The 44,085-nt window shown below is 39.8% G+C and carries 40 protein-coding genes and 1 pseudogene; 10 read left to right on the top strand and 31 right to left on the bottom strand.

The features are described 5' to 3' along the window. Positions 1 to 388 precede the first annotated feature (388 nt). From icd to HF078_RS02095, 3 genes are all read right to left on the bottom strand, one after another. Positions 389 to 1,657: an NADP-dependent isocitrate dehydrogenase gene (gene icd / locus HF078_RS02105; protein WP_060664806.1), complete on the bottom strand. Its 1,269-nt coding sequence runs from the start codon at positions 1,655 to 1,657 to the stop codon at positions 389 to 391. A gap of 115 nt (positions 1,658 to 1,772) precedes the next feature. Continuing rightward, the gene (citZ, locus tag HF078_RS02100) at positions 1,773 to 2,891 is read right to left on the bottom strand and encodes a citrate synthase (protein ID WP_169289654.1); all 1,119 of its coding nucleotides are present in this window, start codon (positions 2,889 to 2,891) and stop codon (positions 1,773 to 1,775) included. A gap of 354 nt (positions 2,892 to 3,245) precedes the next feature. Beyond that, the gene (locus HF078_RS02095; protein WP_060664804.1) at positions 3,246 to 3,707 is read right to left on the bottom strand and encodes a DUF441 domain-containing protein; all 462 of its coding nucleotides are present in this window, start codon (positions 3,705 to 3,707) and stop codon (positions 3,246 to 3,248) included. Positions 3,708 to 3,886: 179 nt separating this feature from the next. Here HF078_RS02095 and ytvI point away from each other — a divergent pair, with 179 nt between their 5' ends. After that, complete coding sequence (gene ytvI / locus HF078_RS02090; protein ID WP_169289653.1) at positions 3,887 to 5,008, top strand: sporulation integral membrane protein YtvI; 1,122 nt, start codon at positions 3,887 to 3,889, stop codon at positions 5,006 to 5,008. Between the two features lie 630 nt (positions 5,009 to 5,638). Here ytvI and HF078_RS02085 read toward each other — a convergent pair. From HF078_RS02085 to HF078_RS02055, 8 genes and pseudogenes are all read right to left on the bottom strand, one after another. Then, positions 5,639 to 6,151 (bottom strand): hypothetical protein, encoded by a 513-nt coding sequence (locus HF078_RS02085; RefSeq protein ID WP_169289652.1) that lies wholly within the window; start codon positions 6,149 to 6,151, stop codon positions 5,639 to 5,641. A gap of 265 nt (positions 6,152 to 6,416) precedes the next feature. Beyond that, complete coding sequence (locus HF078_RS02080) at positions 6,417 to 6,986, bottom strand: YIP1 family protein (RefSeq protein ID WP_169289651.1); 570 nt, start codon at positions 6,984 to 6,986, stop codon at positions 6,417 to 6,419. A gap of 56 nt (positions 6,987 to 7,042) precedes the next feature. Further along, entirely contained in the window at positions 7,043 to 8,689 is a 1,647-nt protein-coding gene (locus HF078_RS02075) for a sodium:solute symporter family transporter (protein WP_169289650.1), read from the bottom strand. Further along, positions 8,690 to 8,968 carry a hypothetical protein gene (locus HF078_RS02070; RefSeq protein WP_169289649.1) on the bottom strand — a complete coding sequence of 93 codons (279 nt, stop codon included), beginning with the start codon at positions 8,966 to 8,968 and terminating at the stop codon, positions 8,690 to 8,692. It abuts the gene before it with no gap. A gap of 527 nt (positions 8,969 to 9,495) precedes the next feature. After that, entirely contained in the window at positions 9,496 to 9,735 is a 240-nt protein-coding gene (locus HF078_RS02065) for an NUDIX hydrolase (protein WP_169289648.1), read from the bottom strand. A gap of 195 nt (positions 9,736 to 9,930) precedes the next feature. Then, complete coding sequence (locus HF078_RS02060) at positions 9,931 to 10,374, bottom strand: GNAT family N-acetyltransferase (protein WP_169289647.1); 444 nt, start codon at positions 10,372 to 10,374, stop codon at positions 9,931 to 9,933. 236 nt (positions 10,375 to 10,610) lie between these two features. Beyond that, positions 10,611 to 10,793, bottom strand: a pseudogene (locus tag HF078_RS20830) (protein kinase); the annotation flags it as partial. A 98-nt stretch (positions 10,794 to 10,891) separates the two neighbouring features. Next, entirely contained in the window at positions 10,892 to 12,427 is a 1,536-nt protein-coding gene (locus tag HF078_RS02055) for a multicopper oxidase family protein (protein ID WP_169289646.1), read from the bottom strand. A gap of 214 nt (positions 12,428 to 12,641) precedes the next feature. Between HF078_RS02055 and HF078_RS02050 the strand changes: the two genes are divergently transcribed. From HF078_RS02050 to HF078_RS02040, 3 genes are read left to right on the top strand one after another with little or no spacing between them, the layout of a single operon-like run. Beyond that, positions 12,642 to 13,958 (top strand): spore germination protein, encoded by a 1,317-nt coding sequence (locus HF078_RS02050; RefSeq protein ID WP_169289645.1) that lies wholly within the window; start codon positions 12,642 to 12,644, stop codon positions 13,956 to 13,958. Then, the gene (locus HF078_RS02045) at positions 13,951 to 15,030 is read left to right on the top strand and encodes a GerAB/ArcD/ProY family transporter (protein ID WP_346775301.1); all 1,080 of its coding nucleotides are present in this window, start codon (positions 13,951 to 13,953) and stop codon (positions 15,028 to 15,030) included. The genes HF078_RS02050 and HF078_RS02045 overlap by 8 nt, the downstream gene beginning before the upstream one ends. Then, positions 15,023 to 16,090, top strand: a complete 1,068-nt coding sequence (locus tag HF078_RS02040) for a Ger(x)C family spore germination protein (protein ID WP_169289644.1) — start codon at positions 15,023 to 15,025, stop codon at positions 16,088 to 16,090. The genes HF078_RS02045 and HF078_RS02040 overlap by 8 nt, the downstream gene beginning before the upstream one ends. Before the next feature lie 373 nt (positions 16,091 to 16,463). Here HF078_RS02040 and HF078_RS02035 read toward each other — a convergent pair whose 3' ends face one another. From HF078_RS02035 to dnaE, 9 genes are all read right to left on the bottom strand, one after another. Then, positions 16,464 to 17,378, bottom strand: a complete 915-nt coding sequence (locus tag HF078_RS02035; protein WP_169289643.1) for a DUF1002 domain-containing protein — start codon at positions 17,376 to 17,378, stop codon at positions 16,464 to 16,466. A gap of 35 nt (positions 17,379 to 17,413) precedes the next feature. Next, positions 17,414 to 17,809 (bottom strand): FxsA family protein, encoded by a 396-nt coding sequence (locus HF078_RS02030; protein WP_169289642.1) that lies wholly within the window; start codon positions 17,807 to 17,809, stop codon positions 17,414 to 17,416. A 126-nt stretch (positions 17,810 to 17,935) separates the two neighbouring features. Then, positions 17,936 to 19,690 (bottom strand): pyruvate kinase, encoded by a 1,755-nt coding sequence (pyk, locus tag HF078_RS02025; RefSeq protein WP_169289641.1) that lies wholly within the window; start codon positions 19,688 to 19,690, stop codon positions 17,936 to 17,938. A gap of 133 nt (positions 19,691 to 19,823) precedes the next feature. Beyond that, positions 19,824 to 20,783: a 6-phosphofructokinase gene (pfkA, locus tag HF078_RS02020; RefSeq protein WP_169289640.1), complete on the bottom strand. Its 960-nt coding sequence runs from the start codon at positions 20,781 to 20,783 to the stop codon at positions 19,824 to 19,826. 351 nt (positions 20,784 to 21,134) lie between these two features. Beyond that, complete coding sequence (gene accA, locus HF078_RS02015; RefSeq protein ID WP_169289639.1) at positions 21,135 to 22,121, bottom strand: acetyl-CoA carboxylase carboxyl transferase subunit alpha; 987 nt, start codon at positions 22,119 to 22,121, stop codon at positions 21,135 to 21,137. Next, on the bottom strand, positions 22,115 to 22,978 hold the full coding sequence (accD, locus tag HF078_RS02010; RefSeq protein WP_169289638.1) for an acetyl-CoA carboxylase, carboxyltransferase subunit beta: 864 nt from the start codon (positions 22,976 to 22,978) through the stop codon (positions 22,115 to 22,117). Before accD ends, accA begins: the two co-directional genes overlap by 7 nt. 186 nt (positions 22,979 to 23,164) lie before the next feature. Next, entirely contained in the window at positions 23,165 to 23,779 is a 615-nt protein-coding gene (locus HF078_RS02005) for a FadR/GntR family transcriptional regulator (RefSeq protein WP_169289637.1), read from the bottom strand. A gap of 3 nt (positions 23,780 to 23,782) precedes the next feature. After that, entirely contained in the window at positions 23,783 to 25,021 is a 1,239-nt protein-coding gene (gene ystJ / locus HF078_RS02000; protein WP_169289636.1) for an NADP-dependent malic enzyme, read from the bottom strand. A gap of 160 nt (positions 25,022 to 25,181) precedes the next feature. Further along, on the bottom strand, positions 25,182 to 28,508 hold the full coding sequence (gene dnaE / locus HF078_RS01995; RefSeq protein WP_169289635.1) for a DNA polymerase III subunit alpha: 3,327 nt from the start codon (positions 28,506 to 28,508) through the stop codon (positions 25,182 to 25,184). Between the two features lie 151 nt (positions 28,509 to 28,659). Between dnaE and ytrH the strand changes: the two genes are divergently transcribed. Together ytrH and ytrI are read left to right on the top strand one after the other, a co-directional pair. After that, positions 28,660 to 28,995: a sporulation membrane protein YtrH gene (ytrH, locus tag HF078_RS01990; RefSeq protein ID WP_010195627.1), complete on the top strand. Its 336-nt coding sequence runs from the start codon at positions 28,660 to 28,662 to the stop codon at positions 28,993 to 28,995. 1 nt (position 28,996) lies between these two features. After that, the gene (gene ytrI / locus HF078_RS01985) at positions 28,997 to 29,497 is read left to right on the top strand and encodes a sporulation membrane protein YtrI (RefSeq protein ID WP_169289634.1); all 501 of its coding nucleotides are present in this window, start codon (positions 28,997 to 28,999) and stop codon (positions 29,495 to 29,497) included. A gap of 52 nt (positions 29,498 to 29,549) precedes the next feature. Here the strand turns inward: ytrI and HF078_RS01980 are convergent, their stop codons facing one another. After that, positions 29,550 to 30,500 carry a DHH family phosphoesterase gene (locus HF078_RS01980; RefSeq protein ID WP_169289633.1) on the bottom strand — a complete coding sequence of 317 codons (951 nt, stop codon included), beginning with the start codon at positions 30,498 to 30,500 and terminating at the stop codon, positions 29,550 to 29,552. Positions 30,501 to 30,681: 181 nt separating this feature from the next. Between HF078_RS01980 and HF078_RS01975 the strand changes: the two genes are divergently transcribed. Next, positions 30,682 to 31,014, top strand: coding sequence for a YtpI family protein (locus HF078_RS01975; protein WP_169289632.1), 333 nt, complete (start codon positions 30,682 to 30,684; stop codon positions 31,012 to 31,014). 50 nt (positions 31,015 to 31,064) lie between these two features. Here HF078_RS01975 and HF078_RS01970 read toward each other — a convergent pair whose 3' ends face one another. From HF078_RS01970 to HF078_RS01955, 4 genes are all read right to left on the bottom strand, one after another. Continuing rightward, positions 31,065 to 32,033, bottom strand: a complete 969-nt coding sequence (locus HF078_RS01970) for a nuclease-related domain-containing protein (RefSeq protein WP_169289631.1) — start codon at positions 32,031 to 32,033, stop codon at positions 31,065 to 31,067. A gap of 369 nt (positions 32,034 to 32,402) precedes the next feature. After that, positions 32,403 to 33,710 (bottom strand): DRTGG domain-containing protein, encoded by a 1,308-nt coding sequence (locus HF078_RS01965; protein ID WP_169289630.1) that lies wholly within the window; start codon positions 33,708 to 33,710, stop codon positions 32,403 to 32,405. Between the two features lie 69 nt (positions 33,711 to 33,779). Next, the gene (locus tag HF078_RS01960) at positions 33,780 to 34,022 is read right to left on the bottom strand and encodes a hypothetical protein (protein ID WP_169289629.1); all 243 of its coding nucleotides are present in this window, start codon (positions 34,020 to 34,022) and stop codon (positions 33,780 to 33,782) included. 92 nt (positions 34,023 to 34,114) lie between these two features. Beyond that, complete coding sequence (locus HF078_RS01955; protein ID WP_169289628.1) at positions 34,115 to 34,798, bottom strand: metal-dependent hydrolase; 684 nt, start codon at positions 34,796 to 34,798, stop codon at positions 34,115 to 34,117. Between the two features lie 172 nt (positions 34,799 to 34,970). On the opposite strand from HF078_RS01955, the gene HF078_RS01950 reads away from it, so the two are divergent. After that, positions 34,971 to 36,074, top strand: a complete 1,104-nt coding sequence (locus HF078_RS01950) for a M24 family metallopeptidase (protein ID WP_169289627.1) — start codon at positions 34,971 to 34,973, stop codon at positions 36,072 to 36,074. 54 nt (positions 36,075 to 36,128) lie between these two features. On the opposite strand, the gene ald is transcribed toward HF078_RS01950, so the two are convergent. Together ald and HF078_RS01940 are read right to left on the bottom strand one after the other, a co-directional pair. Then, on the bottom strand, positions 36,129 to 37,250 hold the full coding sequence (gene ald, locus HF078_RS01945; RefSeq protein WP_169289626.1) for an alanine dehydrogenase: 1,122 nt from the start codon (positions 37,248 to 37,250) through the stop codon (positions 36,129 to 36,131). Positions 37,251 to 37,412: 162 nt separating this feature from the next. After that, positions 37,413 to 38,231 (bottom strand): SDR family oxidoreductase, encoded by an 819-nt coding sequence (locus HF078_RS01940; RefSeq protein WP_205831500.1) that lies wholly within the window; start codon positions 38,229 to 38,231, stop codon positions 37,413 to 37,415. Between the two features lie 78 nt (positions 38,232 to 38,309). Here HF078_RS01940 and HF078_RS01935 point away from each other — a divergent pair, with 78 nt between their 5' ends. Next, the gene (locus tag HF078_RS01935) at positions 38,310 to 39,614 is read left to right on the top strand and encodes a cytosine permease (RefSeq protein WP_169289624.1); all 1,305 of its coding nucleotides are present in this window, start codon (positions 38,310 to 38,312) and stop codon (positions 39,612 to 39,614) included. A 26-nt stretch (positions 39,615 to 39,640) separates the two neighbouring features. Here the strand turns inward: HF078_RS01935 and HF078_RS01930 are convergent, their stop codons facing one another. Further along, positions 39,641 to 39,808 carry a hypothetical protein gene (locus HF078_RS01930; RefSeq protein ID WP_169289623.1) on the bottom strand — a complete coding sequence of 56 codons (168 nt, stop codon included), beginning with the start codon at positions 39,806 to 39,808 and terminating at the stop codon, positions 39,641 to 39,643. Between the two features lie 116 nt (positions 39,809 to 39,924). Between HF078_RS01930 and HF078_RS01925 the strand changes: the two genes are divergently transcribed. Beyond that, positions 39,925 to 40,275, top strand: coding sequence for a hypothetical protein (locus HF078_RS01925; protein ID WP_240951657.1), 351 nt, complete (start codon positions 39,925 to 39,927; stop codon positions 40,273 to 40,275). 248 nt (positions 40,276 to 40,523) lie between these two features. On the opposite strand, the gene HF078_RS01920 is transcribed toward HF078_RS01925, so the two are convergent. The 3 genes from HF078_RS01920 to HF078_RS01910 all read right to left on the bottom strand — a co-directional run bounded on the left by HF078_RS01920 (position 40,524) and on the right by HF078_RS01910 (position 43,877). After that, the gene (locus tag HF078_RS01920; protein ID WP_169289622.1) at positions 40,524 to 41,384 is read right to left on the bottom strand and encodes an EcsC family protein; all 861 of its coding nucleotides are present in this window, start codon (positions 41,382 to 41,384) and stop codon (positions 40,524 to 40,526) included. A 110-nt stretch (positions 41,385 to 41,494) separates the two neighbouring features. Continuing rightward, entirely contained in the window at positions 41,495 to 42,682 is a 1,188-nt protein-coding gene (locus tag HF078_RS01915; protein ID WP_169289621.1) for an acetate kinase, read from the bottom strand. A 199-nt stretch (positions 42,683 to 42,881) separates the two neighbouring features. Beyond that, the gene (locus tag HF078_RS01910) at positions 42,882 to 43,877 is read right to left on the bottom strand and encodes a class I SAM-dependent methyltransferase (RefSeq protein ID WP_169289620.1); all 996 of its coding nucleotides are present in this window, start codon (positions 43,875 to 43,877) and stop codon (positions 42,882 to 42,884) included. Positions 43,878 to 44,085: the final 208 nt, after the last annotated feature.

Raw genomic sequence — 44,085 nt, 5'->3', positions numbered from 1 at the left:
TGGACAGCTCTTACACCGCTGTTGATTTACGCACTGGGCTTCGCTTTCCTAGGGGCACTGCTGGAGCCTCCTCGGCTTTCGCCTGCGGGGTCTCCACCTAGCGCTATCTCCCTCAGGAGTCTTCGCCTTTTGCTCCAATCACCAGCTAGGAATCATAAAAAACTTTACGTTATCAGTTTTTCAGTAGCCTCGCTTTGCCTGGGAGTCTCCACCTAACGCTATCTCCCTCAGGACAAGGAAGGCTTCGGCAGCAATTCATCGCACGAAGAAAATGCGTAGCATTTTCGAGGAGTCTTCGCCCTGTGCTCCAATCAACAGCTAGTGAATTTTTCAAATGTACTTATTTTTAAAAAGCAAAAACCCATCGAGAGTTTTTGCTTTTTTGAAATTACATGTTTTTGATTAGTTCGTCACCAAACTCGGAGCATTTTACTTCTGTTGCGCCGTCCATTAGACGTGCAAAGTCGTAAGTTACTACTTTAGAAGCGATGGATTTTTCCATTGCATCTACTACAAGTTTAGCAGCTTCTGTCCAGCCAAGGTGCTCAAGCATTAATACACCGGAAAGGATAACAGAGGATGGGTTTACTTTATCAAGACCAGCATATTTCGGAGCAGTACCGTGTGTAGCTTCGAAAATTGCGTGACCAGTTTCATAGTTAATGTTTGCTCCAGGAGCGATTCCGATTCCACCTACTTGTGCAGCAAGTGCATCAGAGATGTAGTCACCGTTTAGGTTCATTGTTGCAACAACATCGAACTCTTTTGGACGAGTAAGAATTTGTTGTAAGAAGATATCAGCAATGGAATCCTTTACTAGGATTTTGCCTTCTGCTTCTGCAGCTTCTTGAGCTTTATTCGCAGCATCTTTACCTTCCGCTTCCGCGATACGGTCATATTGTGCCCATGTGAATACTTTATCGCCGAATTCTTTTTCAGCTAGCTCGTAACCCCAGTTTTTGAAAGCTCCTTCTGTGAACTTCATGATGTTTCCTTTGTGTACTAGTGTTACAGACTTGCGGCCATGCTCAATTGCATAATTGATTGCACCACGAACAAGACGGGAAGTACCTTCTTCAGAAACCGGCTTGATTCCGATACCGGAAGTTTCAGGGAAACGGATTTTGTTAACTCCCATTTCAGTTTGAAGGAAGTTGATTAGCTTTTCTACTTCCTCTGAGCCTTTCGCATACTCAATTCCAGCATAGATATCTTCTGTATTTTCACGGAAAATAACCATGTCAGTATCTTCTGGACGTTTAATAGGAGAAGGAACTCCTTGGAAATAACGAACAGGACGTAAGCATGTGAAAAGGTCCAACTCTTGACGTAATGCAACGTTTAGAGAACGAATTCCACCACCAACTGGAGTAGTTAGAGGACCTTTGATTGCAATTATGTACTCACGGATATCATCAAGTGTTTGACTTGGTAACCATTCACCAGTTTGGTTAAATGCTTTTTCTCCAGCCAATACTTCTTTCCAAACAATTTCCTTTTCACCATTATATGCTTTTTCAACAGCTGCTTCTAAAACACGGGATGCAGATGCCCAAATATCAGGACCAATTCCGTCTCCTTCGATGAATGGAATAATCGGGTTGTTAGGTACGTTTAGTACGCCATCTGTAACAGTAATTTTTGTTCCTTGTGTCAAAGTAAAAACCTCCTAAGAAATATGATGACATTAGATGTTTGGGAAAGGGATTGCCCTTCCCCTTGTATTATAGCAAAAATTCAATCAATGTATCTTGTTGTAACATCAAGTTATATTAGCTGCGTTTTTCAATTGGTACATAGTCCTGCTTGCCAGGGCCAGTATAATCTGCACGCGGACGGATTAGACGGTTGTTGGAATACTGCTCAAGGATATGCGCCAACCAACCTGATACACGGCTTACAGCAAAGATTGGTGTGAATAAGTCATGATCGATTCCTAAAGAATGGTACACAGAAGCACTGTAGAAATCAACGTTAGGCGGAAGCGGTTTCTCGGAAGTTACGATTTCTTCCACTTTTACAGACATATCATACCATTTCGGTTGTCCTGTCAGATGAGTAAGTTTCTCGGACATTTCACGCAAGTGCTTCGCACGAGGATCTCCCTGACGATATACACGGTGACCGAAGCCCATAATTTTTTCTTTATTAGCAAGCTTTTCACGGATATAGCTTTCCGCGTTTTCTACTTCTCCAATTTCAGAAAGCATCTTCATTACCGCTTCGTTTGCTCCACCGTGCAATGGACCTTTTAACGCTCCGATTGCAGCAGTAACACCAGAGTAAACATCAGATAATGTCGCTACACATACACGTGCAGTGAAAGTAGATGCATTTAACTCGTGATCAGCATGAAGAACTAATGCTTTATTAAATGCTTCAATCGCAACCTCAGATGGCTCATCTCCAGTTAACATGTATAAGAAGTTAGCTGCCATGCCTAGGTCAGTTCTTGGAGCAATCGGGTCTAACCCTTTACGGATTCTTGAGAACGCTGTCACAATTGTCGGCATTTTAGCTTGCAGGCGAACTGCCTTGTGGTAATTTACTTCAGTATCCATGTTATCTGCTTCTGCATCGTAAAGACCAAGTAGTGATACTGCCGTACGTAAAGCAGCCATAGGGTGAACTTTATCAATTGGATAAGTTTTAAAGTGATTGATGACTTCATCAGGAAGCGCAGCATTTTCAGCTAATTCTTTCTTCAGTGAAGCCAATTCTTCCTTGTTAGGCAATTTTTGATGCCATAAAAGATAGATTACCTCTTCGAAGCTAGCATGGTCTGCTAAGTCATCAATGTTGTAGCCAACATACGTTAGTGTGTCGTCAATAATGGAACTAATAGCGGAAGTTGTTGCTACAATTCCTTCAAGACCTTTAGTTGTTGTCATTTCAAACCTCTCCTTTATGTGAAAATTTCTTCAAATCCTTATCTACCATTGTCCATCCGAACGCTTGCTCACCATAATGATAAAAATTAATGATTTGTATAAATATTAAGAGTAATTCATTAATTCAGAATCTAGCAAACTAAGAAAATGCTTACATTTCCATTCATAAAAATATGCGCCATATCCACTATGTTCATGGGTGTGCGCGCATTTTCGGCGAACAATGTTTCTCTTGCTAAGTAGGAAGGAAGTGTCCTTGTCCCTATTATAAACAATTATCTGACTTTTGTGAATGAAAAGAACGAAAGTCCTGCAAAAAATATTATCACGAAAAAATAATTTGTGAAAAATCCCCTATGTGAAATACTCCACTACCTTCATTGCAAGATAAGCTATTCCTGCACCAATCAACGGGCCTACAGCCACTCCATTAAACAAGGAAACCGCAAGAATAGTACCAAAAACCAAGGCCGTTGTAATATGGGGATCATTGGCAAGCAATGTTAACCCGCTTTTTGCAATCAGCGCCACAGCTATACCAGCTCCTAACGCCACCCAGGCATAGGAAGACTTCAACGCTTCTTGTAATTGCTTGAATCCTATATCTCCTGTAGCAATTGGAACTAAGACTGCAATGGTAATAATCGTTACTCCCCAATTTATCCCTTTGGACTGCAGATATGGGAATACTTTATTATCCAGACCAATAACTTTAATAACAAGCAATACTGCTACAGCAAACATCAATGATGGATTCTTAGCAATAAAGCCGATTAATAGAAGTATTAGTAAAAACACGGTAGCTTGACTTATCATTCTGTTTCATCCTTCCAAAACCAGACCCTTTTTCCATACTACCATAATAAAATACGAAAGAAAAAGAATTGAGATCGTACAGAATTTTCCTAATTTTTAAATATAAAACTATGAAAACAATAAGTCAGGTTGTAAAATATGGAGTAAGGAAATTCCGGTACTCATAAGGGGTGTTATGATTGAATTGGAATTATGTACATATCGTTTTTCGTCTCCTCCTAGTGCTTCTCATCATCACGATTGGTCTTGTTTCATTTTACTATCTTTTCTCCATTGCCTATCCTTTCATCATCGCATTAGTTCTAGCTTTCTTAATTAACCCGCTCGTTAACTTACTAGAAAAGAACGGAAAACTTCCAAGAAGTTTAGCCGTTTTCCTCTCCATCATGGCTTTGTTCGCAACGGTAGTTGGTGTCGTCACATTATTAATTGTTGAGATTGTTTCTGGAACTGAGTATTTGGCTAAAGTAGTGCCGGGACATTTTGAAACGTTGGTTGTCTATATGGAGCAGTTTGTTGTAACTAAAATACTTCCTTTGTTCCAGCAGGTCAGTACTATGTTTCATAGTTTGGAGGAGGATCAACAACAATCTCTCTTGACAAATATTGAAAATATTGGCGGAACGGTTGCCAGCACAGTCGGTGAGTTCATCCAATCCTTTTTAACCAACCTTCCAAAACTCATCACATGGATTCCAAGTGTTGCAACAGTCTTAATTTTTTCTTTATTGGCAACTTTTTTCATCAGCAAGGACTGGTACAAACTTAAAGGAAGACTAAAGAGAATCACTCCAATTAAGGCACAAGGAAGTCTTACAAAAGTGTTTGTAAGCTTAAAGAAAGCCTTCTTCGGTTTCATGCGGGCACAAGCCACGCTGATATCCATCACTACCATCATTGTATTAATTGGATTATTAATATTACGGGTTGAATACGCCATTACCGTTGCCTTAATCATCGGATTGGTAGACTTGATTCCGTATCTTGGAACTGGGCTCATTTTTGTTCCGTGGATTATCTTTTTAGCCATTAGCGGGAATTTACCATTAGCTATTGGACTTGGAGTCCTTTATTTAATAGTCATCGTGCAGCGTCAGTTGATGGAACCAAAGATATTATCATCTAGTATCGGCCTTGATCCTCTGGCGACATTAGTAAGTTTATTTGTCGGTTTCCAGCTGATAGGCTTCCTCGGCCTCATTGTTGGGCCTGTGACGGTAGTCATTTTTAACACCCTTTGGAATGCAGGTGTGATAAAAGATATCTATCTATTCATAGTCGGGAAGAATAGGGTGGTATAATAATAGAAGAAATTTTCTTGTTGGGTTAATCATCGCTGTTCCTTTTCGCAAATGGCGTCCTTTTCGCGGGACGGTGCTTGAGCCTTCCCGCTAGGCTGCATGAGCTCAAGCTAACGTTACTCCCCCGCTGGAGTCTTTGCCATTTGCTCCAATACACAGCTAGAAAATACGTTAAGATATGTTAATACTTTTTCAGATAACTCTATTAAATGAACAGGTTCTGATACCTGCCATAAAATAAGCATGCATATGAAGATGACCATCAAATTGTAGTTGAATTGGGTGGTCATTTTTTTGAATTGAGAGCATTGTGAAGACATTATTGGTTGTATTTGTGGTTTCTGTAAGTCTGCAAAAAGGACCGTAACTCGAAACACCAATTGATAAGAAAATATTGCTGTAAATAGAAAATTGATTTATTGGTTACGGTAATGCAAAAAAAAACGCAGGATCATCTCCTACGTGTGCTGTGGCTTTTTAATATGAATTATCTGGAGCATTAGAGCTCTTTTTTAAAAACATCCCTACGCTTATCATAATGGCACCAATAATGCTCGTGAAAAAAATCAGCATAGTAAAAGTCTCAAGCTACTTATTTCCCCTGATACTTTAGTATTCTTTGTGAAAAATTTATCTATTTACTAAAGTTAAAGAATTTGCAATCTTAATCAATTCTTCTTGTGAATACAGTTCATTTCCTTCTTGATGGGTAAAAACAATAATGTTATAGTTTAATCCTTCATCGTTTAGGGATAAAGTTTGTCTGTTGTTAACATATGAATAATACCCTTCTCTTCCACCACTTAATGCTATTTGTTCTAAATTTGAATGATTTGAATTTCTATTGTTCAAAATTGGTGTCATTTCTATAAAGATCAGTTCCTCGAAATAACCACCAATTCCAATTGATAAAGCAAAATCATTGGTTTTGGCATCTGCTAATCTTTCGGGCAACTCTTCTATAATTTGAATGTAGTCATATATCCTAACTTCCTTTACATCATAAGGTAAATAAGTTGGTAGTTTAAAATCATATGGAAATTCTTCAATACCCTTTAAACTATGGACTATTGGGTGTTGGGAAGTTTCCTGATTACAACCTGATAATATAAATACCAAGGCTATTAATATTTTTAATCGCATAAATACCCCCTAAAAAACCTTTTTCTTCATTACAGTAATCCTGCGTTTGATTAATTCCAATTATTTCATAATCAAAAGATTCCTACAATAAGTTATTTTCTCTGTCCAATATAGAAAACAGGAGCTGATCCTTGTTCCTGGAAAGCGCAAGACTTGAAAAACGATCTTTCGCTATTGCATTCGTAAACACATTTAGAAAAAGCAGGTTATTTTCATACTAAAAACCCCCACATTTTGTGAGGGCCATGTAAACATTATTTCCATATCAGGCAGCAGGCGGCAAGATTAAATAATAAACACTTGAAAAGAATAAAAAGGCAATCAATACAGCCCCATAAGCCCTCCATGAATTTAGTTTCTGGGATATTTGTATAAAACGCACAGAAACGAAGTACATCCATAATAAAGAGACTACCAGAAGGATTGTCAATATTATTGATAACTCCTCACCTGTGCTTAATGCAACAATTGATGGTAAGCCAACAATTGAAGGAACAAGGGCAAACGCGGTAAGCCGGTTTATGATGCCCATAAACCCCTGACCGCCAAATGCTTTCCCTCCTGCCCACAATAAAAGAGTAAGGCCTAGTCTGGTGAGATACACCATCCCCGTTCCTGAAAGGAGGAGGAATAGGTAGACAGCTGATTGCAAAATGGAAGAGTCGAATGTAAGATATTCTTCCGGCACTCTCAAGTAGATTACCGATCCATAACAGATGCCAACGACAAATGTAAAAATAAATGCCCATTTGTTATATGCTTCACTGGAAGCAAGCTTTTCTGCCGCTTCCTTATCTAAAAAAATCGCTTGAAAAATAGATGATAGCTTATTCATTTATCTCCCTCCTTTGACAGAAAAGGAGAAGGAATGAAAAATCCTTCTCCTTTATGTTAGAATTGCCAAGGTGTCAAGGCCCAAATTAAGGTCAATGCACTAGCGATTACAACAATAATAGCACCAGTCAGGCTATTATATCTGGCTGGATTCACATCGCTCCATCCGTGAATACGTTCAATCAATTTGTGGTCTTCTCGTGTGGTTAATTTATTTTGCAGAGAAGGCATTTTGTTTGTAATCATGGAAACTACCACTAAAATAATGAAAGCGATTGGCACGCATAGCATAGCTCCCGATACACCTAAACTGTCTGTCAGCCCATGGCCGCTCACCACAATACTCGGAAATACAAAAGGAGAAACAATCACATAAATAGTTCCTGAAATGACTACAGATGCAATGGCCCCATATTTATTGGCTCCCTTCCACCAGACTCCCATCAGGATAACCGGTGCATTCGTAACCGCTGCAAGGCCAAAAGCCCATAGAATACTCACTACAAGAAAGGCAGGCGGTTTTACAGCAAGCAAAACGCTTGTTATCCCCCCCAAAGCAATCGCTGCGTATCCCAAACGCACCTTCGTTTTAGAAGTAATATCCGGTAATAATGTTGCAAAAATATCTTGTGATAAAAGAGCGCCGATTGCTAGCAGGTTTCCGCTTAAGGTGGAAACACCGGCAGAAATTGCACCAGCAATAACCAAAGCTGTCACCCATTCAGGATTATAAACAAGATTAAGAATGATGGTAAGTTTGTCAGCGTCAGCAGCCGAAATCAAATTGCCGTTGGAGCTGTTAAAGAACACACCAGCAAACCCCATTGTATAAGTTGCCGAGAAAACAAATCCAAGAACTAAAGCAAACCAAACCATTGCCTGGCGTGCACTTTTAAGACTTGAAGCTGTGTAGATGCGCATGGCTAGATGAGGTAAACCTAAAGAACCAAGAGTCATTGCTGGAATGAGGGCAAAATACCATTTCGCATCAAATTGATAATCAAAAAAGTCTGGAACCGCTTTCAACATTGCCGGCACCATATCTGCATACAATAGCGGAGGGAAAAACCAGCCAGAAGAGCCCATTGCCTTCATAATTGCACCCAGCGGTATGACAAACATGAGAGCAATAATGACCATTTGAACTGCGGCATTGTTCGTAGCCCCTCTCATTCCGCCGATAGTTACATAGCCTGTAATCAAAAGCCCGCCGACAAATAATCCTGTCATATAAGGAATGCCAAATAGCATTTCAAATGTCTTTGCTATTCCAATCATTTGCCCCAATGCATACATGATGGAAATTAAAATCATCCATAGAGCAACTATGACAGCTGCGGATTTCCCATATCTTTCTTTAACAAAGTGTGCAGGTGAAAAAGCGCCCATTCTTCTCAGGCTTGTACCATAGATAATTGTTATTAATGGGATTGCCAATATCAATTGAATCCATAAAAATATGAATGGTATTTTTAAATTTAGAATTAGCCCGGTAACTCCTAGAAAAGTTGCCAAACTCATATATGTAGCAGCCATTGCAAGGCCGTTCGTGATTGCTCCCACTCCACCTCCAGCCACATATAAATCTTCAACAGATTTACTTCTCCTGTTTGAAATCCAGCTAATTACATAAAATAATATAAAGGTAAGTGCTACAACTATAAGCCCAATAATTGGATTTTCCATTTGCCACGTTTGGTCCATTTACACAACCTCCTTGTCCACATGAGCTTTAAGCTGCTGGTTCTGCTTATTCTCTGTTTCAATAGCCGCATCAATTTTATTGCCGATTTTACCTGCAACAATTGTTAAAAGCACAACTCCAAACCATCCTACAACAACAGGAACAATATACATTATTGGGAAACCAAACCAATTACCTTCAACAGGGAAAATAGTAAAGATTAGTCCCATGTTACCAGCTAGTAAAAATAGCGCAGTCATTCCGATCGTAAACCATACTTCTTTTTGATAAGCCCCCATATAATTCCTCCTAGTTATTTTATTGTGAGCGAGCGCTCAATCGTTGTTCGTTGCAAAGCGACCTCCTCTCCAAAAAATTCCTGATGTATAACAAAGTTGTCTTGTAGTAAATATTATACAACAAATTTATTAGAAAGTTTTAAATTTTTTTAATATTCCTTTTAATAATCTAGAACACTAAATGTCCATTTCCATGAAATATTCTTTCACTCAGAGTATATAATCTTATAAACACATCATGAAAGTCCGCTTGTTCATCCTGTGGAATACCGTTAATTTTGTTCTAAATTCATATGCTCGATATTCCCAAGCCTTTTTATTTTTTATACTTTTTTCCATCATCTAGCAGTACTCCCCCTCATTAGAACTTTGATAAGCTGCACCAAAAATGAAAAAGACGCTTATCCTTGTACCGGGATAGCGTCCTTTCGAAATTACTGTAATATATTCTCATTCTTAGAATCACTTAATCCTTCTTCACCTAATGATCCATTAAACGGAAGATCATAATTAAGGGAAAGCAACAATTATATTTCACTAATGAATTTCTTATAATCTTCAATAAATGGTTTGTTAGTGGGAGAAATATTTACAGGTAATTCATCTATGTTATAAAACCTAATTTCGGCACTTTCTATTCCATCAGCTTTTAAATGCCCACTAAAAGTTGATGAAAAAAATACTACATTAACAAAGTAAACCTCGTCACCATTCGGATAAATGTGATGTTGCTGCCCGCCAGAGTAAACATTAATTGGTCCCCCCATTTGTTCTCTTATGTATTCCTTATCGAAGCAACCTGCCCCATTAGCACAATAAGAGAACTGCCTTCTTCTACAATAGCTCCAGATTGCGGAATAGTGTTATTAAACTAACGCACCCTGCTATTATATCGATAATTGGTTTGTTTAATTTTACACCTGTCTTTTCTTAACCAATTAAAAATGCATCTACCTCTATAACTATAGTTTGATGTTCCTATGCAAGAAAATGATTCTTTCTATTTCTTCAAAACCATTTTTCTTATAAAATTCTTCCGCAGGTATACCTCTATCTGTGAGAAGTGTAATGCTCCTTATATTACTGCTATGAAGCTCTTTTATTAAATGATTTAACATCGCTCTTCCAATACCCTTATTTTGACATTTTGTTTTTACACACATTTCATTAATAAAAAACTCATCTCCGCTCCACCATACTCTATTTACACCAAAAATAAAGCCGAGAATTTCGCCGTTTTCTACCGCTAAAACACCTAAGAATCCAGGTGTCTGGTGAAAACTCAGTAAATATTTTTTAGCCTTTGTGAATGTCCATTCATCATTCCAAGGCTCATCATTAAATACTTCAATAAATGTTTCCGTACATTTAATTAAATCATTTTTGGCTAATAGTTTAAATTCCAAGGTAAATTCTCCTTATTGTTAAATGTATTATTAAAACCACATTAACCATTTATTTATGGATTATTCTACACAAAAAACAAAACTCCTTATTCTGCTAAACTGCCCGATTGCTTAATACCAATTATTTCAAAAACAACTGTTATACTCAATCTTTTATTTTCATTCAATATAAAAAATCACGCTCAAATTCGAACGTGATTTTTTAAAAGTATTTGCTGTAGAGGGCTATTCTCCAAATATAGAAAGTTTGTATACGCAACTTCTTCTAACTGTTCATCATATGTTTTATAGTTCGTTATTCTAGCGAAGAAGTTACCCTGTACTGTAGTACACTGATACATTTCATATGTTACTAATTTAATCTCACTAAAATCTATTCCATATATTTTGTTGAGCAATTCTAGTATCTTTGCTTTCATAAAAAATAACTCCCGTCCCCTGGTTATTCCAAAAAAACACTTCATATAATACGATACGGAACGGGATCTGTTCTTACGTAATTTATTTATACCTTCTACTATCTAGGCAGAACATAATAAGGACGCATCATTTCATAGTCTTCATGCTCCAGAATATGACAGTGCCATACGTACAACCCGCTGAATGGAGCAAACTGGACAATGATGCGGGTTATTTCTTTAGGATTTGCTCGCACTGTATCTTTCCATCCTTGTTCATTCATATCTGGGGGTTGTCGGGGACCAGTAGGAACAATTTTCTTTTCTTTTTCATACAATTCTCCATCAAACGGCTGCCGATCGAGAATTTGAAAACGTACCAAGTGTAAGTGAATAGGGTGCGTAGCTTTAGTTACATTAATGAAACTCCAAATCTCAGTACTCCATAAAGTAGGGGTTTCCGTAACAGGATCCATCCAAAGGCGATCGTCTAACAAATGAATGGAGCGCCCGTACTGATCCGGTCTCGTAGAAAGTAATAAATTTCTAATTTTCTTATTAGGACTTTCTTTTAATTTTGGAATATATTTCAAACAAAAAGGCAGGCTACCAACATCTTGGTCTTTCAACTTTTTAATTACACGGATTTGCATGATAGATCCGGTCGTTTCTGGATTTGGTTTTTCACCTTGAGGAAAAGGCGACTCGGCATCGTTCCTTATAGTAATTAACTCTCCACTGGAAGACGAAAAATCCACTAGGACATCCGCTCTCTCCGCTGGGGCCAAAAGTAATGAAGGAACTTCTACAGGATGCGCCAATAGTCCCTGATCGGAACCAATTTGAATGAATGGCATCCCGTTTGAAAATGACAGTCGATAAAAACGGGAATTAGAGCCGTTCAGAATACGAAACCGATAGAGACGAGGCTCCACGTCGAGATAAGGCCATATCTTTCCGTTTACCAAAATGGTGTCACCAAAGAAATCCGGTAAGATGGAAGGGTTCACTTCAGAGTTAGGTGGATCTGGTTGTGCAGGATAATAGAGAGCGCCATCTGCTTGAAAAGATCGATCTAGGATAAGCAAAGGAATCTCGTAAGGCTGTTTTGGCAGATTCAGCAGTTGTTCTTCTTCATCATAAATTAAATATAAACCAACAAGACCAGCATAAATATTTAAGCGGGTAATGCCCATTGCATGGTCATGGTACCATAAGGCTGTTGCATCCTGGATATTAGGATAGGTATATAGCTGATTGGTAAAGTACGATCCAACTTGTTTGAATCCTCTAGTAAACCAGGCCTCGGGATAACCATCACTTGTATCAGGAGTCACACCACCGTGAAGATGGACCACCGTCCGGACTTCCGGTTTATTTTTTTCTGCTCCATGAATGGTAGTATCTATCGGGAGAAAGTGTTTAAGCGGCAGTTCATTTTTCCACAATACATGGATCGGTCGATTTTTCCAAACCCTGAAGGTTGGTCCAGGAAACTCTCCATTGTACCCCCATATTTTTGTAGGAGGTAAATCTCTGTGGAGCTTTTTCAGCGATTGAACCATACTCACCTCATAGTAAGGTACATGGTTTAGGATACATATGGGTTGAATGGTTTTCATAATCGGAAGTGGATCTACAAATTTTTCAAGCATGAAAATCCCCCCTTCTCGATTTTATCGCTTTTTACAAAGAAATAGACCTAAATATGTGAAAGCAAATTGAACCTCACCTGGGTCTCTAATAAAAAGCACCCTTTACAAAGAGAGCCAACTCCCCCTTGTTCATACATGGAACCCTCACATATAAATAAATAGATAAGGAATAATAAAAACATAATAGACCAGATGTTGAAAGGACTTTACATCCATGAATTCTTTAATAAGAGAGGTTAAGGATACGTTAGGGAAAAATGATGATTTTTTTATGGAAACATACATGTTCAACCATTTCCCTGTTTTTCTTATAGGACTTAAAAGCCTTATAGATTTACCTAAAACATTGGATGGCATTAGAGCATATGCTGATCACCTCGAGGACTTTCCTGAAAAATTGATTAGTTTAGGAGAAAAGAAAAGCGAGCGAAAAGATGTTATTCAATTAATCCTTGAAGGTAAATTAATCCTAGCCTTTGAAAATAAACATTTCGTCATAAGCGTTGAGCCATATTCCTTCACACTCAATCGCTCTATTGATCAGCCTATCAACGAAAGTATTATCCAAGGGTCTCTCAGTTCTTTTATCGAAGATCTCAATACAAATATTGGCTTAATAAGAAAGCATGTAGCATCAGAGAGTCTACATGTAAAAAATTACTCATTCGGATCAATTCGAAAAGGATTATCATTGGTGTATGTCGATCAGCATGTGGATCCCAACCTCATTACCACCTTGATGAAAAAACTAGATATAAATAAGGATAGGGACATTCAATCTATACAAGATATCATCAAATTACTAAACCTTAAAACATGGAGTGTAGTAGCTCAAATAAATACGACTGAGCTACCTCAGGAGGCATCTCATTCATTAAAGAGAGGGAAGGTTTTGCTCCTGGTTGACAGGCTACCATTTGCCATTGTTCTTCCAAGTAGCATTTGGGACATGTTTATTCTTGAAAGTGATCGTAATTTTTCCGTTCCCATCATGTTGACTATAAGATTTATACGTATAGTCGGGATACTTATGACTCTTATCGTTCCAGGATTATACGTAGCTTTAGTCGCAGTTAATCCTGAAGTGTTGCGAATCGAATTAGTATTATCCATTGCACAAAGCCGTGAAGGAGTACCCTATCCCTCCATAGTAGAAATGATTATCATGCTGATTATCTTAGAATTGATAGTGGAAGCAAGTGTGAGACTACCCAAAAGCATCGGACCTACGATAACGATGGTTGGAGGAATCATACTTGGACAAGCGGCTGTAGAAGCTAAGTTAGTCAGCAATTTAATCATTATTATACTTGCTGCGACCACCATTGCGAACTCAACCATCATTGGATTTCAAAATATACTTTCTATCCGTCTTCTTAAATACCTGGTTTTGATACTGGCGGCATTCTACGGTGTTCTCGGAATCCTTGTGGGTTTGTTTTTAATTTGTTCTTACCTGGCAAGTATTAAAACATTTGGAATTCCGTATATAAATTTTCAACTTTCAAAAGGGGATAGTAGAAGTGGATAAAAACAGGCAAGTCATCGTTATGTACTTTCTCGTTCATATGGGTTTGATATTTTTTATGTATCCAGCTGATATTATCGCAAGTACAGATCAAGCACATTGGATTCCTATTTTGGTGGGGATTATCACACATTTTACACTTGTGTTTATTTACTTAAAGGGACTTAGTTACTTTCCAAATAGAAGTATTATTTCTATTTACTCCCAAAAAGGAAAAATAATATCTTTTCTTTTTTTAATTCCTATTCTGTTATATTTTTTGATGTCTAAAATAATTATAGTGAGGGCATTTGCTGAAATCATTAATATTGTCTTTCTATCTAAAACCCCTCTTTGGGCTGTAATGGCGTTAATGATATCTATATCATGTTATTTGGCGATGCTTGGTATTGATACAATTTTTAGAACAGGTTTTGTGTTTTCGATATTGCTATTCCCTCTCATTCTCTTCATTTTGATGGTTTCTTTGCAGAACATTGATTTGCATTATGTTTTTCCTTTATGGAATAGCGACCTTTCCTTTTTAACAGACTCATCTTTCTATAAAACGTTCTTAACCATTGGCGGGGGCTTTTTGTTTCTTGGTTTTATTCAACCAACACTAACCTTTCAACGGAAGAAAATTCTTATTTCATTGATTGTGATTATACCTTGCTTTATACTTTCCGTTTATGTACCCATACTTACATATGGACAAGCTACTACTGAAACTTTCATATTTCCTTTTGTCATGACATTGGATTCTATAAAAGTTGACTGGTTAATGTTCGACAGGGTAACGATGTTTTTTATACTTAGCTTAATAACTTTCATTATGTTATTCATTTCATTAATTCTTTGGAAGACGATGAGCATAGTTCATCACTATCTTCCTTTTATAAAACCTAATTATGTAGTTCTCTTTCTTTCTCTTCTTGTATATAGTATCTGCTTATATATTCCAAGTTGGGACGTGATAGAGTCTCTCTTTATATGGAGTACTCCTCTCAGGCTCTATGTCATCTTTACAGTTCCCCTGTCCATTATCACACTAGGCTTTTTATCGAAAATCGGAGGCTATCGACAGAATGTATAAACGACAACTAATCATCATAATTTTTTTTATGCTGAGTACACTAAGTGGTTGTTGGGATAACAAGGATATTGATCACCGTGTTATGCCAATTGTATTAGGGATATCTAAGGAAAGTGAGAAGTATAAGGTCTTTCTCCAAATCCCCACGCCCGAGAATGGAACCATTCAGACTAAAGTGGTTTCTGGTACAGGACGAACCCTCAATGAAATTATTGACTCCATAAGTTCCGATATGGAAAGTGATTTAGATTTACTTCATGTGAAGGTTATTGTCGTAGATAGAGAATTAGCTGAAGAAGGGTTAAAGGATCTTATTTCTGGTTTTTTGAGATCAAGAGAAGTTGCTTCAAAAGCATCTTTAGTTATTTGTGATGAGGACATTGATAATTTTTTTTCAAAATTAGATCAGCAAGAAGGATCAATGGCTATAGCCTTATTAGATTATTTTGAAAAGAATGCGGGTTGGGATCCTCATATTGCGTTAACCAGAGTATGGGAGGTATACAGAAGTATCCACTCCTATACTTTAGATGTAGCTGTACCTATCATGACACTTGGTGAAACTACTTTATTTAAACAATTAGGTTCTGCGGTTATTAAAAATGGGAAAATGGTGGGTGAGATAAATTCAGATGAAACTCTGCTTTACAATGCCTTCAACGGTGAAAAAACTCAAGGGCAAATTGAAGTATTAGATGACGCAAGTGTTCTAATTCTAAGTCAAAAGTTACATCATAATAGTGATTTCACTAATCGTAAGCCATTATTATCTACCACGCTTACCTTTAATGTGATGATCTTAGAGACGCGTGGCAACCCTAGCACTGAATTAATAAAAAATGAATTGATTCAGTTGCTTGAGGGTAGATTTGAGCGAATGTTTGCAAGCGCACAGAAAAACCAGTCAGATATTTTAGGAATTGGTCAGTACTTTCGAAACGATCTTTCTCGAGAAGAACTTAAAAATTGGCGTAAAGAATTTTATCCTGATTTAACGGTGGACTTAACGGTTCAGGTTGATATCCAGAACAGTGGTAATTTAAAATCACCTACAAAATAGACAATTCAATTTGTAAAGAGAAAATAGCAGGCAGGAAAAACATATTTTCCATTGCCTGCTTCCATCTTCTTTCCCCCCTACTAGTTAGTTCATCACCCATTTATCTTCAAAAACATCACTCTTGCAATAATAAACGCGGCAACTACGATACAAGCCAGTGCTCCCTAACATGATGCCAAAGCTTAGTTCCATTGTAGGGAAAGGCGCGTATACGTCCGTAGAAGGAAGGGACAGTTGAGACCCCACAGGCGCAAGCCGAGGAGACTCCCGGACCGCTCGCAGGTAAGCGAAGCGCCTGGAACGCAAATCAACACGTTTTAGCGAATCCACTAAAAAAAGGCCACCCACAAAGGGCAGCCTTTTTCAGATAGTACTATTTAAACAAATCAGCAATAGACTGGAACAGGTTACGGAAAAAGTCTTGAACTCCCTGCCAGAAACCTTCATTTCCTACTACTTCGTCAATTTTATTTTTAATGTCTGTAGAAATTTGCTCTAGCTGAGTTTTCACACTATCAAAGTTGATATTCAACTCACGCATTTTTTCAAAAAGATCAATCAACAGTTGTCGATCTTCTTCACTTAACTGGATATTCAACTTAGCTAATTGTTCTTCTACGATTTTTTCAACATCTTCTCTTGTTGCAGGATTTTGCTCTGCAATCTGCTTTTTAATTTCCGTAAGCAACTCACTGACTTTTTCACTGTCCATGCCTTCTTCTTCTGCAAGCTTGGTTGCAATGGACAATTCTTCGTTTGCTACTTCCATGCGATCTTTATTTAGTGCTTCTCCGCTTACTTCATAAGCTTTGTATATACCTACAAGTGCCGAATGACCACTAACTTTCACTGGAGACGCGACGATAACCTCTGCATCCTCAATTCCAGCTGTCAGTAGGGCATTAGCGTACATATCATCTGTTACTTGTGTGATATTTTCAGGAGTGGCTCTAGTAATGACAAGCCCTTCCCCTTTTTCTTTTCTGGTAATTTTAGCAGAAGAAAACATACGGGCATTTCTGTCTTCTCCTTCAATATAGGTAACAAGGTCTTCTCCTGTTACCGTAATTTCTTCAACCATTTCAGGGTTTTTCACATTTAGATGTTCGCGCACTTCCTGTTTTTGATCATCATTCAAGGTTCCACCGTATACGACAATTGGAAGGCCAAACTTTTCATTGATGCTTTCTTCCTCATCTTCTCCACCGGCAGCTTGTACAACATTCGATAATGTAAGGCCAGACAAAACCAAGGTCAACACTAGCAAAACTTTCAACCAATGCTTCATTTCATTTCCCCCAAACTAATAGGATCATTTACTCTTTATTTTCTGTTAATGACAATAAATTGTCCGCGGTCCATTCTGTTTCTGATTGCACGCATAATGGACGGTTTAATCAAATTCCTTGTTGGTGGTAAAAGTAAGGCAAAACCAATCGCATCTGTGATGAATCCTGGAGTTAAAAGAACAACACCACCAACTAAAATACATAAACCATCAATAATAACATCACCAGGCATCTGACCGCTGTTCATTTTCTCCTGGGCACTTCTAAGAGCAGAAACTCCCTGGTATTTTGCTAACCATGCTCCTAAGACACCAGTAAGGATAATTAACATAATCGTTGGTATTGGACCAATCAGTTTTCCTGCTGTAATAAGAAGCCATATTTCAAGTGCTGGTACAACTATAATCAACGCTAATAAAATTCTGAACATAATAGGACAACCCCATTTCTATTAAAAACAAGCTACCAATTAATTATAGCAAATGTGAAAGAATTACTCTAATATAAACAAACCCCTCTCCCAGCATATGCCAGAAAGAGGGGGTTATGTCCTATATTATAATACGTTTGCGTGACCTGTATAAATGGTACCGCGGGAAGAATCAACCGTGATTTCTTGACCGTCTTGTAGAATAGAAGTAGCTTCTTCTACTCCAACAATGACAGGGATTCCAAGGCTTAATCCAACAACAGCAGCGTGACTTGTTAGACCACCTTCTTCTGTGATAAGAGCAGATGCTTTTTCTAATGAAGGCATCATGTCTTTATCAGTGCCTGTTGTTACGAAGATAGCTCCGTGTGTCATTTTTTCAGCAGCTTCTTCTGCAGTCTTTGCAACAACTACTTTTCCGTACGCAGATTTTCTACCGATGCCTTGTCCGCTTGCAAGAACGTCACCAACAACATGAATCTTCATCAAGTTTGTTGTACCTTTTTCGCCAACCGGAACACCTGCTGTAATAACAATTAGGTCTCCGTGAGAAACGATTCCTGTGTTCAATGATTCTTCTACTGCTACTTCTAACATTTCATCTGTTGAAGTTGCTTGACGACCGATGCGTGGGTAAACACCCCATACTAGAGCAAGTTTACGGGATACCGCTTCACAAGAAGTAACAGCAACAATCGGTGCTTTTGGACGATACTTGGAAATCATGCGTGCAGTATGTCCGCTTTCTGTTGGTGTTACGATTGCTGAAACATCCAAGCTGATTGCCGTGTAAGCAACAGATTGACCAATGGAATCCGTAACAGTCAGAGCAGCTTGTTTGCTGTGCTTTGTAAGGATTTCTCCGTATGCTAACGCCTGTTCTGCACGGGAAGCAATGTTGTGCATTGTTTGAACAGCTTCAATTGGGTATGAACCAGCTGCTGTTTCACCAGAAAGCATGATAGCGTCTGTTCCATCAAAAATTGCGTTTGCTACGTCACTTGCTTCTGCGCGAGTTGGACGTGGGTTGCGTTGCATCGAATCAAGCATTTGAGTTGCTGTGATGACAGGCTTTCCAGCAAGGTTACATTTTTTGATAAGATCCTTCTGTACAAGAGGTACTTCTTCTGCAGGGATCTCTACACCAAGGTCTCCACGAGCCACCATCAACCCGTCAGATACTTCCAAGATTTCGTTGATGTTATCAACACCCTCTTGGTTTTCAATTTTAGGGATAATTTGAATATCAGTAGCGTCATGTGCTTCCAATAATTCACGGATTTCAAGGACGTCAGATGCACGGCGAACGAAAGATGCCGCAATGAAATCTACTCCTTGTTCAATACCAAAACGAATGTCGTTCGCATCTTTTTCAGTAATACCAGGAAGGTTTACTTTTACACCAGGAACGTTTACACCTTTTTTATTTTTCAATGTACCAGAATTTAGGATTTTCGTTCTGATTTCGTTGTTTCCTACTTCAAGTACTTCCAATCCGATTAGACCATCATCCAAAAGTATACGGGAACCTGGATGTACGTCTTCCATAAGTCCAGGGTAAGTAATGGAGAACTTTTCAGTAGTACCAATTACTTCTTCCATAGAGATAATAATTTCATTTCCTTGTACTAATTCAATCGCACCATCCTGCATAGTGTGCGTTCTGATTTCCGGACCTTTTGTATCTAAAAGAATTGCAACATTTTTCCCTGTGCGCTCCACCGCTTCTCGAATATTGCGGATACGAGCTCCATGCTCTTCATAGTCACCGTGTGAAAAGTTCAGACGGGTAACGTTCATTCCTGCTTCCATCAGCTGGATTAACGTTTCCACGCTTTCACTAGCTGGTCCAATCGTACAAACAATCTTGGTTTTTTTCATGTAAAATTTCCTCCTAGTTATATACCGTACTTTTCATTTCGTCCTCTTATATTATAAAGCAATAGAGTGGCATTACACCAACGATAGCCTCAGATAACCTGGTAATGAAAACGATTCCAATGCGCTTATCATACTAAATGGAAAGCTCTTTAGAAAGGTCGTACATCTTGTCATCGATTGTGTGTGTTTTAGAAAGTGCTTCAATGATATCATGGTCAACTAGCACATTACTTTGAATCCCCACACATCTGCCGCCTTTACCATCCATAAGTAGTTCCACTGCACGTGCACCTAATCGACTTGCCAAAACTCTATCAAATGCAGTTGGTGATCCACCGCGTTGGATGTGACCAAGTACACTTACTCGGGTTTCGAAATTTGTCTCGTCTTCGATTTTCTTACCGAACTCCACTCCGCTGCCTACTCCTTCAGCTACGACGATGATACTATGCTTTTTCCCTCGCTCTGTTCCGCGCTTCAGTCTTGCAATCACTTCTTGCATATCATCCTTCGCTTCAGGGATAAGAATGGTTTCCGCCCCACCTGCAAGACCTGCCCAAAGTGCAATATCTCCTGCATGACGTCCCATCACTTCAATCACGTATGTACGCTCATGGGAAGTGGCGGTATCACGAATTTTATCTATGGAATCGATAACTGTATTTAGCGCCGTATCAAATCCAATTGTAAAATCAGTACCTGGGATGTCGTTATCGATCGTGCCTGGCACACCAATACATGGATAGCCGTGTTCGGTCAACTTTTTAGCACCTTGATAAGAACCGTCCCCACCAATTACAACTAAAGCTTCAATGCCATGCTTTTTGAGGTTTTCAATACCCTTAAGCTGACCTTCTATTGTTTTAAATTCTTCACATCTCGCAGAATATAACATGGTACCGCCTCGATGAATGATATCACCAACAGAACCTATTTCAAGCTTTTTGATATCTCCATCAATTAATCCAGCATATCCACGATAGATTCCGAATACCTCGATGTCATGAAAAATAGCCTTTCTTACTACTGCACGGACCGCAGCATTCATACCTGGTGCATCTCCACCACTTGTCAGAACGCCTATTCGTTTCATTCTATTTTCACCTCTTGAGCTAATTTACCTATAAACGTATACCCAAACATATATTTTATTAGAAGAATGAGTACCATGTAAAGCCTCTTTATTCAAAATTAACATGAAGGTATGTCGAAAACAACTGAAAATTGTCGATGAAAAGTTTTGGATGCGCTGTCATTTTCCATTGTTGACATTTTGGTCAATTTTATTATGTATACCTGTATATTTTATAGGTATTCAAACTTTTAGCTCTTCCATTAAGATACCCAGCTTATTCCTTCCTATCCAAAAGAAAACAGGAGGAAAATAACCTATTCCCTCCTGCTGAAAAGCCTTTTGTGTTGTATATGGAATAACTACGATCATCTACTGGTTGATTTTTTCGGGCTTAAGCTGCTCTTTAAACGAGAATGCACCAATTCGTTTATATTTTGCATAGCGGTGTTCGATTAATTCTTCTGCAGTCAATGGCATGAGATCTTGAAGGGACTCTTTCAATATCTCTTTAATTCCTTTTGCTTGTACATCTACATTTTTGTGGGCACCGCCCTTAGCTTCTGGAACAATTTTATCAATGATTCCTAAATCATGCAGATCAGGTGCAGTAATCCTCATAGATTCTGCTGCTTTCTTGGCGAGACTGGCATCTTTCCAAAGAATAGCCGCCGCTCCTTCTGGCGAAATAACAGAATAAGTAGAGTTCTCAAGCATGTGTACATGATTGCCGACACCAAGTGCAAGGGCTCCGCCGCTTCCGCCTTCACCAATGACAATACAAATTACCGGCACTTTCAAACCTGCCATTTCAAACAGGTTCTTGGCGATGGCTTCACTTTGTCCACGCTCTTCCGCAGCTTTCCCAGGGTAAGCACCCTTCGTATCAATGAAGCACACGATAGGACGGTTGAATTTCTCTGCCTGATACATCAATCTTAATGCTTTGCGATAGCCTTCCGGGTGCGGCATGCCGAAATTCCTGCGAATATTTTCTTTCGTATCCTTCCCACGCTGATGCCCGATAATGGTGATAGGTACGCCTTCAAATTTTCCAATCCCACCTACGATTGCTTCATCATCGCCATAGTATCGGTCTCCATGTAATTCTAAAAAGTTCGTGAAAACACGTTCAATATAATCCAATGTGGTGGGGCGTTCGGGATGTCTGGCTATTTGGACGCGATCCCACGGACTTAAATTTCCATAGATATCTGATTCTAGTTTTTCTAGTCTTACTTCAAGTTTCTCAATTTCACTAGTAAGATCCATATCGCTATTTTTCGTGAACTCTTTTAATTCACCTATTTTCTTGCGAAGTTCTACAACCGGTTTTTCGAATTCCATTTCTCCTACCATCTCGTCTCCCCTCCTCCCTGGTGAATATCTAATACATTTGTTAAGGTTTCTTTTAATTCAAGACGAGGAATAACAGCATCGAGTTGACCACATTTCAATAAAAATTCCGCCGTTTGAAAGTCTTCCGGAAGATCCTCCCGAATGGTTTGCTCAATGATACGTCTACCGGCAAACCCTATTAAAGCTTTCGGTTCTGCAAAATTATAATCTCCTAATGATGCAAAACTTGCAGATACACCACCAGTAGTTGGATGAGTCATCACCGAAATGATCAACCCGCCACTTTCACTATGAAGTTTTAAGGCACTACTAGTTTTCGCCATTTGCATCAGACTTAAAACACCTTCCTGCATTCTTGCACCACCAGAAGCAGTGAAAATAAGGAAAGGCACTCTCTTCTCTTTTGCCTTTTCGATGGCACGGGTGATTTTTTCACCCACTACCGATCCCATGCTTCCCATACGGAAAGTAGAATCCATTACAGCAACAACAAGCGGGAAACTATTAATCGTTCCCTCACCAGTTACAACCGCCTCATTGATTCCGGTTTTCTTCCTGTCTCCTTCTAGTTTCTCCAAATAGTTTGGGAAATTTAGAGGATTTTCAGAAACCATATCCACATCATATGCGGTAAAGCTGCCTTTATCCAATATGCTTTGAATTCTTTCTTTTGCATTCATAGGATGGTGATGGCCACAGTGTAGACAGACCTTCAGATTTTTCATTAACTCTTTTGTATACATTATTTTTTTACAGCTTGGACATTTGGTCATAATTCCTTCTGGTACATCTTGATTTGCTTGTTCCGATGGAATGGATGCGTATTTTTTCTTCTTTGTGAACAAATCCTTCAACAAAACAACAGAACCTCCCTTAATTACAGAAACTTGTTACTTAGTTTTGGTATTTGGTACTAATAACAGGTCAAAATATAGGTAAGTAAGGCTGTTAACATTATTTCAATAAACAAATTCCTTTACTTACCTTTATACTCATACTGTTAATGTAACGGAAACTCCACGAAGGATGTTGTAGATTCTTGTCTACTTTTTATCGACAATTTCCGTAAAATGTTTTTCATATAGTTTTATTACTTGTTCCGCCTGCTTTTCTCTCATCGCCTCTAGTAACTCTTCTAAAACACCACTTTCTATCATATTATCCTTAGAGATAATCTGTGCATAACTATTGACAAGCGTCCAAATTCTTAGCATCAAACTGTTGTCTACTATCGTCACAATCCCTTTGAAAAACTCTGTTCTAGATATGGGAGCTGAAAGCATTTCTCTCAGTTTCTCATAATCTTTTACAGAAGCTTTTTGCATTAATAGCTGGATGCATGATTTTTCTATCTCCAGTTTGGTTTCTAACAAATCATTTTTGGTCTTGTCCTGCTCCAAAATAAACGTTCCCAATAGTTCCACTAGGTGGTGCTCTTTAAAATCTTTGATGAATGTTCCTTCACCACGTCTTGTTTCAATAAGCCCTAAAAGCTCCAATGCACGAAGTGCTTCTCGAACAGAGGACCGTCCGACATTTAATCTGTCGGACAGTTCACGCTCGGAAGGAATCTTGTCGCCTGCTTTCAAGCCGTCTGCTACAATAATGGCCCGAATTTTTTTGACGATTTCTAGATACATTTTCGTAGGTGTAGTCATAGACTATTCACTTTTTCCAATAATGGCGGTCCGTCTGGTTTTTTCTGCTACCTCTTCTGGATCCACCTTAATACGAGCAACTCCTGTTTCCATTGCAGCTTTTGCGACAGCTGCTGCCACAGCAGGAGCTACGCGTGGATCAAAAGGAGCTGGAATAACATAATCATCACTTAGCTCATCATCAGAAACCAAACTTGCAATTGCTTCAACTGCAGCTATTTTCATTTGTTCGTTAATATGAGTCGCCCTTACATCAAGCGCACCGCGGAATATTCCCGGAAAAGCCAAGACATTATTTACTTGGTTAGGGAAATCAGAACGTCCAGTCCCTACCACACTAGCACCTGCAAGCTTTGCTTCTGCCGGCATGATTTCCGGATTAGGATTGGCCATAGCAAAGATGATGGCATCCTTGTTCATACTTTCAATCATCGCTTGTGTCAAAGCGCCTTCAACAGACACCCCGATGAACACATCAGCGTTTTTCATCACATCAGCTAATGTCCCTTCCACTCTGTTTCGGTTAGTATAGGTAGCTACTTCCGCTTTTACACTATTCATTCCATAAGGACGCCCTTCATAGATGGCACCTTTTGAATCACACATCGTAATATCCCTTACACCATATCGATATAATAATTTGATGATGGCAATTCCCGCAGCACCTGCACCATTGGCCACTACTTTTATTTCTCCGATATTCTTTTTCACTAGCTTGAGGGCATTAACAAGGCCCGCAACCGTAACAATTGCTGTTCCGTGTTGATCGTCATGGAAAATAGGGATATTCGTTTCTTTCTTCAGGCGCTCTTCCACGACAAAACAGTTTGGAGCAGCGATATCCTCAAGATTGACTCCTCCAAAAGTAGGCTCAAGAAGCTTCACAGTTTCCACAATTTTATCTACATCCGTCGTGTTCAAGCAAATTGGGAATGCATCCACTCCAGCAAAACTTTTGAACAATACCGCTTTTCCTTCCATAACCGGTAAAGCTGCTTCAGGTCCGATGTTGCCAAGTCCCAATACTGCTGTCCCATCTGAAACGACAGCTACCATATTGCCCTTCATCGTATAATCATAGACTTTGTTTTTATCATCATAAATCGCTTTACACGGCTCAGCCACTCCAGGAGAATATGCCAGACTTAAATCCTTAGCATTTCTTACGGGAACTTTTGATTTCGACTCCAATTTCCCCTGGTGAATCTTGTGCATATGTAATGCTTCTTCTTTTAAAGACATGATACATGTCCCCCCCTGCTATTTTTGTCATCCTCTTTGCCTTTATTACATTAGGTTCTTGTGATGACTTCCATTTAATATATTTTCCATTTCATTATACTAAAAAAAACAAGGAAAAGGTGGTCTGACCACCTCCTTGTTAACTATATCATAATATTAATCATTGTAAAGATTTTTTAAACACTACATTCTCATCCCCAAGGATGGTTTTCAGCTTGAGCAAACATTCTTCGGTAGGTGTTACATATAAGGCTGGCTGAAGCTTTATCGTCTTTTTCGCTTGCGTATAATGGACATAAACTGTTGATGGGCCATGATACATTTTTAGCACGTTTTGCAGATGTTGAAACACTTCTTGCTCATGTTTTTCTTCGTCAATTTGTAAAAAAAGATCACCAATTAGATGTGCATATTGTTCTATCAGTGTATCAATTTCGATGATATTTTTTATGATCAGCTGTACTTTCCCTTCTCGTTCTTCCAGATTTCCTTCTACCATTAACGTTTCCCCAGTTTTCAAAAGATGAGAATATCGTTTATAAAGTTCTGGAAATGCTACAGCTTCTAAGTCACCTGATTGATCAGAGAGAGTAAGGAATGCCATGAGATCTCCCTTTTTCGTTCGAATTACCCGTTCGTTTGATATGAAACTTCCGACTCTCACTTTTTTCAATGTTGTGGAAGGAAGGTCAAGTACAAGGGACGCACCACCGAGCTGAAAGTAAGATGCAAAAGGTTCTGTGGGATGTTTGGAAAGATAAAATCCCAAAGCCTCTTTCTCCAATTGCAATTGTTCTGTCAATTGTAACGGTTCCACCTTTACATACTTCGGTTTAATGTTGAATTCTTCCTCTAAGAAAAAGTCAATTTGATCGTCATCTGAAGGCATGACAAGTTCTGCATGCTGCATGGCTACATCCAAAGTTGCTAGCAGCGTAGCCCTGTCCTCACCAAATTCGTCCATGCTCCCTCCGAAGATGAGCATTTCGATTGTCTTCCGATTGATTTTGGAAGAAGCCCTGTTGCAAAAGTCAAATAAATCACTAAAAGGCTTTTTTCTCCGCTCCTCTATTAAAGCTTTGATGGCTTGCACTCCCACACCTTTAATCGTTAACAGACTGAAGCGGATGCCTGCCTCTTCGACCTGAAATACAATGCCGCTTTTATTGATAGAAGGTCCAAGGACTTGTATGCCTTTCCTTTTTGTCTCGGTGATATATTGGGAGAGTTTTTGTTCACTTCCCATCACACTGGAAAGTAGTGTCGCCATGAAAATTTTTGGATAGTTTGCCTTTAGATAGGCAAGCTCATAAGATATCATACTATAGGCAACCGCGTGGCTTCGGTTAAAACCATAATCAGCAAATCGGACAATCAGATCATAAACAGAGTTGGCAACCTTCTCGTCATATCCTTTCTTCAGGCACCCCTCCACAAAATGCGCTCTTTCTTTTGCAAGAACTTCCTTCTTTTTCTTTCCGACCGCTCTTCTTAATAAATCTGCTTCGCCTAAAGAGAATCCTGCCATTACAGCCGCGATTTGCATGATTTGCTCTTGATACACAATTACCCCAAACGTCTTCTCCAAAATAGGAATTAGATCTGGGTGCGGATATTCCACTTTTTTCAGTCCGTGCTTGCGTTCAATAAACAAAGGAATCTGTTCCATTGGACCCGGCCGGTAAAGGGCGTTAACCGCCACGATATCTTCTAGATTTGAGGGCTTAAGCTTTGTAAGAACTTTTTTCATACCAGGTGACTCTAGTTGAAAGATCCCGGACGTATCCCCTTCACTTAAAAGGCGGAAGGTTGCTGCATCATCGAGCGGGATTTCTTTTATAGGGTGATTTGTTTCTTTTTTTACTTGATAGCGGATGCTTTGAATCATTGTTAAGTTTCTCAGTCCAAGAAAGTCCATCTTAAGCAACCCAAGCTCCTCAAGGGTTTCCATCGTGTATTGAGTAAGGTAAATGTCTTGTTGACCAGCTTGTATCGGGATTAATTCCGTTAGAGGCTTGTGGGTAATGACCACCCCTGCTGCATGTGTAGAAGAATGACGGGGCAGCCCCTCAATTTTCTGCGCTATTTGAAAGGCACGCGTTCTTTCTTTTGTCTCGTTTATCGCTCTTTGTAATTTTTCGTTCTCTTGATGCGCCACATCAAGCGTAATGCCTGGCCTCGATGGAATCATCTTAGAAATCATCTCAAGTTCTTTTCCTGAAAGATTTAAAACCTTGGCAACATCACGCCATGCTGCCTTTGCAGCCAGGGTACCAAATGTGATAATTTGGGCAACATGGAGCTCTCCGTACTTTTCCGCCACATAACGGATAACCTCATCTCGCTTATTATCTTGAAAGTCGATATCAATATCTGGCATGGTGATACGCTCAGGGTTAAGAAACCTTTCAAAAAGAAGATCATGCACGATCGGATCCACATCAGTGATATAAAGAGAATAAGCGACCAATGAACCAGCAGCAGAACCACGGCCCGGACCAGTCAAGATCCCTGCATTTCTGGCAAAATACATAAAGTCCCAAACAATTAAAAAGTAGTCACTGAACTTCATCCCTTTAATTACTTGAAGCTCATAGGTCAGGCGATTCTTATACTCTTCAGACGGTTCCCCGATCCTACTTCGAAGTCCTTCCCAGCAGGTCTTCTCTAAATAATGGTCTGCAGTTTCCCCCTCAGGAACCGGATAACTTGGGAGAGCGGCTTGCCCAAACTCCAGTTCCACATGACATTGGTTACTAATCTTCCAAGTATTCTCCAATGCATCGGGGATATCTGCAAATAACTGTGTCATTTCATCAGTTGCCCGTAGATAATCTGGAGCCTCTTTAGACAGGGATTCAAGCTTAGTGCCTTGTTTGATGCTGCGTAAACACTCATAAACAAAGACATCCTCTTTAAGAAGATAATGCACCTTGCTTAAGGCCACGATTGGTAACTCGTTATGTCTTTTACGCGTAGCTTCTGAACGTTCATGTGCTGATATGGAATTACGATCAATCCCAAGATACACACAATCTTGCTCGAACATCTCCATGTAGGCATCCGCTGTTTGCGCTTCTTTGTGTGCAAGCTCGGATTCGGAGCCAGACAAAATCGCAATCAGCCCCTTTGTATAATGCTTCAGCCATCGTTTTGGAACACCTTGTGGCGACTTGGTCTGAACTACGCTTGATAACTTCATAAGGTTTGTGAACCCCAGTTTATTTCTCGCCAATAGAATGACAGGGTACTTAGAATCATCGCCCCCCTCATCCGACAAGACAGAAAGCGTCAGACCGATAATCGGCTTAATGTTTGCGGCTTTACAAGCTTTATAAAAATCTACAGCCCCATACATCACATCTTCGTCTGTAAGAGCAAGGGTCTTTAAACCAAGTTCAGTGGCACGTGCAACAAGCTTAGAAAATCGGACAGAACTGTTCAACAGACTGTAACTGCTTTTTATATGTAAATGAACGACACTCATTAATCATCACACCTTATTTAACGCTTCCATTTTATATATTCATTATAGGGTCTATTCAGTTCCAAACACAATGAAGAAACTTCTCCATTAACATCACATACTTACAACTTCCTGTCCATATATATGAATAAGGACAGAAAGGATGATGAAAATGGACGTAAAAGATCCCTTCGTCGCTACCCTTATTTTCAGTTTTTTCATTGCAGTCGGGGTAATACTTGGAGGAGCAATCATCGGTGGAATTGCTGCTTTTCTAGTAGGGGATCCACCTTTGACGAGAATGTGGAGCTTGGCCAAAAGTTTGAAGATATGGGCAATCGTTGCCGCTATCGGGGGTACCTTTGACACTTTTTATAATCTGGAAAAAGGACTTTTCAACGGCGAAACGAAATTCTTAGTAAAACAATTGCTATTAATTATCTCAGCAACCGGAGGCGCCCAAACCGGCGCACTCATTATCAGCTGGCTCACACAGGAGACTTTATAACATGAGGGTTCCTCCGTACAACCGCGATCCCGGATGGCAACGTTTTTTTTCCGGTGTGGTGTTGGGTGCAATCATAGGCTGGCTGATATTCATGCTTATGTACGGCGTCACTTTGGAAAAGAATATCGGCGATCTCATTAAATATAAGGAAGAAGTGAGAAGCTACAAAAACAGAATTCATATTTTGACAGAGGATAATGATAAATTAAAAGAGGAAAAAGACCAATTAAAAATAGAAGACTTTAAAATATCCATCATCAATCATGAAAAGTACATGCTCAACTCGTTCAGCCGTTCCTCCATCATTGCAAGGATTACAGAGGATCTCAACGACCAGGTTTCAAAGGATGTCGCAAGCATTAAAGACAATCGTCAATTACTTATAAAAGTCATTGAAAATAAAAGCTACACACTTGATGACAAACAATACTACTTCGAGGTCGATTTTCTTTATATAGATACTACGATTGAAATGGACTTGTTGATTGTGAAAATGGAATGAGGAGAGGAAGCGACTGCCTGCTGAAGCTGTAGCCACTTCCTCTTTTACTCTCCTACTCCCCTTGCATTTGTGCCCGGGAAGCTTCAATCAGGTCAGCGAGAACATGGTCCGCCTCTTCCCACTTATAGATAGATGCCCCTGACGCCAATGGATGGCCTCCACCATTATACTTCTTAGCAATTTCATTGACGATGGTCCCTTTCGAACGAAGCCTCACCCTAATTTGATCTGCTTCTTCAATAAAGAAAGCCCACGCCTTAATTCCTTCAATGTTACCAAGCATCCCAACCAATTGCGACGCCTCAGAAGGAAGAGCATTATATCGCTGCAAAATATCAGGAGTAATTTTCATAGAAGCAATCCCATTCTCGTGCATGGAGAAATTCTCAAGCACAAATCCGCTAAGTTTAGCTATGTGCAACTTCGTTCGGTACAGCTCATCATAAAGCTGTGTCATAGAGAATCCGTAGCTCAACAGTTCACTCGCATATTGGAATGTCTTCGTATTGGTGCTTTGGAAAAGGAATCTCCCCGTATCTCCAATAATACCAGCGAATATAAGTCTTGCAGCTTCCTTTGTCATAACCCAACCTTGGTTTTTTCCAGCAAGATACAATTCGTATATCATTTCACTCGTCGAACTCGAATCCGTATCCACCCACATCAAATCCCCGTATCTGTCCTCATTCGGATGATGGTCAATCTTTATCCACTTAGCTGCCAGCTTGTAACGTCGATCACAAATTCGATCCGTATTGGCTGTATCACAGACAATCACAAGAGCCCCGTCGTAACTGGAGTCCGGAATTTCATCAAGCTTGCTCAAAAAATTTAACGACTCCTCCGCTTCCCCAACGCGATACACCTTTTTTTCCGGATAACTTTCCTTAATCAACTCTGCCAATCCACATTGCGACCCATACGCATCTGGGTCCGGCCTAACATGACGGTGAATAATGACCGTATCATGCGCCTTAATTTCATCGATAATCTGCTGCCTCATCGTATGTAACCTTCTTTCACCTGTTTCTTTTCTTTTATTTAATCACAGTTTCCCTTGTTCTCAAAGAAATATCATTTTCGTTGAAAAGTAGAATTTTGTTCACGAACACGTTACAATATAGCTTGTATGCGTATGGTAGAATGATAACTATCATGTTTGAAATTTAAAGGAGTGTGTCCTTTTGGCTATTTTTGTTTTTCTCATTATCTTTTCATTAATGTTCTACTTGATGTATAAAGTAAAATACTTTCGCACCCAATTGCCAGCCGAAAAAAAATGGCTAAGCGCAAAATCCAGCATCGCTCTCGGAAGTTTTGTTTTCTTTTTTGGCGTTAATTCTCTTATTAATCCACTATCCACGGTTGCCATCGTTGTCGGAATTATCTTGTTGGTTGTAGGATTAGGAAGCATCTGGGCGGGCTACAAAGCCTACCGTTTCTACCTGCCATTTGCAATTGAAGAAGCAGAAGCTGTTAAGGAAGCAGAAATGAAAGAGAAGCCGGTTACGGATTGAGGTTGAGTGGAGAGTCGTTCCTTTTTTGGGGGCGGCTTTTTTGTTTGTTTTTATAATTTTAACTGAGTCAGGAGGTATTTGCGGCCTTTGTTGGTCCCCTGTGCGGGCAGTTCCATGGAATTTAAAAGATAGTTTGCTACACTTGGTGAAGGAAGCAGAAGGAAGTCTCTTATAATTCTGTTAGTAATGAAATTACCAACTAATAACTTATAATCCAAGAGATTCTCTATGTGAGCTGTTTTAGAATACAATCCGCAATTTCTACAAATCCAATTCCCTTGTTTTTGTAGCATAGGCAGGTATGAACAATCTGGACAAACAACTCCCTTTTTAAGTTCATGATATTGAATTCCATAGTATCTTAACACGGAAAATTCATCTGGTGTATGCTTTTTAATAAGAACCTGTGCTATTTTTCTAAAGTCTGATTTTTCTAGTAAAGGAGGGTGTTTGAAATTATCAATAGTTTGTAGCTTATTGGGAAGGTTTGTATGAAAGGTGACTTTTTTCATTAACGATGGGGTCGCTTTGGTTAAGGTGGCATTAGAGTGAGTCAGAACTATTTGGCTAGCGATCGGTAAAGGTGGAAAGTTATTTTTATCCAACCATAGCGAAAATTGATATCTTTGCCGTTCAATCTGAGACAACGGATCACCAAACTTTTCCTTCTCTTCCCCTCTATGCCTAATCAATTGATTTGTCGTCTCATCAAACTCCAACGTACCAGAAATATATTTCGAGTCTAAAATAAGGCAGTATTCTGGAGTTATCAATAATGTATCCATTTGAAAGAATCGATTTAGGGGGTCCTCTATACGTAGTCCGTGTAATAATTGGGAGTTTTTATTGGGAAGGAAAGTGAGGTAATAATCAAGTGCTTTTTCTCCGATAAATCCGTAATGTGATCTAGCGTGTTCCTTCTCTATTTGTTTAAATTGCGGGTGCTCGAGGGGAACTCTTCTCATTGCAGCTTCCAATGTTAATAATCTTACTGATTTTTCTCGTGGTTTCTTTATCATTTCATCTCTCCTTTATATGGCATGTAGAATATAATTCGATAATGAGACATAAAATCCTTCAAGAGTGTGGATTTTGCGGAGGGATATTTGGAATATCGAGAAAAATCGGATTATATCAAGAATTCAGGGGATATATCAATAATTTTAGAGATATATCAATAATTCTGGGGATATATCAATAAATTTCAACTTTTATCAATAAATCGGGGAGTTTCGACAAAATCAACCAGCCCCCCACCAAAAGCCCTTCCACACTTCAGCCTTTGCTTTTGACCTTAGTCCCCATCTCCACCAAACCACACAAAAAACGCCCCCACCCCAAAAGGTGAGAGCGTTCCACGCCTTGACCGCGCGCCCCTTCACAAACCACTACTGTATCAACTGCACCATCATCATCGCCTTGCCCACAACATTGCCTTCATGGTACACTTCCACATCCACTTTACCGAACTTACGGCCGACCTCGAGTACTTTCGGCCGAATATCAATCGTACTGTCAATTTGGACTGGTTTAATAAAATAAATGGTGATGTTCTCCACGACCATATCACTCTTTTTCACATTACGGATCACACGCTTCGCAGCTTCTGTCACGATTGTTGTAAACACCCCGTAAGATATCGTCCCGACCGAGTTGGTCATCTGAGGTGTCACTTCACTCTGGTAAGATTCTTCCCCTTTTGATTCTGTGACATCCATAAATTGATTGGTCACGATGTCATCAAGAGTTTCGCCGACCTGCGGCTGCCTTTGAATCATCTGCAATGCTTTCAATACGTCCTGACGGCTGATGATTCCAAGAAGACGGTGGTTTGGGTCAACAACAGGCAGCATCTCGATTCCTTCCCATACCATGATATGGGCAGCGGATGCTACTGACGTTTTCCCGTTAACGGTGATCGGATTTTTGGTCATCACTTTTTCAATTGGCGTCGAAGAATCCTTCCCAAGCACGTCCTTTGAGGTAACCACTCCCTGCACCTTTAAATTTTTATCGATGATTGGAAAGCGGCTATGCTTGATTTCTTCGTTCACCTTATACCATTCCGCAATGGTATCTTCTGTGGTTAAGTAAGTCGTCGCCTCGATTGGTGTCAAGATATCCTCGACCAACACAATTTCCTTTTTAATCAACTGGTCATAGATGGCACGGTTAATTAATGTCGCAACAGTAAACGTATCATAGCTACTCGAGATGATCGGAAGCTTCATTTCATCGGCTAATCGCTTTACCTCATCATCTGTATCAAATCCACCGGTAATCAACACGGCTGCACCAGCTTCGATGGCAAGCTTATGTGCGTTGTAGCGGTTTCCGACAATCAACAAATTGCCCGCTTCCGTATATCGCATCATCGCCTCTAGCTTCATCGCACCAATGACAAATTTGTTCAACGTTTTATGAAGTCCTTCTCTGCCACCAAGAACTTGTCCATCTACAATGTTGACCACTTCGGCAAATGTCAGCTTTTCGATGTTCTCTTTCTTTTTCCGCTCAATACGAATAGTACCAACGCGTTCGATGGTACTAACATATCCTTTATTTTCGGCATCCTTAATCGCTCTGTATGCCGTACCTTCACTCACCGTCAACGCCTTTGCTATTTGTCGTACTGATATTTTTTCTCCAATAGGAAGTTCTTCAATATATTGGAGAATCTGTTCATGCTTTGTCACACTCTTCACCCGTCCACATAGTTATTTGTACTTTTATTATACGGGTGTTAGAGCTTGTATTCAATGTGTTTACTGATATTGACGCAATCGAACCTTTTTGACCTCTGCCAATTTCGCTTTTCGGACCACACGGTTTCGCTTTGGTAAGTACATGATTGCTGCAATATTACCTCCAACTGCCATTAAAGCAAGCACCAGCCATGCAACACCAAACCATCCTGCAAGACCATCTTCCGTCACCGGCAAACGCGGTACTGCAACGTACAGCAATGCACCGATACACAATAACGATAATAAAAGTCTATTCTTCAACACTTGACACTCCTTCCAAACTCGATAGCTTGTATCATGTATATTCGGCACAACAAAAAAAAGAAGCAAATCTGCTTCTTTTTTAAAAGCCACTATAATTCTATAACTTCCCCTACTTCTAGCACCCTGCCTACACCTTCAGGAAGTTTGGAAACAAAATCATGTGGATTTTGTTCAATAACGGGGAACGTATTAAAATGAATTGGTACCACCGTAGAAGCATCCAACCACTTTGCAGCCAGAACCGCATCATCCGGACCCATTGTGAAATTATCACCAATTGGAAGGAAGGCCACATCAATATCATTTAACTGGCCGATTAGTTTCATATCAGAAAATAATGCCGTATCTCCGGCATGGAAAATCGTCTTTCCATCAATGGTCAGCAGGATCCCACTAGGCATGCCTGTATAAACAATTGTTTTCGTTTCATAATCTGTATAACTGCTTCCATGAAAAGCCTGCGTTAATTTCACCTTACCAAAATCAAATTCATGCGCTCCGCCAATATGCATTTCATGTACCTTTACGCCTTGCCACCCTAAATATTCGGCAAGTTCAAATGGCGCTACCACCAGGGCATCATTCTTCAAGGCCAGGTCAATCGTATCTCCCACATGGTCATTGTGTCCGTGTGTTAAAAGTATTACATCCACTTTTACATCTGCTGCCGTTAAATCTGTCAAGCCATTTCCCGTAATAAACGGATCAAAAAGAATGGTCTTTCCCTTAGCCTCTACTTTTACTACAGAATGTCCATGATAGGAAACCTTCATTCTAACAACCTCTCCTTCTCGAACTTAAATTCTTCACACCAGTTAATCTTCTCTTTTTTAACCAAAAATCCTTCTAATAAAATTTACACAAGTATGATTCCCTGATACTCTTAATGTAAACGTATTAAACTTCGTAACTAGAAGTAATTTACCCAATGAAGGAGTGGCTGATTTGAAAGAACATCGTCTGCAACAACTGGTGGAATGGCTGAAACAGGAGGACTTGTCCGGTTGTTTCTTAACGTCTACCCCGAACGTATTTTACATAAGCGGATTTTACACAGATCCACACGAAAGGCTATTGGGACTACTTGCTTTCCCAAACAGCGAGCCTGCGATTGTCTGCCCGAATATGGAAGTCGAGCAGGTGAAGAAAACCGGTTGGACCTATGGGATTGTAGGTTATAATGACACGGACGATCCATGGCAAAAGGTTCAGGAGTATGTGAAACAACAAGGAATTCAAGTTGAAAAACTGGCAGTTGAGCAAGAACATATGACTGTAGCACGTCTACATAAGCTAGAGGAGATCTTCCCGGGTGTCAAACTTGCCTCTGCAGAAGAGAAAATGTATCAGCTTCGTCTAGTTAAAGATGAAGAAGAGGTTTCCATCTTGAGAGAAGCAGCTAAACTCGCTGATTTCGGAGTGGAAGTTGGGGTTCATCATCTTAAAAAAGGTGTTACCGAGCAGGAGCTTGTTGCCACGATTGAATATGAGCTAAAGAAAAAGGGTATCAGCCAAATGTCCTTTTCCACCATGGCGCTGACAGGATTAAAAACCGCCGCTCCTCATGGGAAGCCAGCCTTGGATCAAGTGAAAGTAGGCGACCTTGTTTTATTCGATCTTGGGGTAGTTTTAAATGGATATTGCTCAGATATAACAAGAACTGTTGCCTTTGGTAGTGTGAACGAACAGCAGCAGGAAATCTATGAAACCGTATTGAAAGCACAGCTTGCTGCCGTGGATATTTGTAAACCAGGAGTGGAGATCGGGCAGATTGATCGAACCGCTCGTTCCATCATAACGGAAAGTGGATTTGGAGAATTCTTCACCCACCGCATTGGTCACGGACTTGGAATTGAAGTACACGAGTATCCTTCCATGAATGAAACCAATTCAATGAAACTTCAAAAAGGGATGGCGTTTACGATTGAGCCTGGAATCTATAAACCAGGAGTCGGTGGTGTACGAATCGAGGATGATATTTTAGTAACGGACGGCGGAATCGAATTGTTAACGAGCTATCCAAAAGATTTGCAAATTATAAAATCCTAATAAAAAACAGGTATCCGTGTTTCTCGTGGATACCTGTTTTTTTAAAAAAGTATATTAGTTTTTCACTAAAAGATTGCTTGCACTCTCATACGCCAATCCGTGAGACTCTGCCACTGCCGCATATGTTACAAATCCGTCAAGCGTGTTGATTCCTTTTAGTAACGCTTCATTATCTAAGCATGCTTGTTTGTAGCCTTTGTTTGCAATTTGCACCGCATAAGGTACCGTTACATTCGTTAATGCAATAGTAGATGTACGCGGAACTGCACCTGGCATGTTTGCAACTGCATAGTGAACGACTTCATGCTTCACATAAGTTGGATCATCGTGCGTGGTGATGCGATCTGTCGTTTCAAAAATTCCACCTTGGTCGATAGCGATATCCACCACAACAGAACCTGCACCCATGGATTGAATCATTTCTTCTGTTACAAGCTTAGGCGCTTTAGCACCAGGAATAAGTACCGCACCAATGACAAGATCAGATTCTTTTACTGCGATTTCAAGGTTTAGCGGGTTACTCATTAGCGTCTGAATGTCTTTTCCGAAAATATCATCCAGTTGACGAAGACGATCTGGGTTTAAGTCAAGGATTGTCACATCGGCACCAAGTCCGATGGCCATCTTCGCAGCATTCGTTCCAGCGACACCTCCACCGATAATGGATACCTTCCCACGGCGAACACCAGGAACACCACCTAGTAGGATACCTTTGCCACCTTTGATTTTCTCTAGGAATTGAGCACCAATTTGTGTAGCCATTCGACCAGCTACTTCACTCATTGGTGTTAATAATGGCAGGGAGCCGTTTGGTAGTTGAACTGTTTCATAAGCAATCCCTACTACTTTATTGTCAATAAGTGCTTTTGTTAACTCAGGTTCTGGAGCAAGGTGAAGATACGTGAAAAGAATTAACCCCTCACGGAAATAGCTGTACTCAGATGGAAGTGGCTCTTTCACCTTCATAACCATGTCCATGGACCATGCTTCTTCAGCTGTTTCCACCATTTTCGCACCAGCTTGTACATATTGCTCATCCGTAAAGCCAGATCCAATCCCAGCTTCTTTTTCTATGTATACTTCATGTCCGAAGCCAACAAGGTTCACTACCCCAGCAGGTGTCATCGCAACACGGTTTTCGTTGTTTTTTATCTCTCTAGGTACTCCAATTCTCATGGATCAAATACCTCCCTCATCATAATCACAAAGCGTTAAGACGTAACTAATATAACATTAAACTAGAAAATGTAAAATAGTTTTTTGAGCATTTTTGTAAGCGCTTTAAAACAGGCGGAATTATCAATATTATCTAAATTCAATAAGGAAAAATTACTTAAATTATCGGAATCGATTGATAACTTCTACTCCCCCTGTTACTTCTAGTACGGCACCTGTAATCATATCAGAGTTTTCTTCACATAAGAATTCGATTGCCCTCGCAATATCTTCCCCTGTCCCAGAACGGCCGATAGGGGTATTCTTTGAGTCCTCCAACCCTCTGGCCTGTTCTATGGTCGCTTCTTTCATATCCCCCACAATATTACCTGGGCAGACCATATTGGCCGTGATGCCATGTTCTGCTTCTTCAATAGCAATGGATTTTGTCAGAGATACAAGTCCAGCCTTCGCTGCTGCAAAAGCAGATCGATAAATCCAACCTGGTGAGGATTCGGCCCCCTGAAAACCGTATGTAATAATGCGCCCGAATCGTTGTTCCCTCATAACAGGGATGGTTTTACGGAAAAGGTGAAAAACGGCACTAAGATTGCCTTCTATCATTTCATACCATTCATCATCCGAGTAATCAGCCAATTTTTTACGTTCAAAAATATAGGGTCCTGCGTTGTTGATTAAGTAATCAATTCTTCCGAAACGTTCGTAAACTTCGTCTATGAATTGCTGCATCTGTTCTTTTTTCGTTACGTCCCCTTGGAAAAAATGCAGTCTATTTTCTCCGATGTGGCTCCATTCCTTTTTAAGCTTTTCGATAGCTTCTGTGTCATTTCTATAATTTATTGAAACAGAACATCCTTTTTTCAACAGCTGTTCCGTCACTTTTTTTCCAAGTCCTTTGGAACCAGCTGTTATTACGGCATGTCTCAAACTGGATTCCCCCTTAATAGAATTGCTTACCTCTATATTTTCTTGTAAATTCATTAAATTTACAACATATAACCCGTTAAGATACGATAAAATGATTGTTAGGTACACGAAAGAAAGGAGTATAACCTTCTCATGTCTAAAGCACAAACTGTGGCACTTCCTCCTCAAAGCCGGATAGAGCGGTTCGGTTTAGATGCCGTTCCACAAGAATTAAGGCAAACACGTTGGTATGAATATTTAATTATTCAGGTTGCATTTTCGGTTAATGCGGGGAATTTCCTTGTCCCGGCTCTCGCTGTGATTCAAGGGGGCCTCAGCTTTTATGCAGCCTTTACCTCCACCATATTTGGTGCAACACTCGCCTTTTTATTTGTTTCCTATTTATCATTGCCTGGTGCCGAGCGGGGAATTCCTTCTCAATTTGCCATTCGGTCCATCATTGGCATAAAGGGATCAAGATACATTTCCTCCCCCATTCGCACTCTAACGTCCCTCTACTGGTTCTCTGTTCAGACCATAGGTGGTACGTTGGTGATACAATTCATTCTTGAGAGAGCCTTTCAGTTTTCTTTGCCATTTTACATAATTGCTATGTTCTTAGCCTTCATCATGAGTGGCCTTGCACTTGTGGGATTTGATGCTGTAAAAAGGGCAACCAAGTACTTTATGCCATGGCTGATTCTCGGGCAGCTAGTGATGCTATATCTTTTGCTCACTAATGGAATGACTGTGGAATCTGCTGTAAAAGTAGATGGTGGCTGGAACCTTCCCATCATGGGCTTTTTTGCAAGTCTTGCTTTTGTACAATATGTATCTGGTGTATCCTCTTCAGCAGATGTGACGAGGTACGCCATTACTTCCAGACAGGGATTCTGGGGGTTATTTTCTGGAAATGCTCTAGGCTTTATTCTTACTGCTTTTTTTGGAGCTTACACAGCCAGTCTCACAGGAAATCTAAATCCGTTTATTGCAACAAGCGAAATGACCACCTCCGGCCTATTAACCGCAATTATTTTAGGTGCGGCCATATTATCGATGGTTTCCATTAACTTAAGCAATGCCTATACAGGTGGATTCAGTTTATTGAACTCTTTACCCCAACTTGGAAGAGTAAAAAGTAGCATGCTTTTTGGGGCTGCGGGAATACTTTTATCCATGTCTCCTGCATTGGTGGAGGAAGCAGAAAAATATATTTCTTTTATTGGGGCATTCGTCATCCCTTTATCTGCTGTCATTATCACTGATTTTCTAATGATTAAAAGGAAGAAAATAGACATTACTGAAGGATTACCTTCGTATAACAAAATCGCTTTTATTTGTATTGGAATTGGGATAGGTATTTATTTACTATTGCCTGAAAACTTGTCTCCTGGATTTTTAGCTTTCCTTTTCACAGGAGTAATTTATTTTTCCTTTATTAAAAAATCACAAAAATAGGTGCCCTGTTGACGGCACCTGTTTTTTTATTCGTGGGAAGTATGTTCACTTTCTCCTTCTACCGGTTGGTATGCGTTTGAGCTGTATTGTTCTCCAACTACTCCGCTTGAATAAGCATCTGTAATTTGATTGTGAACCTCATTTACTGCATTATCGTCATAAGAGAAAACTTCTTTTGGATCTTTTTTCTTCATCGTGGTTTCCACCTTTCAACTAAGTATCCATTCTAGTTTGCGTCGAGTATCTGACATTTAAAGGTGGAAAAAATTACAGGGTGAATGGATAGAATGTTCTTGTTAATTATTATACAATGAGTAAAAACGGGGAGAAAAGGAAGGAAGTAGCGATGTTTTCTTTTATTAAGGATCCAAGGCTTGGAATATCTTTGCCACAGCTGGATTTAGAATGGAATCAATATAACAAAGAAACACAGCAGTGTATCTTATTAAAGTGGGAAAAGATACGTGGGAGTATACCGGACCGGATTAAAGAGTTAGAAGAAGAAATTAATTGTAAGCAGGCTCAATTGAATGATGAAGCGGATTTTGAGCGGTCTTGCGAATTAAATTCGGAAATTGCAGGTCATGCCAGTATTATTAATGATTTATGGCTGTGGTATCGAATGAACCAACATGTATCATCATCTAAAATACACTCATAAAAGACGAATATCCGCTATGGATATTCGTCTTTATCTTTGACGACGCAGTTGCTCTCCGCAAAAGACTTCGCTTTCCGCGGGGCGACCTTGAGCCTCCTCACAACGCTTCAGGGGTCTCAACAATGTCGCTACTCCCCTGCAGGACAAGGAATGCTTCGGCAGCGATACTTCGTACGAAGAAAATGCGTAGCATTTTCGAGGAGTCTTCGTCTTTTGCTCCAAGCAACTGCTATATTTTCCATATTACATTAAAACATCTCACATTCTGATTCGTCTAGTTCTCCGTTTTCTACTAGGTGTCTCATCATGTAGTAGTAATGGGAGAATTCTGAGACTTCTTTAGTCCAGTAATAGTTTGTTCCTGCTGCGGTTATCATGCCGAGAAGCGGAACATTGTTTACTTTTTTGCGTCCAATTGTCGCAACAAATAATAATTTAATCAGATGCATTAAAGGTTGTTGGAGCCATACCGTCGGGTGATCTTTATCAGTTAACACGTCAAAATAATGATCAACATCCTGTCCAAGTTCACTTTTCAATGTTTCCCAGCGCTCATGTTGATATTTTTTAGGAATGGTCGCACCATAGAATAATTGTAATGACTTTACCATTTCAACAGGCGTACTTGCCCTATAGCCGTAAGACATCGCAATAAGCTGTGTAGTACGAATATTTAGTGCTGCAAAAGCTGGGATGTCAATGGCAAGGGTGGACAGTTTTGCCGTTCCTGTCATCCCACCTTGAATCACCGAATAAAGCTTTTGCTTGGCAATCTGCTGCTCGGCGATGAATGCTTTTTGTGATAAAGGCAGTTCTCGTATATCTTCAATCCTTTTAATGTCTTCCCTATAGCTTCGGGCCATGTTGACAATCCGTTCTTCTGCTTGCTGTTGGAAGGAGGACTGCTGAATGATGCCGTGTAAATGAAATAACCATGTGTCGATTTGAGCAAAAAATAACTGCTTTTTATCATTTGAAAGTAAATCAAAGGCCTTGTCCACCCAATGTTCCAGTGTATCTGAAAATTGGGATGGTTCGTATGTATATAGTTTTTCTTCCCATTGTGAAAGTCTATGTTTCCATTGTTCTTCCTGACTTCTATTGGACACAGTTCTTCCCCTCACTTTTCCAACTGCTAGTTTTCTCCATTATACCATAGTAATTCTGTACAAAAAAACAGTCCCCGATCTGATGAATTAAACTGATCGGGGACTGAATATTATAATGCTATTTTCATTACATCTCTAGCAATCATTACTTCTTCATTTGTCGGAATAACGATGACTTTAACTGGAGAGTGTGGGTAGTTAATAAATGCTTCTTTACCACGAACCTTGTTCAATGCTGGATCCCAATAAACACCCATGAACTCAAGTCCTTGAAGAACTCTTGCACGGATTACATCACTGTTCTCACCAATACCTGCAGTAAAGATGATCGCGTCCACTCCGTACATTCTCGCAGCATAAGAACCAATATATTTATGAATACGGCCTGCGAATACTTCTAATGCAAGTTCCGCACGCTCGTTACCTTCTGTTGCAGCAGATTCAATATCACGAAGATCACTGGAAAATCCAGAAACCCCAAGGATACCACTGCGTTTGTTCAATACTTCTAATACTTCGTCGGCTGTCTTGCCTGTTTTCTCCATGATGAATGGAATTAAAGCAGGGTCAATATTACCAGAGCGAGTTCCCATTGCTACACCTGCAAGCGGTGTGAAGCCCATGGAAGTATCGATGGATTTCCCGCCTTCGATTGCCGCAATACTTGCACCGTTCCCAAGGTGACAAGAAATCAGGCGAAGTTGCTCAACCGGTCTGCCAAGTAATTCTGCAGCACGTTCGGAAACATATTTATGAGAAGTACCATGGAAACCATATTTACGGATGCCATAGTCTTCATAGTACTCGTAAGGCAAGCTGTAAAGGAAAGATTTTTCCGGCATGGATTGATGGAATGCTGTATCAAAAACAGCCACTGCCGGTACATTCGGAAGGATTTCCTTGAATGCTTTAATTCCCACGATGTTTGCCGGGTTATGAAGTGGTGCAAGCTCTGAAAGTTCTTCTAAATTACCTAACACTTCATCAGTAATTAGAACAGAGTCATTAAATTCTTCCCCACCATGTACAACGCGGTGGCCAATCCCTGTGATTTCATCAAAGCTTTTGATGATGTCAAGATCGATTAGTTTTTTCAATAATATTTTAACTGCTACCCCGTGTTCTGGAATGTCTGTGATTTCTGTTACTTTTTCACCGTTCACAGAGATGGTGAAAACAGCATCGTTTAAGCCGATACGTTCCACTAGCCCTTTTGTAATAACATTTTCACTAGGCATTTCGAACAGTTGGAATTTAAGAGAAGAGCTTCCTGCATTAATTGCAATAACTTTTGACATGACGATACGTACAACTCCTTTTATATGGTCACACTTGGATGGATGATTAAATGTTTTTTACACTCTACCTATCTTGTGCAAAGTTCCGATATTATATATACCTTTTTCATTTAAACACCGTCATACTGCATTTGCAAGAGGCTTCCCGGCATGGTAACGCTTACCTGATATATTCGTTATTTTCTGAAGAATAGCATAGTTATTTTTTGTTCTTTTGCTCAGAAAACCAGTGGTTGATTTGGCTCATGATTTTTTCCATTGCCTGCATGTTGGAGAAGCTTGGCAGGTTTACTAATAGAGCTTCTTTAGGAGGTTCAATGCCTATTCCTTTTTTCTGTAGAACAAGGATGCTTTTTGCATGATTCTTATTTTGGAACATGGTTTCCGGAAGTTGAAGCATTCCTTGAATATACGCTTCATCTTTTATTAGAGCGTTGACTTTTTTGGCTTCCTCTTCTTCAAACATGGAGTTTGGAACCAAGAATAACAGGTGTCCACCTGGTTTGGTGTAACGCAAACCTTGTTCGATGAAAAGATAATGTGCATAGGAATGTCCTTCTTCTGCTTTTAACTTGAAGTTGGCAGCATTGTTATCGTCTGGATAATAGCCAACCGGAAGGTCACTCACTACCACATCAACGGGCTCTATAAATAGGTTGCTTAAGCCATCTTGGTTGAATAAACTGATTGCCTGCTCTTGAAGGTTGGCGTTATTATAAGCAAGCTTTACTAGTAGGTCGTCCACATCCACACCAAACGCCTCTAATTTTTTGTTGGGCTGGTGGTTAAGGACTGCTGTAAGAAGGTTACCAGTTCCAATTGCAGGGTCCAACATAGTCATTTGTTGCAGATGAGAGGTGTATTTTCCAACGAGGTAGCCCATAAACATCGCGATCGCATCTGGAGTCATTTGGTGGTTAGCTTGAACTGCATCTTTCATTCCTTTAAGGATTGCTAGTTGGAACCCTTTTCTGATTTCTTCTTTTTGAAGGGAAGCGATGTTTTGTTTGCTGTATTCTTTTTCAAGTCTGCGTTTGGTTACTTCTGATACTTCTTCTTGGATGACTGCTCCGTGGAAGAGGTTTTCTGCTGTTTCTGCTAGTGCTTCTAGGTATGTACAGTCTAGTTCTTCTTGCAGGATTTGTGCGGTTGTATCAAATAAGGAAAATGTATTTTCTAGTTTTGTAATGGACATTGTGCCACTCCTTTTTATGGGTAACTTGGGTTTACTCCTATTGATTTGCGTTCCAGGTGTTCGCTTTCCTAGGGACGGTGCTTGAGCCTCCTGATATGAACGAAACTGTCAAGGCCCCCACTCAACTAGGTGTTTATGTTTTGTTTTTGTGCAACTCTAAGAAGAGAAGCCGATTCTACTTCTTTTTCTTTTATGCGTTTGATGTTAG

The organism is Bacillus sp. RO2 (assembly GCF_012911845.1).
Classification (GTDB): Bacteria; Bacillota; Bacilli; order Bacillales; family Bacillaceae_I; genus Sutcliffiella_A.
Note: the sequence above shows the minus strand (reverse complement) of the source record. Positions and strands in the feature narration are given on the sequence as shown.

Coding starts and splice junctions, on each gene's coding strand:
- HF078_RS02070 (WP_169289649.1), bottom strand. CDS start 8,968: ATGGGGGCTTATCAAAAAGAAGTATGGTTTACGATCGGAATGACTGCG.
- HF078_RS02050 (WP_169289645.1), top strand. CDS start 12,642: ATGAATTCTTTAATAAGAGAGGTTAAGGATACGTTAGGGAAAAATGAT.
- pfkA (WP_169289640.1), bottom strand. CDS start 20,783: ATGAAACGAATAGGCGTTCTGACAAGTGGTGGAGATGCACCAGGTATG.
- accA (WP_169289639.1), bottom strand. CDS start 22,121: ATGGTAGGAGAAATGGAATTCGAAAAACCGGTTGTAGAACTTCGCAAG.
- HF078_RS02055 (WP_169289646.1), bottom strand. CDS start 12,427: ATGCTTGAAAAATTTGTAGATCCACTTCCGATTATGAAAACCATTCAA.
- HF078_RS01940 (WP_205831500.1), bottom strand. CDS start 38,231: ATGAATTTACAAGAAAATATAGAGGTAAGCAATTCTATTAAGGGGGAA.
- ald (WP_169289626.1), bottom strand. CDS start 37,250: ATGAGAATTGGAGTACCTAGAGAGATAAAAAACAACGAAAACCGTGTT.
- HF078_RS02035 (WP_169289643.1), bottom strand. CDS start 17,378: ATGAAGCATTGGTTGAAAGTTTTGCTAGTGTTGACCTTGGTTTTGTCT.
- HF078_RS01955 (WP_169289628.1), bottom strand. CDS start 34,798: ATGAAGGTTTCCTATCATGGACATTCTGTAGTAAAAGTAGAGGCTAAG.
- HF078_RS01935 (WP_169289624.1), top strand. CDS start 38,310: ATGTCTAAAGCACAAACTGTGGCACTTCCTCCTCAAAGCCGGATAGAG.
- ytrH (WP_010195627.1), top strand. CDS start 28,660: ATGGACGTAAAAGATCCCTTCGTCGCTACCCTTATTTTCAGTTTTTTC.
- HF078_RS01915 (WP_169289621.1), bottom strand. CDS start 42,682: ATGTCAAAAGTTATTGCAATTAATGCAGGAAGCTCTTCTCTTAAATTC.
- HF078_RS02030 (WP_169289642.1), bottom strand. CDS start 17,809: ATGTTCAGAATTTTATTAGCGTTGATTATAGTTGTACCAGCACTTGAA.
- HF078_RS01930 (WP_169289623.1), bottom strand. CDS start 39,808: ATGAAGAAAAAAGATCCAAAAGAAGTTTTCTCTTATGACGATAATGCA.
- ytrI (WP_169289634.1), top strand. CDS start 28,997: ATGAGGGTTCCTCCGTACAACCGCGATCCCGGATGGCAACGTTTTTTT.
- HF078_RS02040 (WP_169289644.1), top strand. CDS start 15,023: ATGTATAAACGACAACTAATCATCATAATTTTTTTTATGCTGAGTACA.
- dnaE (WP_169289635.1), bottom strand. CDS start 28,508: ATGAGTGTCGTTCATTTACATATAAAAAGCAGTTACAGTCTGTTGAAC.
- citZ (WP_169289654.1), bottom strand. CDS start 2,891: ATGACAACAACTAAAGGTCTTGAAGGAATTGTAGCAACAACTTCCGCT.
- HF078_RS02065 (WP_169289648.1), bottom strand. CDS start 9,735: ATGGGGGGACCAATTAATGTTTACTCTGGCGGGCAGCAACATCACATT.
- HF078_RS01925 (WP_240951657.1), top strand. CDS start 39,925: ATGAGTAAAAACGGGGAGAAAAGGAAGGAAGTAGCGATGTTTTCTTTT.
- HF078_RS02075 (WP_169289650.1), bottom strand. CDS start 8,689: ATGGACCAAACGTGGCAAATGGAAAATCCAATTATTGGGCTTATAGTT.
- HF078_RS02080 (WP_169289651.1), bottom strand. CDS start 6,986: ATGAATAAGCTATCATCTATTTTTCAAGCGATTTTTTTAGATAAGGAA.
- HF078_RS02095 (WP_060664804.1), bottom strand. CDS start 3,707: ATGATAAGTCAAGCTACCGTGTTTTTACTAATACTTCTATTAATCGGC.
- HF078_RS01970 (WP_169289631.1), bottom strand. CDS start 32,033: ATGATAAAGAAACCACGAGAAAAATCAGTAAGATTATTAACATTGGAA.
- HF078_RS02005 (WP_169289637.1), bottom strand. CDS start 23,779: ATGACTACACCTACGAAAATGTATCTAGAAATCGTCAAAAAAATTCGG.
- HF078_RS01910 (WP_169289620.1), bottom strand. CDS start 43,877: ATGTCCATTACAAAACTAGAAAATACATTTTCCTTATTTGATACAACC.
- HF078_RS01980 (WP_169289633.1), bottom strand. CDS start 30,500: ATGAGGCAGCAGATTATCGATGAAATTAAGGCGCATGATACGGTCATT.
- HF078_RS02085 (WP_169289652.1), bottom strand. CDS start 6,151: ATGCGATTAAAAATATTAATAGCCTTGGTATTTATATTATCAGGTTGT.
- pyk (WP_169289641.1), bottom strand. CDS start 19,690: ATGAAAAAAACCAAGATTGTTTGTACGATTGGACCAGCTAGTGAAAGC.
- ystJ (WP_169289636.1), bottom strand. CDS start 25,021: ATGTCTTTAAAAGAAGAAGCATTACATATGCACAAGATTCACCAGGGG.